General features: G+C 60.7%; 62 protein-coding genes (2 of these 62 running past the window's edge). 30 read left to right on the forward strand and 32 right to left on the reverse strand.

All coding sequences use genetic code 11. The features are described 5' to 3' along the window. The 6 genes from M1D88_RS00570 to M1D88_RS00595 all read right to left on the reverse strand — a co-directional run. Positions 1–1,039, reverse strand: the 5' portion of a protein-coding gene (locus tag M1D88_RS00570) for a glycoside hydrolase family 35 protein (protein WP_458112693.1). 719 nt of this gene lie to the left of the window's left edge; only the first 1,039 of its 1,758 coding nucleotides appear in the window; the start codon lies at positions 1,037–1,039; its stop codon lies beyond the left edge, outside the window. A gap of 20 nt (positions 1,040–1,059) precedes the next feature. Beyond that, on the reverse strand, positions 1,060–3,006 hold the full coding sequence (locus M1D88_RS00575; protein WP_458112694.1) for a DUF2264 domain-containing protein: 1,947 nt from the start codon (positions 3,004–3,006) through the stop codon (positions 1,060–1,062). Next, on the reverse strand, positions 3,003–4,265 hold the full coding sequence (locus tag M1D88_RS00580) for an ROK family protein (protein ID WP_458112695.1): 1,263 nt from the start codon (positions 4,263–4,265) through the stop codon (positions 3,003–3,005). Before M1D88_RS00580 ends, M1D88_RS00575 begins: the two co-directional genes overlap by 4 nt. A gap of 68 nt (positions 4,266–4,333) precedes the next feature. Further along, entirely contained in the window at positions 4,334–5,188 is an 855-nt protein-coding gene (locus M1D88_RS00585; RefSeq protein ID WP_247041417.1) for a carbohydrate ABC transporter permease, read from the reverse strand. Continuing rightward, positions 5,188–6,162, reverse strand: coding sequence for a carbohydrate ABC transporter permease (locus M1D88_RS00590; protein ID WP_458112696.1), 975 nt, complete (start codon positions 6,160–6,162; stop codon positions 5,188–5,190). Before M1D88_RS00590 ends, M1D88_RS00585 begins: the two co-directional genes overlap by 1 nt. 11 nt (positions 6,163–6,173) lie before the next feature. Next, positions 6,174–7,478 carry an ABC transporter substrate-binding protein gene (locus tag M1D88_RS00595; RefSeq protein WP_458112697.1) on the reverse strand — a complete coding sequence of 435 codons (1,305 nt, stop codon included), beginning with the start codon at positions 7,476–7,478 and terminating at the stop codon, positions 6,174–6,176. 206 nt (positions 7,479–7,684) lie between these two features. Between M1D88_RS00595 and M1D88_RS00600 the strand changes: the two genes are divergently transcribed. Next, positions 7,685–8,008 (forward strand): hypothetical protein, encoded by a 324-nt coding sequence (locus M1D88_RS00600; protein WP_458112698.1) that lies wholly within the window; start codon positions 7,685–7,687, stop codon positions 8,006–8,008. A gap of 39 nt (positions 8,009–8,047) precedes the next feature. Further along, positions 8,048–9,415 carry an aminotransferase class III-fold pyridoxal phosphate-dependent enzyme gene (locus tag M1D88_RS00605; protein ID WP_458112699.1) on the forward strand — a complete coding sequence of 456 codons (1,368 nt, stop codon included), beginning with the start codon at positions 8,048–8,050 and terminating at the stop codon, positions 9,413–9,415. A gap of 34 nt (positions 9,416–9,449) precedes the next feature. Here the strand turns inward: M1D88_RS00605 and M1D88_RS00610 are convergent, their stop codons facing one another. Together M1D88_RS00610 and M1D88_RS00615 are read right to left on the reverse strand one after the other, a co-directional pair. Next, entirely contained in the window at positions 9,450–10,262 is an 813-nt protein-coding gene (locus M1D88_RS00610; protein WP_458112700.1) for an SGNH/GDSL hydrolase family protein, read from the reverse strand. 93 nt (positions 10,263–10,355) lie between these two features. Continuing rightward, on the reverse strand, positions 10,356–11,204 hold the full coding sequence (locus tag M1D88_RS00615) for a phosphotransferase (RefSeq protein ID WP_458112701.1): 849 nt from the start codon (positions 11,202–11,204) through the stop codon (positions 10,356–10,358). A 713-nt stretch (positions 11,205–11,917) separates the two neighbouring features. On the opposite strand from M1D88_RS00615, the gene M1D88_RS00620 reads away from it, so the two are divergent. Together M1D88_RS00620 and M1D88_RS00625 are read left to right on the forward strand one after the other, a co-directional pair. Continuing rightward, entirely contained in the window at positions 11,918–12,478 is a 561-nt protein-coding gene (locus tag M1D88_RS00620) for a hypothetical protein (protein WP_458112702.1), read from the forward strand. A gap of 76 nt (positions 12,479–12,554) precedes the next feature. Continuing rightward, positions 12,555–13,874 (forward strand): ParM/StbA family protein, encoded by a 1,320-nt coding sequence (locus M1D88_RS00625; RefSeq protein ID WP_458112703.1) that lies wholly within the window; start codon positions 12,555–12,557, stop codon positions 13,872–13,874. A gap of 97 nt (positions 13,875–13,971) precedes the next feature. Here the strand turns inward: M1D88_RS00625 and M1D88_RS00630 are convergent, their stop codons facing one another. Further along, positions 13,972–14,469 carry a DUF2199 domain-containing protein gene (locus M1D88_RS00630; protein WP_458112704.1) on the reverse strand — a complete coding sequence of 166 codons (498 nt, stop codon included), beginning with the start codon at positions 14,467–14,469 and terminating at the stop codon, positions 13,972–13,974. Between the two features lie 139 nt (positions 14,470–14,608). On the opposite strand from M1D88_RS00630, the gene M1D88_RS00635 reads away from it, so the two are divergent. Then, positions 14,609–15,448, forward strand: coding sequence for an alpha/beta fold hydrolase (locus M1D88_RS00635; RefSeq protein ID WP_458112705.1), 840 nt, complete (start codon positions 14,609–14,611; stop codon positions 15,446–15,448). A 110-nt stretch (positions 15,449–15,558) separates the two neighbouring features. On the opposite strand, the gene M1D88_RS00640 is transcribed toward M1D88_RS00635, so the two are convergent. Further along, positions 15,559–16,908: an MFS transporter gene (locus tag M1D88_RS00640; RefSeq protein ID WP_458112706.1), complete on the reverse strand. Its 1,350-nt coding sequence runs from the start codon at positions 16,906–16,908 to the stop codon at positions 15,559–15,561. Positions 16,909–17,076: 168 nt separating this feature from the next. On the opposite strand from M1D88_RS00640, the gene M1D88_RS00645 reads away from it, so the two are divergent. The 3 genes from M1D88_RS00645 (at position 17,077) to M1D88_RS00655 (ending at position 18,560) form a co-directional block, all read left to right on the forward strand. Then, positions 17,077–17,334 (forward strand): GNAT family N-acetyltransferase, encoded by a 258-nt coding sequence (locus tag M1D88_RS00645; protein WP_458112707.1) that lies wholly within the window; start codon positions 17,077–17,079, stop codon positions 17,332–17,334. A 60-nt stretch (positions 17,335–17,394) separates the two neighbouring features. Further along, positions 17,395–17,913, forward strand: a complete 519-nt coding sequence (locus M1D88_RS00650; RefSeq protein ID WP_458112708.1) for a GNAT family N-acetyltransferase — start codon at positions 17,395–17,397, stop codon at positions 17,911–17,913. Between the two features lie 140 nt (positions 17,914–18,053). Beyond that, a complete protein-coding gene (locus M1D88_RS00655; RefSeq protein ID WP_458112709.1) occupies positions 18,054–18,560 on the forward strand; it encodes an Lrp/AsnC family transcriptional regulator in 507 nt (168 codons plus the stop codon). Here M1D88_RS00655 and M1D88_RS00660 read toward each other — a convergent pair. Both M1D88_RS00660 and M1D88_RS00665 read right to left on the reverse strand, forming a co-directional pair. After that, on the reverse strand, positions 18,550–19,953 hold the full coding sequence (locus M1D88_RS00660) for an aldehyde dehydrogenase family protein (RefSeq protein WP_458112710.1): 1,404 nt from the start codon (positions 19,951–19,953) through the stop codon (positions 18,550–18,552). The two genes, M1D88_RS00655 and M1D88_RS00660, sit on opposite strands and share 11 nt — an antisense overlap. Further along, on the reverse strand, positions 19,946–21,016 hold the full coding sequence (locus M1D88_RS00665; protein ID WP_458112711.1) for a homoserine dehydrogenase: 1,071 nt from the start codon (positions 21,014–21,016) through the stop codon (positions 19,946–19,948). Before M1D88_RS00665 ends, M1D88_RS00660 begins: the two co-directional genes overlap by 8 nt. A gap of 296 nt (positions 21,017–21,312) precedes the next feature. Here M1D88_RS00665 and M1D88_RS00670 point away from each other — a divergent pair, with 296 nt between their 5' ends. From M1D88_RS00670 to M1D88_RS00690, 5 genes are all read left to right on the forward strand, one after another. Next, positions 21,313–22,755: an amino acid permease gene (locus tag M1D88_RS00670; RefSeq protein WP_458112712.1), complete on the forward strand. Its 1,443-nt coding sequence runs from the start codon at positions 21,313–21,315 to the stop codon at positions 22,753–22,755. A 62-nt stretch (positions 22,756–22,817) separates the two neighbouring features. Beyond that, positions 22,818–23,573 (forward strand): IclR family transcriptional regulator, encoded by a 756-nt coding sequence (locus tag M1D88_RS00675; RefSeq protein ID WP_458112713.1) that lies wholly within the window; start codon positions 22,818–22,820, stop codon positions 23,571–23,573. Positions 23,574–23,677: 104 nt separating this feature from the next. Beyond that, positions 23,678–24,139 carry a YybH family protein gene (locus M1D88_RS00680; RefSeq protein WP_458112714.1) on the forward strand — a complete coding sequence of 154 codons (462 nt, stop codon included), beginning with the start codon at positions 23,678–23,680 and terminating at the stop codon, positions 24,137–24,139. 59 nt (positions 24,140–24,198) lie between these two features. Beyond that, a complete protein-coding gene (locus M1D88_RS00685; RefSeq protein WP_458112715.1) occupies positions 24,199–24,639 on the forward strand; it encodes a helix-turn-helix transcriptional regulator in 441 nt (146 codons plus the stop codon). 10 nt (positions 24,640–24,649) lie between these two features. Then, a complete protein-coding gene (locus M1D88_RS00690; RefSeq protein ID WP_458112716.1) occupies positions 24,650–25,057 on the forward strand; it encodes a VOC family protein in 408 nt (135 codons plus the stop codon). A 67-nt stretch (positions 25,058–25,124) separates the two neighbouring features. Here M1D88_RS00690 and M1D88_RS00695 read toward each other — a convergent pair whose 3' ends face one another. Beyond that, positions 25,125–25,928, reverse strand: coding sequence for an NAD(P)H-binding protein (locus M1D88_RS00695; RefSeq protein WP_458112717.1), 804 nt, complete (start codon positions 25,926–25,928; stop codon positions 25,125–25,127). Between the two features lie 97 nt (positions 25,929–26,025). Between M1D88_RS00695 and M1D88_RS00700 the strand changes: the two genes are divergently transcribed. Then, a complete protein-coding gene (locus M1D88_RS00700; RefSeq protein WP_458112718.1) occupies positions 26,026–26,424 on the forward strand; it encodes a winged helix-turn-helix transcriptional regulator in 399 nt (132 codons plus the stop codon). A gap of 141 nt (positions 26,425–26,565) precedes the next feature. On the opposite strand, the gene M1D88_RS00705 is transcribed toward M1D88_RS00700, so the two are convergent. After that, entirely contained in the window at positions 26,566–26,832 is a 267-nt protein-coding gene (locus M1D88_RS00705) for a hypothetical protein (RefSeq protein WP_458112719.1), read from the reverse strand. A 503-nt stretch (positions 26,833–27,335) separates the two neighbouring features. Here M1D88_RS00705 and M1D88_RS00710 point away from each other — a divergent pair. The 3 genes from M1D88_RS00710 (at position 27,336) to M1D88_RS00720 (ending at position 29,354) form a co-directional block, all read left to right on the forward strand. Beyond that, a complete protein-coding gene (locus M1D88_RS00710; protein ID WP_458112720.1) occupies positions 27,336–28,505 on the forward strand; it encodes an IS30 family transposase in 1,170 nt (389 codons plus the stop codon). A 68-nt stretch (positions 28,506–28,573) separates the two neighbouring features. Further along, entirely contained in the window at positions 28,574–28,912 is a 339-nt protein-coding gene (locus M1D88_RS00715) for a hypothetical protein (protein ID WP_458112721.1), read from the forward strand. 250 nt (positions 28,913–29,162) lie between these two features. Then, positions 29,163–29,354 (forward strand): hypothetical protein, encoded by a 192-nt coding sequence (locus M1D88_RS00720; RefSeq protein WP_458112722.1) that lies wholly within the window; start codon positions 29,163–29,165, stop codon positions 29,352–29,354. 164 nt (positions 29,355–29,518) lie between these two features. On the opposite strand, the gene M1D88_RS00725 is transcribed toward M1D88_RS00720, so the two are convergent. The 6 genes from M1D88_RS00725 to M1D88_RS00750 form a co-directional block, all read right to left on the reverse strand. Continuing rightward, positions 29,519–30,409: a hypothetical protein gene (locus M1D88_RS00725; protein WP_458112723.1), complete on the reverse strand. Its 891-nt coding sequence runs from the start codon at positions 30,407–30,409 to the stop codon at positions 29,519–29,521. A gap of 357 nt (positions 30,410–30,766) precedes the next feature. Beyond that, positions 30,767–31,183, reverse strand: a complete 417-nt coding sequence (locus tag M1D88_RS00730; protein ID WP_458112724.1) for a hypothetical protein — start codon at positions 31,181–31,183, stop codon at positions 30,767–30,769. A 214-nt stretch (positions 31,184–31,397) separates the two neighbouring features. Next, the gene (locus M1D88_RS00735; protein ID WP_458112725.1) at positions 31,398–31,613 is read right to left on the reverse strand and encodes a DUF2283 domain-containing protein; all 216 of its coding nucleotides are present in this window, start codon (positions 31,611–31,613) and stop codon (positions 31,398–31,400) included. 256 nt (positions 31,614–31,869) lie between these two features. After that, positions 31,870–32,646 carry a class I SAM-dependent methyltransferase gene (locus M1D88_RS00740; RefSeq protein ID WP_458112726.1) on the reverse strand — a complete coding sequence of 259 codons (777 nt, stop codon included), beginning with the start codon at positions 32,644–32,646 and terminating at the stop codon, positions 31,870–31,872. 897 nt (positions 32,647–33,543) lie between these two features. After that, a complete protein-coding gene (locus M1D88_RS00745) occupies positions 33,544–34,377 on the reverse strand; it encodes an alpha/beta fold hydrolase (protein ID WP_458112727.1) in 834 nt (277 codons plus the stop codon). Positions 34,378–34,517: 140 nt separating this feature from the next. Then, entirely contained in the window at positions 34,518–34,754 is a 237-nt protein-coding gene (locus tag M1D88_RS00750) for a GNAT family N-acetyltransferase (RefSeq protein ID WP_458112728.1), read from the reverse strand. A gap of 183 nt (positions 34,755–34,937) precedes the next feature. Between M1D88_RS00750 and M1D88_RS00755 the strand changes: the two genes are divergently transcribed. The 4 genes from M1D88_RS00755 to M1D88_RS00770 all read left to right on the forward strand — a co-directional run bounded on the left by M1D88_RS00755 (position 34,938) and on the right by M1D88_RS00770 (position 38,003). Then, positions 34,938–35,213 (forward strand): MafI family immunity protein, encoded by a 276-nt coding sequence (locus M1D88_RS00755; RefSeq protein WP_458112729.1) that lies wholly within the window; start codon positions 34,938–34,940, stop codon positions 35,211–35,213. 180 nt (positions 35,214–35,393) lie between these two features. Next, the gene (locus tag M1D88_RS00760; RefSeq protein WP_458112720.1) at positions 35,394–36,563 is read left to right on the forward strand and encodes an IS30 family transposase; all 1,170 of its coding nucleotides are present in this window, start codon (positions 35,394–35,396) and stop codon (positions 36,561–36,563) included. 729 nt (positions 36,564–37,292) lie between these two features. Next, complete coding sequence (locus M1D88_RS00765; RefSeq protein WP_458114598.1) at positions 37,293–37,412, forward strand: helix-turn-helix domain-containing protein; 120 nt, start codon at positions 37,293–37,295, stop codon at positions 37,410–37,412. A gap of 186 nt (positions 37,413–37,598) precedes the next feature. Then, positions 37,599–38,003, forward strand: a complete 405-nt coding sequence (locus M1D88_RS00770; protein WP_458112730.1) for a DUF6228 family protein — start codon at positions 37,599–37,601, stop codon at positions 38,001–38,003. Positions 38,004–38,049: 46 nt separating this feature from the next. Here the strand turns inward: M1D88_RS00770 and M1D88_RS00775 are convergent, their stop codons facing one another. Next, the gene (locus M1D88_RS00775) at positions 38,050–39,219 is read right to left on the reverse strand and encodes an IS30 family transposase (RefSeq protein WP_458112720.1); all 1,170 of its coding nucleotides are present in this window, start codon (positions 39,217–39,219) and stop codon (positions 38,050–38,052) included. Between the two features lie 664 nt (positions 39,220–39,883). Between M1D88_RS00775 and M1D88_RS00780 the strand changes: the two genes are divergently transcribed. After that, positions 39,884–40,240 carry a DUF6984 family protein gene (locus tag M1D88_RS00780; RefSeq protein ID WP_458112731.1) on the forward strand — a complete coding sequence of 119 codons (357 nt, stop codon included), beginning with the start codon at positions 39,884–39,886 and terminating at the stop codon, positions 40,238–40,240. A gap of 64 nt (positions 40,241–40,304) precedes the next feature. Next, positions 40,305–41,474, forward strand: coding sequence for an IS30 family transposase (locus tag M1D88_RS00785; protein ID WP_458112720.1), 1,170 nt, complete (start codon positions 40,305–40,307; stop codon positions 41,472–41,474). Positions 41,475–41,528: 54 nt separating this feature from the next. On the opposite strand, the gene M1D88_RS00790 is transcribed toward M1D88_RS00785, so the two are convergent. Both M1D88_RS00790 and M1D88_RS00795 read right to left on the reverse strand, forming a co-directional pair. Beyond that, positions 41,529–42,074 carry a hypothetical protein gene (locus tag M1D88_RS00790; RefSeq protein WP_458112732.1) on the reverse strand — a complete coding sequence of 182 codons (546 nt, stop codon included), beginning with the start codon at positions 42,072–42,074 and terminating at the stop codon, positions 41,529–41,531. After that, the gene (locus M1D88_RS00795) at positions 42,071–42,427 is read right to left on the reverse strand and encodes a helix-turn-helix transcriptional regulator (protein ID WP_458112733.1); all 357 of its coding nucleotides are present in this window, start codon (positions 42,425–42,427) and stop codon (positions 42,071–42,073) included. The genes M1D88_RS00790 and M1D88_RS00795 overlap by 4 nt, the downstream gene beginning before the upstream one ends. A 206-nt stretch (positions 42,428–42,633) precedes the next feature. Between M1D88_RS00795 and M1D88_RS00800 the strand changes: the two genes are divergently transcribed. The 3 genes from M1D88_RS00800 to M1D88_RS00810 all read left to right on the forward strand — a co-directional run bounded on the left by M1D88_RS00800 (position 42,634) and on the right by M1D88_RS00810 (position 43,979). After that, the gene (locus M1D88_RS00800; protein WP_458112734.1) at positions 42,634–43,074 is read left to right on the forward strand and encodes a MarR family winged helix-turn-helix transcriptional regulator; all 441 of its coding nucleotides are present in this window, start codon (positions 42,634–42,636) and stop codon (positions 43,072–43,074) included. A 121-nt stretch (positions 43,075–43,195) separates the two neighbouring features. Next, positions 43,196–43,516 carry a DMT family transporter gene (locus tag M1D88_RS00805; RefSeq protein ID WP_458112735.1) on the forward strand — a complete coding sequence of 107 codons (321 nt, stop codon included), beginning with the start codon at positions 43,196–43,198 and terminating at the stop codon, positions 43,514–43,516. 37 nt (positions 43,517–43,553) lie between these two features. Then, a complete protein-coding gene (locus M1D88_RS00810; protein ID WP_458112736.1) occupies positions 43,554–43,979 on the forward strand; it encodes a DMT family transporter in 426 nt (141 codons plus the stop codon). 126 nt (positions 43,980–44,105) lie between these two features. Here M1D88_RS00810 and M1D88_RS00815 read toward each other — a convergent pair whose 3' ends face one another. After that, the gene (locus tag M1D88_RS00815) at positions 44,106–44,858 is read right to left on the reverse strand and encodes a phosphotransferase (protein ID WP_458112737.1); all 753 of its coding nucleotides are present in this window, start codon (positions 44,856–44,858) and stop codon (positions 44,106–44,108) included. A gap of 302 nt (positions 44,859–45,160) precedes the next feature. On the opposite strand from M1D88_RS00815, the gene M1D88_RS00820 reads away from it, so the two are divergent. Continuing rightward, on the forward strand, positions 45,161–45,913 hold the full coding sequence (locus M1D88_RS00820; protein WP_458112738.1) for a hypothetical protein: 753 nt from the start codon (positions 45,161–45,163) through the stop codon (positions 45,911–45,913). 110 nt (positions 45,914–46,023) lie between these two features. Here the strand turns inward: M1D88_RS00820 and M1D88_RS00825 are convergent, their stop codons facing one another. The 5 genes from M1D88_RS00825 to M1D88_RS00845 all read right to left on the reverse strand — a co-directional run bounded on the left by M1D88_RS00825 (position 46,024) and on the right by M1D88_RS00845 (position 51,073). Next, positions 46,024–46,257: a hypothetical protein gene (locus tag M1D88_RS00825; protein ID WP_458112739.1), complete on the reverse strand. Its 234-nt coding sequence runs from the start codon at positions 46,255–46,257 to the stop codon at positions 46,024–46,026. A 322-nt stretch (positions 46,258–46,579) separates the two neighbouring features. Further along, complete coding sequence (locus M1D88_RS00830) at positions 46,580–46,963, reverse strand: hypothetical protein (RefSeq protein WP_458112740.1); 384 nt, start codon at positions 46,961–46,963, stop codon at positions 46,580–46,582. A 506-nt stretch (positions 46,964–47,469) separates the two neighbouring features. Then, a complete protein-coding gene (locus tag M1D88_RS00835) occupies positions 47,470–48,036 on the reverse strand; it encodes a hypothetical protein (RefSeq protein WP_458112741.1) in 567 nt (188 codons plus the stop codon). A 541-nt stretch (positions 48,037–48,577) separates the two neighbouring features. Then, positions 48,578–48,820, reverse strand: coding sequence for a hypothetical protein (locus M1D88_RS00840; RefSeq protein ID WP_458112742.1), 243 nt, complete (start codon positions 48,818–48,820; stop codon positions 48,578–48,580). 1,851 nt (positions 48,821–50,671) lie between these two features. Beyond that, complete coding sequence (locus M1D88_RS00845; protein WP_458112743.1) at positions 50,672–51,073, reverse strand: MerR family transcriptional regulator; 402 nt, start codon at positions 51,071–51,073, stop codon at positions 50,672–50,674. A gap of 86 nt (positions 51,074–51,159) precedes the next feature. On the opposite strand from M1D88_RS00845, the gene M1D88_RS00850 reads away from it, so the two are divergent. From M1D88_RS00850 to M1D88_RS00860, 3 genes are all read left to right on the forward strand, one after another. Next, positions 51,160–51,903 (forward strand): aminotransferase class IV, encoded by a 744-nt coding sequence (locus M1D88_RS00850; protein ID WP_458112744.1) that lies wholly within the window; start codon positions 51,160–51,162, stop codon positions 51,901–51,903. Positions 51,904–52,030: 127 nt separating this feature from the next. Beyond that, positions 52,031–52,342 (forward strand): ArsR/SmtB family transcription factor, encoded by a 312-nt coding sequence (locus M1D88_RS00855; RefSeq protein ID WP_458112745.1) that lies wholly within the window; start codon positions 52,031–52,033, stop codon positions 52,340–52,342. Beyond that, positions 52,311–52,724, forward strand: a complete 414-nt coding sequence (locus tag M1D88_RS00860) for a VOC family protein (RefSeq protein WP_458112746.1) — start codon at positions 52,311–52,313, stop codon at positions 52,722–52,724. Before M1D88_RS00855 ends, M1D88_RS00860 begins: the two co-directional genes overlap by 32 nt. 48 nt (positions 52,725–52,772) lie before the next feature. Here the strand turns inward: M1D88_RS00860 and M1D88_RS00865 are convergent, their stop codons facing one another. The 3 genes in view from M1D88_RS00865 to M1D88_RS00875 are tightly spaced (at most 42 nt apart) and all read right to left on the reverse strand, a layout consistent with a single transcriptional unit that may run on beyond the window. Beyond that, positions 52,773–53,543 (reverse strand): IclR family transcriptional regulator, encoded by a 771-nt coding sequence (locus tag M1D88_RS00865; RefSeq protein WP_458112747.1) that lies wholly within the window; start codon positions 53,541–53,543, stop codon positions 52,773–52,775. Positions 53,544–53,585: 42 nt separating this feature from the next. Then, complete coding sequence (locus tag M1D88_RS00870; protein ID WP_458112748.1) at positions 53,586–54,356, reverse strand: cyclase family protein; 771 nt, start codon at positions 54,354–54,356, stop codon at positions 53,586–53,588. Continuing rightward, on the reverse strand, positions 54,353–54,566 hold the 3' portion of the coding sequence (locus M1D88_RS00875; protein ID WP_458112749.1) for a hypothetical protein. 224 nt of this gene lie beyond the right edge of the window; only the last 214 of its 438 coding nucleotides appear in the window; its start codon lies off the right edge, out of view; it ends in the stop codon at positions 54,353–54,355. The genes M1D88_RS00870 and M1D88_RS00875 overlap by 4 nt, the downstream gene beginning before the upstream one ends.

Raw genomic sequence — 54,566 nt, forward strand, 5'->3', positions numbered from 1 at the left:
TCACTGAAACGGAACTGGCCGCAGCACCAGCACGCACAGCCGGAATCTCCTCCGGCACCGGGAAGTGTTTGGCGATGACATCCCGGAACGCGAAGTACTTGGCGGTGGGAAAACCGTCCTCGCTCAGCGGGGCGTCATAGTCGTACGACGTGATGGTGGGCTCGTAGATGCCTTTGTCGTTGGAGCCGTTGGTGAAGCCGAAGTTGGTCCCCCCATGGAACATGTAGATGTTGACGGACGCCCCGGAAGCCAGGAGTGTGTCCAGCTCGGCGGCGGCAGCAGCGGCGTCGGTCCGGTGGTGGTGCGTGCCCCAATTGTCGAACCATCCGTTCCAGAACTCCGCGCACATGAGCGGGCCGGTGGGCTGGTGCTTCCGCAGGGTGGCCAGACGCTCCGACGCCCGGGAACCGAACGTTGCCGTCTTCAGGAGCTCCGGAAGCGACCCGTCCTCGATCATGGTTCCCGCAGGCTGGTCACAACTGAACAGCGGAACGTCCAGGCCCCCGCCTTTCACCAGATCCACCAGGTGCTGAAGATAGGCCTTGTCGTTGCCATAAGCCCCGTACTCATTTTCGATCTGCAGCATGATCACGGGGCCGCCACGGGAAATCTGCCGGTCGACGACGGCAGGGAGCAAGGCCCTGAAGAAGGCGTCGACGGCGGCAAGGTAGCCGGGCTCGCTGGTCCGGATTCCCACCGTGGGGTCGCGGAAAAGCCAGGCCGGCAGCCCGCCGTTGTCCCACTCGGCGCAAATGAACGGGCCGGGCCGGACGATGGCCTTCATACCCTCGGCCGCCACCAGGTCCAGGAAGCGGCCCAGATCCAGCTGCCCCTCGGTCAGGAACTCGCCGGGCCGGGGAGAATGCTCGTTCCAGGGAACGTAGGTCTCCACGGTGTTCAGGCCCATGAGCCGCGCTTTATGGATGCGGTCTGCCCAGAGATCGGGGTGCACCCGGAAGTAGTGGATGGCGCCGGAGAGCACCCGGAACGGTTCGCCGTCGAGCAGGAAGTCCTGCGCGCCAACAGCAAAAGTAGACATGTTCATTCCTTTTAGAAGTTTTAGGGTGCCAGGAGATCGGCAAATTCATGGAGTGGGACTACGGTGCCGTCACCGAACTCAAGGCGGGCGAGTTCAAGGCGGGCGCCGTCGTCGTCCGTTCCGCTTTGCCAAACACAGCGAACGGCATCAGTCAGGGTCCCGTCGCCGCCAAAGGCGACCACGGCTGCGTAGAGTCCGTCGACCGCCGGACCAACAGTTCCCAGCCAGGGAATCCGGAGTCCGTCGCCCATAGGTTGCGGTGTATCCCGCACAAACGTTCCGGTTTCGAGCTCCGCGTCCACTGGAGCCGCGAAGCCTGGCAGGGGACGGACAACGCTAGTCAGGTCCGACGACGGCGCGAGCGGCCAGCCGCCCATCATCAGCTTTGCTGGGGAAGAGGCAGCAGTACCACGCAGCCGTACGATCCTTACCTCCGCGGCTCGGCAGAAAACTGACACCACAGTTACTTCGGGGCCGGCCGTAACCTCCCCACGGAACCCGCTGCCATGGTCCCGTCCGGGATCCGCAGGCGGAGTAATCCAGTTGGCGTTCCAGCTCGAGGCGCCAATGAGGGCCACCCCGGAGTCACGCGTGCCCAGGGCTTCAAACCCCGTACGGTGCGTCAGCCGGCCCGTCGCATCCGCCAGGACGACGGCGTTGTCCGGAGATTCGGAGGAGAGGTCCGGGAAGCTGTGGGTGGAGTAACCAAGGCGGGCATAGAGGGCGGAGTCGGTGGTGGCATCCCCCTGATTGGCGTGATCGGTGCCGTGGTTGGCGGCGCGGACCACCCCGTCCGCCACCGTACCGCTGACGTTCCAGCCCGGTGCCGCGATAATCCGGTGCGTGTTTCCGGCCTCCACGGGCAAGGGTTCCTCGACGGCGTTCCACACCTGGTGATTTGCCGGGAGGGCCAGGCCCATCATTCCCTTGGACGCCCAGTACGGTGAGCCTGCCCCCGAGTAGCTCTGCTTCATGCCGGGGTATTCGCCATGCCAGCCGACTGACAGAAGGCCGTTGGAATCGATCCCACCGTTGCGGACAAAGTAATCCAGCATCCCGGAGGCCGCACGCCGGCTCAGCCCTGGAGCAAGCCCGGTGTTTCCGGCCAGCTCTCCTGCCCAAAAGGGTGCTGCAGCGGCGAAGCGGTAAATCAGGCTGCGCCCCTGGATGAGCGGGGCACCGTTGGCGCCTACCAGGTGGGCGGCGTCGTCGAGGAATTGAACAAGGCGCTCAGCATCCATGGCCTTGCGGGCAATCACGCGCGGATCATCGGGCGCCATCAGCGCCCACACCTGCGGGTAGACCTGGAACGCCCAGCCTACGTAATGGTCGTAGGCGCGTTCGGGGCCGTCCGCGAACCAGCCCCCGCCCTTGTACAGGGAGTCATGGATGGCAAGGCCAGCGTCGATGTCCTCCTGAGAGGAACGGCCGCCGACACTGGAAAGGAAGGTCTCCACCACGATCTGGAACCAGACCCAGTTGATGGGCGGGTAATCTCCGCCGATCACCGTTTCGAACCAGGCGATCGTCTGTTCCTGGACCCGCTGCGGAAGCTTGTCCCAAAGGTGTTCCCTGGTGAGGGCAAGCCCTACGGCCAGGGAAGCGGCCTCCACCTTGGCCTGCCCCAGCTCGTCAGGCCTTGGCCACCGTTCAGGGGAGGCCGGGTCAGTTCCGGCGTCGAACCCGGCGGCATACCAGTCAGCGAGCCAAGCCGCGTTCTCGGGATCCCCGGCGATGCGGAAAGACGCCAGGAGGAAAGTCCGGGCGAACGCTTCCAGCGAATCGCTGGAACGTCCGAAGGCGCTCGCAGGCCCGGGGAGGTAGATGTTCGCATGGCTTTCCGAGGCGTGCTGATGGACTGAGCGGAGGAGAAAGTCGGCGTAGCCTGCCCAGTGTTCACGGGTGAGGCCGGTGTGGGGGGAGAGCTCATAGTCCCGCTCGGGCAGGTCCAGGAAAGGGCGGTTCATGCGCCAGCAACCTCCGGCGATCGTTTGCGGGATGCCATCAACCTGTTGGTGGGCCCGCGGCTGGGCAACCCCACCTGCTCCAGGAATCCCTCGAGGGCAAAAGTGGCCATGCCCAGGGTGACTGAGTTTCCAGGCACCGTGGACAGTTCCACGCGGACGGCAGCCCCTGCACTAGGGAGCACCTCATTCGGCAGGTGTTTTGCGGTGACCTTGAGCAGTTCGGGACCAAGGACTTTGGCGGTCCATCCCAGGACACTCACGTGGTCCGGATTGATGAAGTTGATCAGGTTTCCCAAGGCGGCGGCGAAGTAACGGCCCGTCACCTCCAGCAGTTCGATGCAGTCAGGATCTCCCTCGGCCAGGCCCTTGGCGACGTCGGACACAAACTCCCGCTGGCGGTCCCCGGTCAGCAGGTCATGGGAAGCATTGACCTCAGCCATGGTCATCTGGAGCCCGGGCACACCGAGGTACGCCTCCACACAGCCATGGCGTCCGCAACGGCACAGCCGTCCGCCAAAGATCAGGGTTGTGTGGCCCCATTCGCCGGCTGTGTTGCTGGTTCCCCGAACCAGATCACCGCCGACGGCGAGACCCGCGCCTACGCCCGTGCCCAGGTTCACCGTTGCCACGTTGTCCACCAGGCGTCCCGCACCAAACCACAATTCAGCGATGGCGATAGCGCGGAGGGGATTGTCGACGTCGACCGGCAGTCCGATCGCTTCCGAAAGAAGCGACTGGATCCGGACCTCATGCCAATCCCAGTTGGGGGCAAATACGGAGACGCCGCGCTGGGGATCAACCTGGCCCGGGAGGCTGACGCCCACCCGCAGAATTCCTTCCCGGGGAATGCCTGCCGCTGCCGCCGCCTGCTCAACGAGGCCTGCGACCCGCCTGGCCAGCGACGAGGGGTCGTTCTCGTCGATGGGCAGGTCACTCTCGGCCTGGCCGATGACGTCGAGGGCCAGATCGTAAATATCCACATGGATGTACGTTTCCGCGATGTCCACCCCCACCAGGGCGCCGCGGTCTGGCGAAATCCTGAGCCTTGTTACAGGCCGTCCGCCTCCGGAATCCTCCCGGCCCGCCTCCACCAAAACGCCGACGTCGACAAGCTCGCCGACGATGTTGGCGATGGTGGCGAAACTGAGCCCCGTGGCGGCCGCCAGTTCCTGCCGGGTGGCGGTGTGGAGGGAATACAGCCCGCGCAGCAAGGCGAAGCGGCTCTCATTCCGGATGTCCTTGGACGTTCTCTTTTTCATGTCCTGTTTCTGCGTTCGGATGAGGCCAGAGCCTCCCGCGGGCGGGATTCCGGAGGTGCTGTCCATGACTACTTAACGCCTGCACTGCCCGTTGAGATATTCATTTCATACATGTACTTCTGACCAAAGTAGTAAATGATGATCATCGGCAGCGACAGGAACACGGTTCCCACCATCACTAGGTTCCAGGGTGGGGTCTGAAGCTCCTGGCTGGTACTGGTGAGTAACTGCACGCCGAGGGCCAACGGCATTTTGGTGTCCTCATTGAGGTAGATCAGCGGACCCATGAAATCGCCCCAGGTCCAGGTGAGCGTGAAGATGGCGATGGCGATCAGAACCGGCATCATCATTGGCAGGACGATCCGTCGGAAGATGCCGAAGTATCCCAGGCCATCCACCATCGCGGCCTCGTCCATTTCCACTGGCAGCCTCGAAACGAACTGCCGGATGAGGAAGATGTTGTAGGCGTTGCCGAAGAAGTTGGGGATGATCAGCGGCAGGAACGTGTTGATCCAGCCGAGCTCCTTGAACAGGATGAACTGCGGAATCATGGTGATCTGGGCGGGGATCATCATGGTGGCGAGCATGATCATAAAGGTGATGTTCTTGCCTTTCGCCCGGAGCCGGGCGAAGGCATAGCCCACCAGGGCCGAGGAGAAAACCTGCCCGACGGCGGACAACACCGAGATGATCACCGAGTTCACCACAAAGTTCCCCACCGGCTGCTGCGTCTGGAAAATCCGCACGAAGTTCTCCCACCGGAACTCGGTGGGGAACAACGAGAACGCCCCGGTGCCCACCGTCTGGTCGCTGCTGAGGGCGATGGAAACCACAAAGACCAGGGGAGCGAAGAACACCGCGGAAGCAACCATCAGCCCCGCGTAGGTAAAGGCGGTGCTCTGGTACACCTTGAGCTCAGCCATCAGTTCTTGACCTCCGTCTCGTAGAAAACCCATTTGCGCGACGTCGAGAAAGCGAGAATCGTCAGGGCCATGACCATCAGGAACAGCAGCCACGAGATGGCTGACGCGTACCCCATGTGGTAGTTCCGGAATGCCTCGGTGAAGAGCAGTGGAACCAGCATCTGGCTGGCGTTGTCCGGTCCGCCCTGAGTCAGGATGTACACCTGGGCGAAGACCTGGAACGCGCCGATGATCCCCATGATCAGGTTGAAGAAGATGATGGGAGTCAGCTGCGGGAACGTGATGCTCCAGAACTGCCTGAGCGATGACGCGCCGTCGATTTCCGCAGCCTCGTAGAACTCCTGGGGGATGCCCTTCATCCCGGCGAGCAGCAGAACCGTTGCCCCGCCGGCCTGCCATAGGGAGAGCAGGATGATGGCCGGCTTGACCCACTCTGAATCGAAGAGCCACGCCGGGCCATCCACCCCGAACATCGCGAGGACCCGGTTGAGGGGCCCTGCGTCCGGAGCCAGGATCATCTGGAAGATCAGGGCAACGGCAACAATCGGCACCAGGTGCGGCAAGTAGACCAGTGTGCGGAAGATCTTCCGCGCCTTCATCTTCTTGTTCAGCAACGCGGCGAGCCACAGGGCGATGCCCATGCCGAGCGGCACCGAGAAGAACGCGAAGTAGAGGGTGTTCCAGAGCGCCTTGTGGAAGACGGTGTCCTCGGTGATGAGCTTCACGTAGTTCCCGAAACCCACCCAGGTGGGGTCCGTGAAGGAGTCCCAGTCGGTGAAGGAGAGGTAGACGGAGGCCAGCATGGGGCCAAGGAGGAAGACCACAAAACCGAAGATCCACGGCGATATGAAAAGCCAGAAGAACCGGGCTTCCTTGCGCCTCATTTTGCTGGGACGGGGCTTGACTGGTATCCCGGTGACTGCCGGCTCCGGCGGGCGGGCCGGAGCCGGGTTCTTTTGCTGCAGGGTGGTCATGGCGGTCCGGATTAGGCCTGGGTCTTGACGATGGAACCGAGGCGCTTCTGGAGATCCGCGGCAGTGGCTGCGGCGTCGCTCTTACCGAGCCAGAAGTCTGCGGTGGCGTCGGTGATCGCCTTCTGCATTTCGTTCCACTCAGGGATGAACGGCGGCTTGAAGATCGACGGCGTCGACTCCGGGAACACTTCCATGTTCACGTCAGCCTTCAGCCAGGAAGGCTTAAGGAATTCGGGGCTGTTCTGCAGGTCCTGGCGGGCGGGAACGTCCTGGCCAAGGTCCAGGATTGGCTTCTGGCCTTCAGCGGAGGTCATGAACTCAATGATCTTGAAGGCATCTGCGGGGTTCTTGCTGCTGCGGGAGATCGCCAGTCCTGAGCCGAAGGCGGAAATGGCTTTCTCTTTGCCATGCCAGATCTGCGCAACGTCCCAGCTGATCTTGTCCTGCTTGGCGAGGCTGCCGATGTTCCAGAAGCCGGTACTGTTCATCATCACTTTGCCGGAAGCGAACGCAGCGTCCCCGCCTACTCCGGCACCCATGTTGGCGTAGTCAACCTTGGACGGGACCACCTTGTGCTTGTAAATCAGGTCCTGGCAGAACTGCAGGGCTTCAATGACCTCCGGTGTGTCCACAGTGGGACGTCCGCTATCCGGGTCGATGATCTTGCCGCCGTTCTGGTAGGCAAAGGACATCCAGATGGGCCACCATTCGGTTCCGCCGTAGCCGTAGACTCCGTCGCCCGTCAGCTCCTTCGCGGTGGAGAGGAGATCGTCCCAGGTCCAGTCGCCGGTGGGAATGGCCAGGCCCTTCTTTTCGAACTCACCTCTGTTGTAGTAGAGGATCATTGCGCCGGCGCGGTCAGGGACAGCGTAGGTCTTGTCCTTGTACTTCCAGTTTTCGGCCACGGCACCGAAGGTCGCATTCAGGTCCAGCTTGGAGGAGGAGATGTACTCATCAAGGGCAAGGAGCTGGTTCTTGGAGCTGTAGGCATTCGCGTCCTCGGCCACCTGCATGATGTCCGGGCCCGTGCCGCCGGAGATCATGGTTTGGACCTTTTGGGCGTAGTCCTTGTTGGGGATGATCTGAAGCGTGATCTTGTAGTCCGGGAACTTCGCCTTCGCCAGGTCGAGGCGGGTCTGGTAGGCAGCCTTGTCCGGATCCCCGCCCCACACAGTCATCACGAAGTTCTTGGCCCCGCCCGAGGCAGTACTGGAACCGCTTGAGCCGCAGGCGGTGAGGGTGATGACACCGAGGGTGGTGGCGCCAAGGCCGGCCAGCACATTGCGGCGGGACACGTTGGTTTCAAGAAGCTTCATTGCTTTCCCTTCGTAAAGTCCAAGCTCTGCGGTTTATTTTGCGGAGCAACGGGCTTACGCTATGGCTTATTCTAACCCTTGTCAATAGTCCCTTACGGCTGCTTGGAGGCACGGAATGGGCACCGGGTGTAGCTTTTTAATAGGTCCTCGTGACCCGTAGGGGAGGGCCGCTCTGAGTGGATGACGCTCTCGAGAAGGGACCAATCATGGACAGCGAAAACAGGGGCACAACGTCACCACGTGACGTGCCGGAGGCGGATCTCGTCGAACAGCAGCTGCCGGCTTTGCCGGACGAATCCCAGGAGCCGGCCGAAAAAAGTACGTCACCGCAGATTCCGTCCGAGGCTCCCGAAGCCGACTATCTGGAGCAGCATGTTTCAGCTGTACCGGGTCATGAGGGGAGAAGGCCGGAGCATGCGTTTGAGGCGGCAGCTGGGGCCTCGGAAGCGGACCTGGCCGAACAGGCTCTCAGTGTTCCCATTGACGAGGAAGAGTATCCCTTTGGTGCTGCCGGCGACGACGTAGAGTGAGTGACTGGAGCGTTCCACGCCGTCCTTGAGGAGACAACCATGACTGCAACCACCGAACAGCAGATACCCGAGGAAGAACTTGCGGCCGGACGGCGTGCCTACGAGCTCGACCGCAAGCACGTTTTCCACTCGTGGTCAGCCCAGGAGACCCTCACTCCCATGACGGTCACGCGAGCCGCAGGTTCCTACGTCTGGGACGGGGACGGCAACCGGCTTCTCGACTTCTCTTCACAGCTGGTCAACACCAACATCGGCCACCAGCATCCGAAAGTCGTGGCCGCGATCCAGGAGCAGGCAGGCAAGCTCTGCACCGTTGCCCCCCAGTTCGTGAACGAGGCCCGTTCGGAAGCAGCACGGCTCATCGCCGAGCTGACCCCGGGGGAGCTCAACAGGATTTTCTTCACGAACGGCGGGGCGGACGCCGTCGAACATGCCATTCGCATGGCGAGGCTGCACACCGGGAAGTACAAAGTGCTCTCTGCCTACCGTTCCTATCATGGTGGAACAGCCCTTGCCGTAAACGTGACCGGCGACCCCCGCCGCATCCCCAATGACTACGGCAACGCCGGGACGGTCCATTTCCATGCGCCGTTCCTCTACCGCACGCAGTTCCATTCGTCGACGCCGGAGGAAGAAACGCAGCGCGCACTGGAGCATCTGGAGACAATGATCCAGCTTGAAGGGCCGACGACTATCGCGGCAGTCATTCTTGAATCGATCCCCGGGACGGCCGGGATCATGGTGCCGCCGCCGGGCTACCTGCAGGGCGTCCGGGAACTGGCCACCAAATACGGCATCATCTACATCGCAGACGAAGTGATGTGCGGTTTCGGACGTTCAGGAAAATGGTTCGCGATCGACCATTTTGACGTGGTTCCTGACCTCTTGACGTTCGCGAAGGGTGTGAACTCGGGCTACGTCCCGCTGGGCGGCGTAGCCATTTCCCCGGAGATAGTGGCCACTTTCGGGCAGCGGGCGTACCCTGGCGGATTGACATATTCTGGCCACCCACTTGCTACGGCGGCGGCTGTGGCCACAATCAACGCCATGAGGGATGAAGGCATCGTCGAGAATGCGGCGAAATTGGGGGCCCACGTCTTCGGCCCGGGACTTGCCGCGCTGCAGGAGAAGCACCAGTCAGTAGGCGAGGTGCGTGGTACCGGTGCCTTCTGGGCCATTGAACTCGTCAAGGACCTCCAGACCCGCGAGCCGCTGGCGCCCTACGGCGCCTCAAGCCCTGAAATGAACGAACTTATTGCAGCCTGCCGGACGCGCGGACTGCTCCCGTTCGCCAACTTCAACCGCATCCACGTTGTCCCGCCGCTGAACATTTCGGCGGAGGACGCCAACAGGGGACTCTCCATTTTGGATGAGGTCCTTGAGATCGCGGACGCAAAAGTGTCCTGATCCTGCCTCTGGCGCAACCGGGTCAGGCAAGGGTTCAGGAGCCGCCGCTCGATGAGGTGTGCTCCGGCATCGCGGTGCCGAAGACGGGACCGGGTTCAGGCCGTTTAGCGGCCCGCTCCTCGTAGGTCCGGTGGCGCAGGCGTCGGAGAATCCACGGTGCGAGGTATTCCCGTGCCCACACGAGGTCCTCCGTCCTGGCTCCACGCCAAGAGCTCTTGGGAAGCGGCTTGGGCTCCAGGGGTTCGAGGGAATGCGGAACGTTCAGAGTATCCAGGACCATGGCGGCAATCGTATGGTGGCCCAGCGGGGAGAAGTGCAGGCGGTCAGGATCCCACATGCTGTGATCCCTCAACTGCCGCAGGGCCCACAGGTCTACGATGATACTGTCGTGGCGCACAGCAATGGCCCGCAAATGCTCGTTGAAGATCGCAATCTTTCCACGAACCAGTCCGAATACAGGGGTTGCGCCCCAATCAGGGCCGGTGAACAGCACCACCGTCGCACCAGTCGCGCTCAGCTTGCCCACCGCTTCGTCAAGTTTCTCCGCCAGGCGGTCCGGGTCGCTTGCGCGGAAGACGAGATCGTTCCCGCCCCCGGAGAGAGTGACCAGGTCCGGATTCAGGGCCAACGCCGGTTCCAACTGCTCGTCGATGATCTGCTGAAGGAGCCGCCCTCTTACCGCGAGGTTTGCGTAGGCGAAATCAGGGTGGTCAACACTAAGTTCCTCTGCGACACGGTCGGCCCAGCCTCTAAGGCCGCCGGGGCTTTCCGGTTCCGGGTCTCCGACTCCTTCCGTGAAAGAGTCTCCCAAGGCAACGAACCGGCTCCAAGGATGTGGATGAACCATGGGAACCCCTTTGCGGCCGTACCTAATTTCATTGACCGTCCGAACCGGGAAAAAGTCAAGGGATTGGTCTTTTCCGGCTGGGCTTCTCGTGGCTTAGCCGTCAATCAGGGAACTGAGCAAACGTTCGCTGTGGGCATCCAGCCAGAGCGCACGGCGCTCGATAAGGCCGCCGACGCCGTCATCCCACATCCGCTTCCATCCGCCTCCCAGGATCCGGGCGTTATGTTCCATCCGCTCGTATGACAACCTGACGGCGTCGATCCCCATGGCGGGAACCCGCCGTCGTTCTTCAGCCGTCCAGCCGTAGGCGTCGGCGAAAATCCGGAGGCGGCGGAAGGGATCAGTTCCTTCCCAGCCGGGCCATGCGTCTGCGGGGTCGCGGAGCGGCACCCAGTGCATGGCTGTATTGAAGGCGTCCTTGAGAGCAAAGCTGGGGCCGGCGAGATCGAAATCCACCAGGCCAACGGCCACACCCTTGCGCACCACGATGTTCTGGGGTGTGACATCCAAGTGGCAGACGAGTTCCGCCGGATCCTGCCTGACAGGGCGAGGCGGGAAGGGATGCGCATCGGGGACAAATCCCTTTGAGGCTTCGTGAAGGCTGCGGGTCAGTCGGCCCACCGAAGCCAGCAGCTGCTCCGATTGGACCCACCTTTCGGGTTCCGCCCCGGCGCATTGCCCCTGAAGGAAGGTCAGGACGTCCCGGCCCTCGGCGTCCCTGCCCAGGAACCGTGGAGCGCCGTCAAAGCCGGCATCCTCCAGCCAGTCCAGGTAGTCAGCCACGGCAAAGCTTTGCAGCTGATGGGGGCGGCGGATAGTGGCGCCCACCCGCACCACACCTTCGGTGACATCGCCCGCCGGCATAGGCTCGACGTCGGACTGCTCGCCTGGCGCCGTCACATAGAGGCGCTCCTCAACCGGCACCCGGCTCTCAGTGTTCACTGCGCCAGCGTACGCCAGTGTGAGGGGCGCCGTGGGAAAACGACCGTTGTCTACTGGAGTAGGAGGCCGTCGCAGCAGCCAACGTCGAGAACACGCCCGCCTGCGGCCGTGACGCGTGCGACCAGCTCACCATGAAAGGCAGTGTTCTAATTCCAGTAGTTTTCCACTCAATTAGGGCATTGGCTCAAAATGAATGCCACGGCGACCAGAAGGACGTGCTAATGGAGGGTTCAGGATTTCAGGGGAGGGTCGCTCTGCCGCGACATGTTTGGTAAATCCTAGCGATTCAGCAAGGCTTGCCGGGCTCATTCCTTCGTCGTGGGCTCGAATGACAGCTTCGATGAGGAGCTGGTCAACCGCCTCCCTGAGGGCCCTGAGGTCACGAATAGCAGCTTCGGTCTCCGGTAACTGGAGGTTAATCTGGTGCCACCGAAATTCTTGGGCGTGGCGGCTGGCTTTTCGTTCTGCGCTCATGTGGACAACATTAGTTCTACGGGCAGATACCAACAAAAAAGAAACCGCTGCGCCGAGGTGCAAGGATCAGTTGCAGTGACGGGTAAGTTGCACCATAAATTGCGGGCTAAGGTTGGGTTGTTCCTGACCAGAATTGACCGGGACACGGGTCATATGTGGGTTAATAGCCGCGAACTTGGGGTTTAGCCAGAGTCTCGTCATGAACTTTTGTTAAACGGAGAAAGAGAGGGGGAGGGTCCATGGCCAATCTTCAGAGCAAAGTGGCAGCACCAAAAGCGAAGGCCGCTGCTAAGAAAACGGCAAAAACTTCTGCTGTAACAACTGTGAAACCGCCGCCGCAGCGATTCCGCTTGAGCGTCCCCGCAGCCGATGAGGCTGTGCTGGAGTGGATGAATTTGCAGGACAACCCATCACTGTCTATTCGGATGCTGATCCGTGAGAGCATCGAGCGCCTTGGCTACGTCGATGTCGTTAACCGGCCAGTTTCGCAGCTTCCCACGCGGGAGCGTCCTGTTGGTCCCGAAGAGGAATCGACACGGACACAGCGGAATGCAGAAACGGCAGCGGCGCCGGCTGCGTTGGTTGAGCAGGTGGCGACACCTGCCGCTTCTGAGGATCCGGATCTCAGCCAGCAGACAAAGACCGAACCCGAGATCCTCGGCATCGCCCTGGCAGCCCCGACACTGGTTCAGAAGCCTGCACCACAACAGGACGACATCAAAACTTCCTCCTCGACCAGCCGTGAAGCGGAGCAGCCTTCTGCCGTTGAAGTCAACGACATTTTCTCGATGCTGCGCTAACCCGTAACAACTCCCAGCACTTTCTCTTGTATGGCAACCCAGTAACTACAAAACACTCCACGAAGGGATCACATTCATGACCATTTCGATCAATCTCACCGGTGGCATCGACGTTGGCAACGGCTATGTCAAAGGCCTCATCCGCGGCGCCGGTGCATCAGGTGCCGCCAAGGTGGACGAGATCGACCTGCCAAGCGGCGTGTCAACGATCACCCGCCCGAACGCTCTGCCGACCCCAAACAATGAAGCCCCAGCGAAGATGGAAGGCAACTTCTACAATGAGCTGGATGTCAGCTTCATCTCCCCTCTGGTCAGCAATCATCACCGCAGGCTCTTCGGCCTGCGTGCCCTGAGCGCCCAAGGTGCCTTTGATGAGTTCGACGTGGTGGGCCGTCGCAGCAAGGCCCAGCAGGAGCTGAGCAAGGTTCTGGTCATGGGTGCTTTCGCCGCCAAGGCCCTGCGTGACTACGTGCGTCAGCACGGCGGATTGCCGCCGGCTATCGAAACCATAAGTGTGGAGGCCCGGGTAGCACTTGCGCTGCCGATCAACGAGTACATCTCACACCGCACTAGCTACGCAGCTGAATTCACGAGCGGCACGCATACGGTTACCGTGCATAACTTCGAGACCCCGGTCACCGTGAAGCTTGAATTCGTGGATGTGCAAGTGATCCCCGAGGGTGCGTCGGCTCAGTATGCGATCACTGCCAAGGGTGAGCCGTTGATGGACGCCATGCTCGCTGATGTCCGCCGCAGAGGCCTGTCACTGGTGGGCATCACATCTGCTGACGTGCTTGCAGCCGAGCACACTGTCGGCATCGATGTCGGTGAAGGGACAGTGAATTTTCCGGTCTTCACCGCCGGAGAGTTCAACGCCGACGCCTCGACCACGCACAACCGAGGTTACGGTTCGGTCCTTAACGACGCGCTCAAGGCGATGGAGGACCAGGGCTTCTCGCATGGCTTCACTTCCCGCAAGCAGTTGGCCGAGTACCTGCAGGCCGGAGCGTCGCCGTTGAAGCGTAACTTCTACGACAAGGTCGCTCAGTTCGTCGATGAAGAGATGCGGTTCTTTGCCAAGGAAGTTACCGAGCGGTTCGGCCGCGTTCTGGCCGTCGTTGGTGCGACCACGGAGGTCGCGTATGTCTTCGGCGGCGGGGCAGGTCCGGTGAAGCCACATCTGTACCCGGCACTTCTGGCCAAGGCCACCGAGATGAACTCGGTGGACTCGTTCCCCACTCTGTACCTGGATTCCTCCTACTCGCGAAACCTGAACCGTGAGGGTCTCTACATTGCCGCCCAGGCCGTGGAAGAACGAGCCGGCGCCGCACCGGCTGCCAATGGTAAGCGCAGTGCCCGTTCAGGCGAGAAGAAGCTCGCCGAGGCTGCTGTTTAGGTATTTTGCGGGCTCCGTCCGGCATCCCGGGTATGTTCCCCGGGATGCCGGTTACTGGTTCCCCGTCCACGAATGCTGGAAGTCGCTTAAACCCGCGCTAGGGAAGCGACGCAAGGATGCTGTGGGGCCAGGATTTCGTCAGCACTTCTTCAAGCTCCATGTTCGAGCTGCTCACGCAATAGGGTGTGTGATCTACGTTTCTCACAGCAAGATCTACGGGAGAAGCGAGAAGGCCCCACGGTTCGATCCTGTTGGCTAAGTAGCCGGTCAGTGTCAGATCCTTGTATTCCGGCTCCAACCAAACGGAAGCAGCCCTCTGCGCATCGTCCGGATGCACAGACACCCATACACCGAACCGCACACTGTGGCCTTCGGCAAGGGACACCGGCAAGAGTGCCCGGACAAAGGCGCCCATCTCGGGGATCTGCATCATTATTGAAGTATTCGGGTCCTTATGGCTGAGCCACGCTCCTTCGACTCGATGTTGTTCAGGAGTGTGGAGGACTGGGTCCGGGAGTTGGAAACGGACATCGCGGTCATGCTCGGAAATGCGGCGGCCGCACGTGCCGCATTTCCGCCAAGATAATTTCCCCAAGATTCTCCTTCAGCCGTCTGTCGAGTTTAGCCCGCCTACGCCATTCCCCCTCGATGACCTCCGCCGCGGTCATACCTCCCCGCCCCTTCGTTCCCAAGTCTCCCGGGTCAATAACGACCGAGTCTGCAACCATGGACGAGTGATACTTGACCGAACATTCAAGTGGCGCGGCCGTGAGATCGCCTGGGGGACAACCGGGGACGGCCCGCCGCTCGTTTTCTGCCACGGCACACCCTGGTCCTCGGCATTGTGGGTTCCATTCGCCCATGCCCTCGCTCGTGACTTCACCGTCTACCTCTGGGACATGCCAGGTTACGGAGCATCCTCGAAGGCACCTGACCATGAGGTCGACCTCGGCGTGCAGGGGAGTGCCTTCTCATCACTTCTGACGCATTGGGAGCTGGACCGGCCACATGTCGTCGCCCACGACTACGGCGGTGCCGTGTCACTTCGGGCACATCTCCTCCACGGGCACGCTTTCGCATCATTGTGCCTGGTGGACCTCGTCGCACTCCGGCCCTGGGGATCGCCCTTCTTCACCTTGGTCAAGGAGAACTCTGACGTCTTCGCGCAACTCCCAGCAGCCATTCATCGAGGAGCACTGGACTCCTACATCGCTGGCGCGAGCCACAGCGGACTACGTCCTGACGATGCCGAGTTGCTTGCCGCTCCATGGACAGACGATGAGGGCAAAGCCGCCTTCTACCGGCAGATCGCCCAAGCCGATCAGCGCTACACGGACGAACTCGAACCACACCTGGCCTCCGTCAACGCTCCCACCCACATCATTTGGGGAGAAGACGACACCTGGATCCCGGCCGACCGGGCGGGCCGTCTGCAAGCCGCCATCCCCGGAAGTACGCTGACCATGGTCCCCGGAGCCGGACACCTCATACAGCTCGACGCACCCATCGCGCTCATGGCAGACCTCCAACGCTGGCTATCAGCACAGAACGGTCACCCAGCGGGGCAACGTTAGGCGGGACCGCCGTCGACACCGGAAAAGTTTCCTGGACATGGACCGGTTGAGTCTGGAGCTGCTTTAGGGACAACGCTGGGACGCTGCTGGAGACACAGCGCTCATCCCGGTTAACTCAGCTGGCCGTCGAGGAGCTGAGCGCGTCCACTGCGCATTTTCGACGTCAACATTACGGCCAACACGAAGGCGGCAATAGCCACAGCAACAAGGTTAAGTCCCTGATAGCCGATCCAACTCATGACCAGGCCGGAGAAACCGCCGCCAACAGCTCCGGCAGCACCCATCAGCATGTCCGAGACGCCTTGGACCAGAACCCGGTGATCGAGACTTACACTTTCCGCCAGCATCGTGGAACCGGCGATGGTCGCGGCAGACCAGCCTAGTCCCAAGAGCACCAAGCCTGTTGTGACGTTGATGGCCTCTCCGGCGCCAAACCCTGCACAGCACGCCGCTGCGAGGATCAGTCCGTGCCCGAAGACGATTGTCGGAACCATGCCAAAACGATCAGTGAGCCATCCCATCACAGGAGACAGCGCATACATTCCTGCGATGTGCAGAGAAATGGTGAAGCCGATCAGCACAAAGACGTCTGTGCTGGCCGTGTGGACGTGACCTGAACTCTGGGAAGCAAGTGGTCCTTCGCTGAGCAGTTGCAGATGCAGCGGTGTCATGGACATGACGGCGACCATGCAGGCGTGCGCTGCAACGATGGCCAGCAACGCCATACCAGCCCGTGGCGATGATCGGATGGCTGCCAGACCCCTGCGAAGCGAGCCCCGACGGGGACCCCGTGTCGCTGTATCCGCCACTCCGTCCGCTGCCTGTCTGATGGCCAGGGCGTGGAGCAGTGGATCCGGGCGGAGGCCGATGAGGAGCAGGACGGCCGCCAACGCGAGTCCCGCTGCCGAGAAAACAAAGGGTCCAACGATGCCTGGCAGGCCCATCGCCTCCCCCACTACAGCGCCAGGCTTGATCAGATTGGGGCCGGCCACCGCACCGGCGGTGACAGCCCAGACGACAATGGCAAGGGAACGTCCCCGGTGCTCGGGTTCCGCCAGGTCAACCGCAGCAAATCTGGCCTGAAGGTTTGCAGCGGTGGCAAGTCCCAGGAGGGCGGCTCCGGCCAGGAGTATGGGAAAGAACCCTGATACCGTTGCCACGATTACCAGAATTGCCCCCAGCATTCCGCACAGCACACCAGATACCAGCCCAACCCGACGGCCGCGTCGTTCGGCGAGGCCCGCCAGCGGCATGGCGGCAATCGCAGCCGCCAGGGTAGTAATGGTGGTGACTGAACCTGCCCAGGCGTTAGAACCGGAGAGCTGGACGGCGAGGAGGGAGCCCACGGACAGGCTTGCGCCACTGCCTATCCCGCTGAGCAGCTGGGCCAGGCTAAGAATTAAGACTGTACGGCGCTGGACCCGGTGGGGGTTCAGCGCCGTAGCGGTATCGGAAGTCACGTTTCGAGCATAGCCAACGGATTACAGGGCTCTAACAGATGCTTGTGCCAGATGCCAGCGAATTACCGCCAAATCCATCTGAGCGCGTCAGGGAGCAATGCGCCTGCATGGTTCGGGCTGTGGCCGCCGTCGCCAAGGACCAGCCGGAGATCGTTGATAGGCATTGCAATGTCAGGGCCCTCCCTCGACGACGCCGAGGGGCTACAGCAGTTGCACCTCCTCTACACCTATGCCGCCTTCCATGGTTCGGGGGTGGGTGCGGCGCTCCTCAACGCAGTCATCGAGTGCTCAGCACCCGCTGAACTATGGGTCGCCGACCCTAACCCACGCGCCCAAGCCTTCTACCGAAGGAATGGATTTGTCATCGACGGGACGGTGAAAACCGAAGACGGCGTGCGGTCGATTCGGATGGTCCGGACGACCTAAGCAGAGAACTACCTGGTTGTGGATACGTCCTTTCATGCAGTGATCTACGGATAGACGTTAGTGTCTCTTGTCATGGAACTTCGCCGGCTCACACTTCAGGACGTGCATGAGGCAGCGCGAGCTCATGAAGAACTCGCCCGCGAAGGCTTTGAATTTCTCCATGGTTATGAGCCAGGCATGGACTGGGCCGACTTTCTGGAAAGCAAGGAACGGCTTCTTCACGGCGTCGATCTGTCCGAGAATCATGTTCCGGAAACGTTTCTGGTTGCGGTGGCGGGAGGCGAGCTGGTGGGCCGGGTCTCGATACGCCATCACCTCAATCCTTCACTGCGCTTGGTAGGGGGTCACATTGGATACTCGGTACGCCCAAGATTCCGGAGGAACGGCTTTGCAGGGCAGATCCTGGACCTGGCATTGATCGAAGCCCGGAACCTTGGGATCCGTGAGGCGCTGCTCATCTGCGATGCCGACAACGTTGCCTCCCGGCGCGTGATCGAAAGCCACGGTGGCGTTCCGGAAGCACTTCTCGGCCAAGAAAGCGAGACAAAGTTCAAATTGCGGTACTGGATAACCACCTGAACCGCAGCGACGTCTCAACAGCCAGACGACGTCGGTACGTAGCGCTGCAGGGACTATCCTTTACTCGGGTGCCCCAAGCGGACCTGGTCCGTTGATGTTCGTCCGGCCCCAGCGGCGTCGGCCGGTTGCGAAAGGCAAGTGTGGAGCAATACACGATCGACCACATCGATGAGGCGATCATCGCCGAGCTGACAAAAAATGCCAGGATTTCCCACGCTGAACTTGCCCAGCGTGTCCTTTTGTCCCGCAACGCCGTCAGGCAGCGGATCAGCCGCCTGGAGCGCCGCGGGCACATCCAGGGGTACACGGTGGTTGCCGGAGCGCCCGGCCAGCACGTGGTTTCGGCCATGCTGCTGGTGTATCGCAAAGACCGGATGCGGGGTGCCGACGTCCTCGCGGCTCTTCGCACCATTCCCGAAGTGGTGCTGTGCGACGTCCTCAGCGGCGACTTCGACCTGCTGGTTCGCCTTGAGGCGCGGTCGCTGGACAGGATCCAGGTCATCTGGGAGCAGATCGCCAGCCTTCCCGGGGTCAATGACACCGTGACGGCACTGACGCTTTCCACTGTGATCCGCCGTCCCGGCGCCGGCCAACCCGAAACAGGCCAGCCCAGCGCCGGAACCGCCGCTCCGCCCGTCAGTTCCTGATGCACACCACCTTGGGCTGCGTCATTTCCTCGTAGGCAAACCGCACGCCTTCCCGGCCCATGCTCCCGTATTTGGAGCCGCCGAACGGCATGCCGTCAAACCTGTAGTCGGAGGAGTCGTTGATCATCACGCCGCCGGCCTCCAAGCGCCGCGCCGCCTCCATTGCCGAAGCCAGGGAGTTGGTGAAAATACCTGCATGCAGGCTGAATTCGATCGCGTTGGCCAGTTCCAATGCTTCGTCCAGGGAATCGAACGGTTGGAGCATCACCACGGGCGCAAAAACCTCCTCCTGCCAGAGCCGGGCATCCAGCGGGACCTGTTCCAGGACGGTGGGCTCCAATACATTGCCCTCCGCGCGGTTGCCTATCAGGAGTACGGCGCCGGCAGCAACGGCGTCGTCGACCTTCAACTGGACCTGATGCAAGGCGTCTTGGGTAATCATGGGCCCGACATCGGTGGCTTCCTCGAGCGGGTTGCCGGTCACAAGGACGCTGGTGGCGGCGAGGAAGCTGCTGCGGAATTCCTCATAAACGGGCCGCTGGACGAGGATCCGCTGGACCCCCACGCAGTTCTGGCCGGCCGCCCAGAAAGCCCCTGAAACGCAGGCGTCGACGGCATCCTGGACGTTGGCATCAGCCAGCACCAGATTGGGAGCGTTTCCGCCCAGGTCCATGGACAGCTTTTTCAGCCCGGCCTCCCGCGCAATGGCCTCCCCTGTGGAGAACCCGCCGGTGAAGGACACCATCCGTACATCCCGTGATCGGACGACGGCGGCAACCACCTCCCGTCCTCCGTTCACCACTGTGATTACCTCCGGCGGCAGGCCTGCTTCGATGAGGGCGTCGACGAGGAGTTGGGCGGAGAGTGGAGTCAAAGCTGACGGCTTCAGGATCACTGAATTACCGCCTGCAATGGCTGGACCGATCTTGTGGGCCACGAGGTTCAGCGGATCGTTGAAGGGCGTAATGGCGGCGATGATTCCCAGCGGCTCCCTGCTGAACCAGCCGGTGCGGTTCTCCGAGCCCGCATAGGAATCGAACGGAATGACCTCGCCGGCGTTGCTTTTTGCCTCCGCGGCTGAGAGCTGAAGGGTGTTGACGGCACGCACCACTTCCTTGCGGGCCTGGCGGATAGTTTTGCCGGCTTCGGCAACGATGGTGCGGGCGAATTCTTCACTGCGAAGCTCAATCGCTGCAGCGGCACCGGCCAGAATGGCTGCCCGGGCTGCGCGGGAGAGACCGCCTGCCAGCTTGGCGCCGCGACGGGCCTTCTCCAGAACGGCCTCTACCCCGGTCGCCGGGGTGACGCTCACGCTTCCTACTGTTCCGCCGTCGAACGGACTGGTGACAGTGAGGTATCCGACGGGAAGGCGTTGAGCCACGGCGCTACGCATTTGCCACGACCTTGGACGATGAAGCCTGGGTGGTCATCCCCGCGTGCATGGCAATGATGTCCGAGAGCAGGGCATAGGCGGTTTCCACCCGGCCGGCGCCGGGGCCGGAGACGGTGACCTGCCCTAGGAGATCGGTGGTGAAGGCAACCGCGTTGGTGGCCCCTGAAACCCCGGCCAGGCCGTGATCCAGAGGCAAGGCAACGGGCGCGACGCCGGCTGTCACCGAGCCGTCAGCGTTACGGCGGGCGGAGCCCACCAGTTTCCAGCGCTTTCCGTCCAGTGAGGCCTGGCGGACGTCCTGGACCGTCACGGAGGAGATTCCCTGGCGGACGATATCGCGGAGTTCCAGGCCGGCGTCGAGGAGCTCGTTGGCCAGTATCAGCACTTTGAGCTGCACGTCGAAGCCCTCGATGTCGGCGCTCGGGTTGGCTTCGGCGTAACCCAGATCCTGGGCTTCCCGGACGGCTTCCTGCAGGCCGAGCCCCGCTTCCATACGGCCCAGGACGTAGTTGCTGGTCCCGTTCATGATGCCTTCGAACCCGCCAAGGCGCAGCCCGCTGAACATTTGTTTGGCCAGCCGGATGACGGGAGTCCCGCTCATGACGGAACCCTCGAACTCGAAGTGCACTCCCTGCCGGCGTGCCAACTCAGACAGTTCGCGGCCCCGCAGCGCCACCGGTCCCTTGTTGGTGGTGCACACGTGCTTGCCCGCTTCCAAAGCCCAGCGCACGTGCGAAACGGCGGGTTCGCCGTCGTCGGGGTTTGTGAAAGTGGCCTCGACGACGATGTCCGCCGAGCAGGTCTTGATGACCCCCTCATTATCGGGCACTGCGGAGCCACCATGCTGGGCGAACGACGCCCCGACACCGGTGAGCCCCAGCGCAACGGCGAGGTCGATACCTTCAGGCTGCACCAGCGAACCCAGCCGGAGATCGGTGATGGCAACAATTCTCAAACCGAAGCCCAGTTCGGCTTCGAGGGAGTCGCCACGGGTGTGGATCAGCTCGGCCAGGGTCCGGTTTACGCCGCCAAAGCCGATCAAAGCAAGGTCATAGGTGGTCATGATGGTCCTTCGTCAGGAGGGGTTGGTCCTTCCATGCTCGCCCCACTTCGTGTCAGCCGAACCATGTCTTTCTGCACCGGCCACATGTCAGATCGACCACGCTCTGCGCACTTTGGCCGCACCTTACATGAGCCAAACGTGCAATATATGCATATTTGGATGTTTTTAATGACTGTTTCTCGTGATCTGTGTTACTTTCATCACCTCTGGAAGTGCGGAGTCGGAGATTCCCTCACTCACCGCAACCGGAGCCGGTGCAGCAAACGCTGGCATCCTCACCACTCCTGGGAGACCTCATGTCACTCTCTTCACCCACTGAGCTGGGTACTCAGGCCGCACCGCCGGCCGCGCAAGAATCCGGATTGCGGCGCTCCATGGGCCCGCGCCACCTCGTAATGATCGCCATGGGGGGCGTCATCGGGTCGGGGCTTTTCCTGAGCTCCGGCTACACCATTTCGCAGGCCGGGCCGCTTGGCGCCGTATTGGCTTACCTCGTGGGCGCCTTCATGGTGTATCTCGTCATGTCCTGCCTGGGCGAGCTGGCCATCGCCTATCCCGTCTCCGGCGCCTTCCACATCTACGCTGCGAGGTCCATCGGGCCGGCCACTGGCTTCACCACGGCATGGCTCTACTGGCTGTGCTGGGCGGTTGCCATCGGCTCCGAGTTCACGGCCTCCGGGCTCCTGATGCAGCGGTGGTTTCCGCAAGTGGACGTCTGGATCTGGTGTGTACTTTTTGCCGCCATTCTTTTCTCCCTCAATGCCATCTCATCGCGAGTTTTTGGCGAGTCGGAGTTCTGGTTCTCCATCATCAAGGTGGGGGCCATCGTCCTCCTGATTGTGCTTGGTGGAGCGGCGCTCCTGGGGTTCCACCCCCTTGCCGCCGGCGGCGAACACCCCATGCTTTTCGAAAACTTCGCGACGACGTCGGGCCTCTTCCCCAACGGCTTCACCGGTGTGCTCGTGACCGCTCTCGCCGTCTTCTATGCTTTCTCCGGATCTGAGCTCATTGGCGTGGCAGCGGGCGAGACGGCGAACCCTGAGACAAGCATCCCCAAGGCCATGCGCACCACCGTCATCCGGCTCCTTATCTTCTTCGTCGGTGCCATCGCTGTCATCGCCGCAACCATCCCTTATGAGCAGGTGGGACTGGACGAGAGCCCGTTCGTGACCGTCTTCTCCTCCATCGGCATTCCCTTCGCCGCGGACATCATGAACTTCGTCATCATCACCGCACTGCTTTCGGCCGGAAACAGCGGGCTGTTCTCCTGTGCACGCATGCTCTTCTCACTCTCAGAGGAGGGTCATGCTCCCAAAGCCTTCCGGCGACTGACCAAGCGCGGGATCCCACTGCTCGCCTTGAGCGTCAGCATGGTGGGTGGCGTTGCCTCGCTGATCTGCAGCGTTGTCTCACCGGAATTGGTCTACCTGGCGCTGGTGTCCGTGGCCGGGTTTGCCGTGGTGGGAGTCTGGATGTCCATTACGGCATCCCACTTCTTCCACCGCAGGGCCTTCGTCCGGAACGGCGGGGACGTTTCCACGCTCAGCTACAAGGCGCCGTTGTACCCGTTGGTTCCCATCCTTGCGTTCAGCCTGTGCCTTGTATCCCTGGTAGGTATCGCCTTTGACCCGAACCAGATCTATGCCCTCTACTTCGGAATTCCGTTTGTCATTGGCTGCTACGCGTTCTTCCACTTCAAATACGGCCGCTCCCGCCAGTTGACCGCAGCGGCAAAGTAGCGGCTGTGCAAGAACCGGCTGTGCAAGAATAGGGCGTCGTCCCGCGGTGAGGAGCCACGAACATGGAAACTTCTGAAGTCTCGTCCCTGGCACAGGGGCTTCGGATTGTCCGCATCGTCGCTGACCGTGAGAAGTGGGGCCGATCGCTGTACGGCGTTACCCAGATCGCCGTCGAGCTCGGTATGGACCGCAGCAGGGTCTCGCGTTTGACCCAGGAACTCTGTGACCTCGACCTGCTGGAAAGGGTGGACCGGGGCCCTTTCCGTGCAGGTCCTGCGTTCTTCTCGCTGGCGGCTTCCCTCAACGGCGGGTGGGTCAGCTCCTCAAGAGTGGAGCTCCAGCGGATGACTGCCGATCTCGGACTCAAGGGCAGGGTGTCGGTCCGGGACGGCGCCCGTGTCATCCTCATCAGGTCCTCAAGTGACCATGGCCTCTCCGGCGGAATGATGCAGCCCGGCATGGTCACCCCCGTATGGTGCACCGGATCAGGCCGGGCGCTGCTCTGGGATCACAGCGAGAAGGCATTGCAGGGGCTGCTTGCGGACGTGGAGTTTATCGGCGTCGGGGGTCCGCAAGCAGCCCACTCCGCTGCCGAGGTTTTAGCGCTGATGGAGCGGGACAGGCCCAGGGGCGTGGTCCACGCTGTGGAAGAGTTCGAGCACGGCGTACACGAGTTGGCTGTGCCGCTGCGGGATCCTGCCGGCGCCATCGTTGCTTCCCTCTGTGTTTTCGGGGAAGGCCGGGAATTCGATGGCCGCACCGAGGAGATCGGTGCCGCCATTGAAGAGTCCGCGCGACGCCTGTCTCAGCCGGACTGACTGCTGCGTTGCGGCAGTTTTTACTGCCGGCAGATCCTTGTGACCGTGTGAAGGCCGTGCCGATACTGGAAAATGGAGGTTCCGGTTCGAGGTCAGGGGACAAAATGAGCGAACTTGAAGACTTCCTGGCATCGGTATTGCCGCGCCTGGAAGAAGCGGACACAGCTATCCACAACGGGGATGCCGCTCAGCGGATTGCGATGTGGTCGCGGAATGCTCCCGTGACCCTTTTTGGTGCGGCCCAGTCGAAGAGCGGATGGGATCAGATAGCCCCTGTCTTCAACTGGTTGGCCCATCGTTTCTCCGACTGCCAGTCCTTCAGATATGAGGTCGTGGCGGCCGGCGTTAGCGGTGACTTGGGTTATCTCGCGGGAATCGAGCACACCGTTGCTTCCATTGACGGCGCCGTCACCAAGCCCTATTCACTCCGCGTCACCACCATCCTGCGACGCGAGGACGGAGAGTGGAAGGTGGTGCACCGCCACGCGGATCCGCTCCCGGAAAGCGAGGGCGCACCGGTCCTGGTGGCCCGGCTCAAGGAAAGTCCGAACACACCGGGCGCGTAAGCGCCTATCCCCGTCAACGACTCAATGAGAACTTTCGGCCCCGGTGGTAGCCTCATTACATGACTCCTCAGGACCTGGCCAACCTGGTTCTTTTGCGCCGTGCACGGGATCTGATCGACCGTGAGTACGCCCGTCCGCTGGACGTTCCCACCATGGCCCGTCTGGCATTAATGTCACCGGCGCACTTCTCCAGGCAGTTCCGCGAGGCCTATGGCGAAACGCCGTACAGCTACCTCATGACGCGCAGGATCGAGCGGGCTATGGCTCTCTTGCGGGCCGGGTGGAGCGTTACGGACGCCTGCATGGAAGTCGGGTCCACATCGTTGGGCTCGTTCAGCGCCCGGTTCACGGAGATCGTAGGGGAGACGCCCAGTTCGTATCGTTCCCGGGAGCACCACGCCGTCGAGGCCATGCCCGCGTGCATTGCCAAGATCAGGACCCGTCCCGCCCAGTACGTGAAAAGCAGTATTCGAGAAGCGGTACCGGCAGCCTCGGACTAGCGTTGCCACCATGACTATCGCACTCCAGTACTGCAATATCACTGTCAACGATCCCGAAGAGTCACTCGCGTTCTACCGTGATGCTCTCGGCCTTGAGGTCAGGAACGACGTCGCCCAGGGCGGCTTCCACTGGATCACCCTTGGAATGCCGGACCAGCCTGGCCTCGAGATCGTCCTGTCCTCGCCGCATGCCGGCCGTTCCCAGGCCGACGGCGACGCACTCCAGGAGCTTCTCGTCAAGGGTGTGCTCCCCATGCTTGTGTTCCGTACCGACGATCTGGACGGGTTATTCGAGAAAGTCCGGGCCTCCGGCGCAGAGGTGATGCAGGAGCCCATCGACCAGCCATGGGGCCCGCGGGACTGTGCCTTCCGTGATCCTTCCGGCAACATGATTCGGATTTCCCAGTCACCTGCCTAAAAGCCAAACCACAAAGGAAAGGGCGACGGCGGCACCCGGCCTGGGCGCTCGGGCCAGTTGCTACTGGTCATGCGGTCGCTGCGGCCGCGGCAATGTGGAGTGCGTTCAGGGGTTCCCGTCCAAGGATGGCGGTGATGTCGGTGCCTGTTTCCTCAAGGAATCCGTGGCTTACTGCGGAATGTATGGACAGCAGCATAGGAGGCTGGAAGGGCAGCAGCGCGGCAGAATCCAGGGCCTGTCGTAGTTCGGTGAGCTTGACCGGCCGGTATTCCGCCCCCAGTGTGTCAGCTATGTTCTGCCCCGTGACGACGGTGTTCCCGACGAAATTATAGGTTCTGCCTTGGTGTATTTCGGGGTTCCGCGCGATGATTGCCGCTGCTTCTGCAAGATCCTGACGGGCGACGGCGGCGACGCCGCCCTGTCCGAATGGGGCAGAGATGACTCCTTCACGGGGAGCCAGGAGATGGCCGATCAGCTCCGCGTAGAGACCGTTCCTCAAAATCGTCCACTGCGCCTTTCCGCTTTGAAGGCGGCGTTCTGTCCAGCGATGGGCCAACGCGAATCCCAGATGATCGCCGGCCTCGGTGAGGCTCGTGTACACGATGTGCCTGACCCCGTCGCGTTCGGCCGCCGTTATGGCGTTGTTGTGCCGCGTGATGACGACATCGTCTTCTTCAGTTCCGGCGGACACCATTACCAATGTCTCCACGCCCTCGAAGGAGATTGTTTCGGGGACGTCGAAGTCCAAGGCCCGAAGCTGGTCGCTGCTGCCGGGATTACGGGTTGCTCCGCTTGCAGCCGCTCCCGCCTGCGTGAAGTGTTGAAGGATGGCTTTGGCGAGGTGGCCGGAGGCCCCGGTTACGAGAATCATGGGCATGCTCATTTCACTGGTACTTTTCGGTAACTAGACTCATCTTCGGTAACAAGGCGAGAGCCCACAAGGAGGCACTTTGGTGTTAGGCAGTCACATGGAAGTAACCCCTGTCTTGGAACCCTGCGGCGAATCCGACCATTCAGACTGTGGAATCCGCGACGTTCTGGATCGAATCGGGGATAAATGGTCGGTGCTGGTCATCGTGGAGCTGGCCTCGGGCGCCCGGCGCTTTCGGGAGCTCCAGCGGGCCATCGAAGGGATTTCGCAGCGCATGCTGACCCTCACAGTTAGGCGCCTCGAACGGGACGGCCTTGTTACACGCACGGTCTACGCGACTGTCCCTGCCCAAGTCACCTACCAACTCACTGAGCGTGGAAGCAGCCTCACCCTGCTGGTCAAACAGCTCGCAGACTGGTCCTTGGAACACAAAGACTCCATAGGAGCATCACGGGAGTTATACGACCTGCAAAATCCTGACCAGCAGATCCGCTAATAAAGCCAATTTCGCCACGGTCTCCTTTTGGGAACCCTGAAAGGGACGAATGCTGGGATTGGTCCATCTAGGGACGGTGTCAGCTTTCAATGGGCCTCGACAGCTAGCTGCCACACGCAGCCGAACCCTCAATGGGTCGTTTTAGAGTGTGCTCTCTCTTAACGCCCTGCTGTAGTCCTCACGGTGGTTCCGGACGTCAGCGGACACAACGAGGAGCCGGCGAGTCAGTCGCTGCGCAAAGTACCCCTTATAAGGCAGAACAATGATGGTGTCGAGTCCGCTCTCCCACGCCGGGATCAGCTCCTGGAGACTTTGACGTTCCCCACCGTGGGGAAACTTCGGGACAAGGCTTCGGTCCCACGCCTGGTAGGCGTCACTATCCAGGCCTTCCCACCCATAGCGCTGCATCCACCGGGCGCCATGAAAGGGCTCAATCCGTGATCAGGATCCTCGGCCTCTCGCATTTCAGAAGGCGTGGGATGGTGCGTCGAATCCTCAATCTCGTACCAGGCCCAAGCTTGCTCCCAAGCCGTTTTCCAGCGCTTGTCCCACGTCTCTGCATCAGCTGACGCAGGCATCCGGGAGCTACCACAGTCAGGCACAGGGTCCAGGGGCGGGATGTCCACATCTCCAGCCAGCGCCCAAGCCTGCCGGACAAAGAGCAAGAGAGTCAGGTGGTGAGGATCATCCTTGACTGTAATCAGCATGTCGTGCGGCCAGGGAGGTCGTCGTTTCGGCATTCTCCATTGCATTTACGCTTGCCCCCATTCGGCCCACAGCCCAGGGTCGCCGTAGTGGGTTCAGCATCGCACCGACCCTGAGCTCTGTAAACGACGGACGTTCTATCGGAGGAACCCAATCGTCGCATTTGAGGAACCTTGGGTTCTTGCGGTGATTGCAACACTTAGCGGATGGGTGTTGTCATGGCGGGGTATTCAATTCATTTGAGGCCTGATCTTTTGCAGGTTTTTTGGGCCGGGATGCAGGCTGGTGATTTCATCACTGATGCCGTTGCTCCGATCAATACGAGTCGGCGTACCGGGCGCAGGGTCCTGCTTGAGGCGGGCGGCGTCAGGCCTCGGCGGGGCCGTGATCTGAAGGGCCGTTGCCTGACCTTCGCCCAGCGCGAGGAGATCGCGGTGCTGCGTGCCCAGGGACAATCACTGCGGCAGATCGGGGCCGTGGTCGGTCGCTCGGCCTCGACGGTGTCCAGGGAGTTGCGGCGCAACTCGGTGGCAGGATTGCCCTACCGGGCGACGTCGGCCCACGCACTGGCGTATGAGCGGGCCTCGCGTCCGAAACCGGCGAAACTGCACACGAACACCGTGCTGCGTGCGAAGGTGGAAGAGGACCTGACAAAGAAGTACTCACCCGAGCAGATTGCAGGACGACTCCGGGTTGAGTTCCCTGATGAGCCGGAGATGAGGGTGTCACCCGAGACGATCTACCAGTCCCTTTACGTGCAGTCCCGCGGGGCGCTAAAGCGTGATCTGACCGTGTGCCTGCGCACCGGGCGGGCTATGAGGCAGCCCTGCCGCAAGGCCGGCCAGCGCAAAAACCGGATCCCGGGAATGATCAACATTTCCGAGCGTCCGCCCGAGGTTCAGGACCGGGCCGTGCCGGGGCATTGGGAAGGGGATCTAATAATCGGCAAAGGGAATCAGTCCGCGATTGGGACGCTGGTTGAGCGGACCACCAATTACACGATGCTCGTGCATCTGCCGGACGGGTACAAGGCCGAGCAGATGCGTGATGCGCTGGCCGCGAAGATCAAGACACTCCCCGAGGCGCTGCGGCATTCCCTGACCTGGGATCAGGGCATCGAGATGCAGGACTGGAAAACCGTGAAGATCGACACCGGCATCGAGATCTTCTTCTGCGACCCGCACTCGCCCTGGCAGCGCGGCATCAATGAAAACACCAATGGCCTGCTGCGCCAGTATTTTCCCAAGGGCACGGACCTGAGCATCCACAGCGCCGCAGACCTCGACTGGGTTGCCCAGGAACTCAACGACCGGCCGCGCAAAAGACTAGAGTTCAGAAAACCGATCGAACTGATCGAAAACCTCCTGTTGCAATGACCGCCTGAATCCGCCGAACCCTGACCGGGCAGACTGATGGCCGGAAGGGGGATCCCTCACCGGCCGAGATGCTACAAACGAAGCCTGCCGGTTTCTGGCTCAAGCTGACGATACTGTCCGCGTTCCTGCTGTTCTTGGTCTTCTTCCAAGGTGTCTCCGCCGGCGGGCTTGACGTGGGGGAGGCGTGCGAATTGCGTGGACACACGTACGCCCACGAATACCGCAGTCAAAACGCGCATGAGCAGCTCCAGCTGTTCCCCCTGACCACCAAGTGCAACGCCGAGTACGACATGGTTCCTCTGTGGACGAACCCGGCGCTGGCGGTGCTGGCCCTCCTGACCGCGTCCTTCTTCGGGATGGCGCTGGCCGCCCTGTTCATCCGCGTAAAGAGCAGGCTCCGAGGATGATGCCCTAATTGCCCGGCCGGATTCCGCACCGTAGACCAACTTGTGTGCAGGAGCGGCCCCCACAGACCTCGTTTCTCGGCGGCCTTTCCTGTGAGCTCGTTTATCGCCTGCCCGCTCATGAACGCTCTGCGGGACAGAGTCGTCACCCAGGGCGTGCCCCGAAGGAATTCTCGGCCCGGAGCGAGAATAAGCCGTCAGATAGGCTGACTGCGAACGGGCTGCGGAACAGCCCACTGCATTGGGGGATGGCATGGACCATAGAACGAGACTATTGATCGCCGGCGCCGGGATTGCCGGCTTGAGCGCGCTGATGCAACTGCTGTTCGTTATTAACAAGCTGCCTGTCATCTTTTGGTCAGATCTTCTGGGCGGTATCGCCGCAGCTGTCGTCACAACGATTCTCTTGGTCCTTCTCCGTGGTCGTTCTCAGCGGTCGGCATGACCGGCCGGATTGAAGCTGTGATGATCAACGGGGCGGGTTCCGGCACGGGGAACGACCCACCGTGTGGTTTTGTTGACTCCATACCAAATGCGTTGGGTGACCGCAGCGCCCGGGTAAGGGATCCTTCACCGGGCACCCGAACCCACCTGCACATTCCGGCGCTGTCATCGTCGCATGATCCAGTCCACGGGGTAGCCGAGTTCCTCGAGGGTTAGGAGCAGCGGTTCCGGAGGTGACGCATAGACATAGATCTCAAAGTCTTCCCCGCGGATGTGGATTCGCGTGGAAAATAGTCCGCGTGTTGTGAACACCTCGAATACCTGTTCCCTGCGGAAGTGCCATGGCCCGAAAATGAGTCCAAGACCGAACCGAAACCTGAAATGGAGCTCCTCTGAGGTCGCGCTGAGTTCTACGAGCGGTATCGTGGCTCGGATTGTCCGGTACTTGAAGCCGACATTACGTCGATAAGGCTCCATCGGCCTTCGTCTCCGCGGTCGGCTGAGTGTGTTCGCCAAAGGTACTGCCTCGTGCTCCTGCGCGCCACTTCCTGCGGAGTGTGGTGACCTCTTGCCGAGAGCTACCAGGATCATCCAGAGAGCCAAGGCGGCAGCGCCGACGAGTGTGAGGGCGGCGCTCACCTCTGCCATGGCAGACGCCGGCTCGTGGATTCTCCACCCGAACCAGGAGACGCCGATGAAGCCAAGCCAATAAGTCAGGAACGAAAACCCCAAGAGCGGCATGGCTGGTGCGGCGTCGCTCAATCCCTTGAGGTCGTTGCCCCTGAAGAGACTCAGAATCTTCCCGTATTCGGGGTCGGGACCGGTCAGGGAGTTCACCGCGAAGATGAGCCCGATAACGATGGAAGCGTGGAGGCCGAAGGCCAGTAGCCCGAGGGGCCCTGATTGTGCCGTGCCGGACAGGACCGCGGCGGTGCTGCTGGATACCGCGCCTGTGATGAGCACGCCCAGAATGGTCAGGTTGGCCGCGGCGCAGATGCCGGCGGTGACCCGCCCGATCACCGGAGTTGCCCCGACGTCTGACTCTGAGTCCCCCATGGCTGAAAGTGTAGGCCTCTGCACCGGTATTGGTTGGGTTCTGCCAATTAAGGGATAGATTTCTGGTATCAACAGGACGGGGGCAGGGGCGCAGGCGGAGCGGATTCAACTTACTGCCGAGTTGCATGTCCCCTCGGTCTCGGTTCCCAGCGACGGAGCTCCATGTCAATGCCGGGAGCTTTGCACCATTTCTTATTGTAAGGATTGCGCGCCTTTACACCCGTGAACCCCCGGACAGGGCAACGTCCGTTAGCTGGTGGATCACCGCGCCGTCTTGTGTGCGTTAGACGAACCTTGGGTTCGCAAGAACCCAAGGAACCCTAAACGGACAGTTAGTCCCCGAGCTTGCAGTCTCGCTCAGAGCACAGCGCCGTTTCCAGCGATGATGCGTTTCCGGAGGAATTGATTCGACGGCGGAAGCCACATCAGTACGGCGCCGAGCGCGACAGGGATAAAAGCGAACATCGGCTCTATCGGGGGAACAGCTATGACAATAATGGCAAACAGTCCAGCGACCAGGGACAGCAGAGCCCTGGCTACCCGGGACCGGTAAAGCATCAGAATCGGAACGCCAATCACGACCACTGTGTATCCAGCCAGAACGACAAGGGTACCTGAGCCGAACCAGCCGGAGTCTCTTATGTGGGACGGCACCAACAGGGATGGGATCAGCGTGCCAAGGCCGGACCACACACCGGGAACGAGCCAACACAAAACACTGAGGGTGAGGCTCCATGGCACGTGCCGGCCGCTCACATGTAACTGCTTAGTCATAAGCCCCCCGACGCTTTCAGCTATGGAGCCATTCAACGCCTCCCACTGCCCTCCGTCCAACAGTTGCAACGACTGAAGAGCAGCTGGAGGTTCCGGCTCAGCAGCTAGATGGGTCAATGCTGTCCTTTAGGGATGTCCCGGCTAGAGCCCTAGAATCGTCCCTGAGAGGAACCCTGACTGGATCAGATTCGGTTCGTCGAACAGGGCGGGGTCCTCATCCCTGAATAAGTCGATCCAGTAGTTCTGGCGGCAATTTGCTCTTCGCATCGAGAACTTCCACACGGACGAGTCGTCCGTCGCGGTCAAAATCGAGATTGATCATTCCGTCGACTTCAATGGGATCGCACAGATAAGTTTTTTTCACATCCCCGGCTAGGATCTCATCCGCAAAATAGACGTACACAGCGTCAGCTTCTTGGTCATATGTCATTCGTGTACTCACTCTGGAACGGTGCATCTGCTGATTGTCCCTACACTCTGCCTGGAAAAATGGGGGATACAAGAACCAATAACTTGTAATTGGTTCAATGCCGTCGTTAGTCCCGCCGGTGGACGCTGCACTGCGAAGGCACCACCTGTATAGCGCTTCCGTCCCGTAAGCCGGTGCCTGAGCGGGACGCTACATGGCCGTCCGGTCTCGCCGCGGACGGTGTGATCATGCGACGCCGGGATGAGGAGAATGTGGGTCAGGTTGGTAACCCTGCGCGTCGCTGAGCGGTGACGAGATAATTTGGTTGGGTCGCATCGTACGTGGACCCTGCGAGGCTTAGACCTGCGGCCGCGACATCGGCTAGCAGTTCCTCGTGGTGGAAGGGCCAGATAGGCAGCAATTCGGTCGTCACCTGCAGCTGGTCACCGTCCTGGAGTGCTGCCACGGAAATCTGCAGGTGGTGTTCGGCGTCCCATGAAGGCGGCACCTGCCAGGAGTACACCACCATTGCCTTGCGGCCGGCGCGTTCCACGAGCCGGTCCCAGACGTCCAGCCTGCTGCCGGCTGAGCGGATCTGCTCCCAGTTGCGGGAGGTCAGCGCCAGCACCCCACCTGTAGCCAACACGGATGCCATGCCGTCGAGTGCGGCGCGCCGGCCACTGCGGCCGACCGCGTGCGCGAGCGAGTTCCCGACGCACATCACAGCGTCGAACCGGTCCTGCCAGCCTGGATCGGGTAGCTGGTCCCAGCGGCATACCCGCGTCGACACCTCGACTCCGTGAGCGCGAGCCAGCGCCTGGGTCCGCTCGACCATCGCCGGGCTGGCATCGCACGCAGTGACCCGGAATCCGGCCTCAGCCAGCCCCACCGCCAGCAACCCAATCCCACAGGCGCAGTCCAAGATCTGTCCCCCTGGGTCGAGCCCCGCCGTCACCATCTCGAACCCCTGCGCATTGCCCGCCGGGGACGCCTTAGCATCCGGTACCAGCCACTCATACACAGACGCCAATGACCCGTAAGCAACCTCACCCACAGTGATCCCTCCCCACGCACATTGTGGCACGCCCCTTGTCGTCTTGTCTGCCTTCCTGGCCGTTCATCGTAGACCCTCCGCGCTGATGCTCGGCTCAAGGTTTAACGTTCAAGGCTCGATCTCACCTAGCGGCGCAAAGCTCGTTCCTCCACCGGTGGGCCATGCGCGGGCTGCTGGCCATCGCATACCCCGATCCACTGAAGACGAATCGAGAGGCCTCACGCGCTCGCAGGGTCCGCCCCAAACTCGGTCCGTCAGCGGACGTCCGCAAGCGGCCCCGCTTGTGGACGTGCTCGGGCGGATACCTACATTAGAAATGCAGTCGGGGTACAGGCCGCGACCGGACCGTTCAGGTACCGCAATTCGAGTGCATCGCAACCGCTACTTGGAACAGCCGGGGCGATTCATCGACTGGGTGACACTGCCCGATAATCGGTCCTTTGTGGCTTCAACTTCGTTGGTGGCGGGCGACGCGGGCCCTGTTGCCGTACTTCGTGCGGCCCCACCGCCGCCGCTCCGTGGTGGGGACGTAGTACATATGCATCCTGGGGCCTGGCAAGCTTGGACTCCCGTGGCCCTCCCGGCAAGCAGGGCGATGGCGTCCTCCGCGAGTAGCGTGGTCACCCGTGTCCCGAAATCGCACTCAGACCATTCATATCGCATCTCATCGGCGGCCGCCTATTTCACGAAGTTCTTGTCCGGGCGATCGCGTGGGCGAGGCGGTGGGAGTCCAGTGCGGCACCCACGACGCGCAAAATTGTCCCTTAGGCCGGTGGTCCGCATAACTTTCATTAGCCGGTCGATCACCCTGCCCTTGGTGCCCGATGTCGAACGTTGAGCGGGACACGCGCGGGCGGGTCGGCCCCGTCAGCGTGATGGGTTGGTATGAGGTACCTGTCATCGTTCAGGTGCAAATGCCTCGTTGATTGCGTGCGCCAGTTCCTGCGGAGCGGTCACGTGCGCCAGGTGGTCCTGGCCTGCCAAGATTGTGACACTGTCGACGTCCAAGGTTGCCTTATACATGTCAACGCTCGGCCCGTAGGGTGGGCGGTTCCTGCTCAGCTCGCCTGCGATCAGCGTTGTAGGAGTAGTCCATGATTGTGGGGCGGTGAGAACGAATTGGTTGATCGCCTGAAGCTCGGCACCGGCCGGCTCGGTTAGCTGCATGAGCTTAGGCCACGCTGGGCCAGCCCGGAGTGTCTGAACGTGTGCTCGGGTATAGCCGGAGAGATCAACATTGATGATTTCGACCGCAGCGTCAAGGTCGCCGGCGCTAATCGCTGCCGCCACGAGCGGCAGCGCCTCGAGGCCGAACGGGTATGCGACCGGCTCGTACAGGACGAGCGAGCGAATATTGGCACCTTGTCGAATAGCCTCAACCGCTATGAGTCCGCCGTAACTGTGCCCAACTAGGTCAACCGGACCCTCAAGAGTCGATAGCCAGCGCAAGAGGTCCTGCACTTCCGTCTCGACTCCATACCCTTCACTCAGGGGAGCGCTCGGGACGCGTCCTCGGCGATTGAGCACAAAGACTGGACGCTCCGGCGCTACTTCTCTGGCAACCTGCTTCCAGGCAAAGGCATCGGCGATGACCCCGTGCACGATAATGATCGGGACTCCATGTCCAGGACGGGCAAGTGCGGTGAGCGTTCCGTCCTTAGATTTGACCTTCACCGCGCTGAACTGCCCGGTAGTAGCAGGATCATGCATTCTTTCCCTCATGTTGGACATCCATCCATCCTCGCTGACCAGTAGCTCTTCCACCATTCCTAAGACATCGGTACTGCGTCGTGTGCACGCAGCGTCACCAAGATGAGTAAAACGAGCGACTGGCTCTCGTTGTACGCAGTATGTGTTCGGTGGAGATACCTTCACGGGGACAGGATGTCGCGGCGTTCCGGCCGGCCCGCCGAGTTGCGGACCTTAATCTCGGGCTTCGGAATCCAACCGCCTCTTTCATAGGAGGCGATCGCTCTCTTGTTGTCGGCGATAACCCAAAGCTCCATAGGAGTCTGCGCCTTCACCGGGTTTCGGAGGTGGTCAAGGAGTCGGCGCGCGAGACCCTTGCCCCAAGCATCCGGGTCGACTGCGAGGTAGAGCAATTCCAAGACGTCCGTGTGAGGAACCCTCTGCGGGCGGTTCGCCGACCGAAGGTAGCGGGCGATGGGGCATCCTGAGCGCACGCACGCATATCGCCGCGTTCCGGTGTGAACGGGAACCTGTGGTTACCTCTTGCTATGAGACTCTTTCGAAGGCGTAGGCACTTTGGAGTCAGATCGTGGCGGCCGACATTGGCTGACGATCCCGTGAGTGACGGGATGAGCTTGGAAGAGATCACTGTGCGTCTCCACCGGGCTATGGACGCCGCCGTCGGCCTTCCCTCCCAGGACATCGACAATATTGAGATTTTCATTCGGGCTGGAGAGGAACTCGAGGCTTTTGAAACTCTCTGCACCCAAATCTATGAGTATGACATCCAGCTCGACGCTGACATTATTCAGCAGCTCGCCGAGGTTGGCACCACGCTGGGAGCAGAAACCGGCTTTGCGCGAAGGGCCGAGGGCTGAAGGCGGAGGCAGACTGTTCGACTCATGACCTTTTCCACCGTATTGGCAACAAACCCGTCGGCTGGTTCTCTCGCGTGCATTGCAGAGATACGTGGCGCTTCTGGCCCAGTCTGAAATGGCGGTTCGTCGGCCCCCGTTTGAGGAACCTTGGGTTCTTGCGGTGATTGCAACACTTAGCGGATGGGTGTTGTCATGGCGGGGTATTCAATTCATTTGAGGCCTGATCTTTTGCAGGTTTTTTGGGCCGGGATGCAGGCTGGTGATTTCATCACTGATGCCGTTGCTCCGATCAATACGAGTCGGCGTACCGGGCGCAGGGTCCTGCTTGAGGCGGGCGGCGTCAGGCCTCGGCGGGGCCGTGATCTGAAGGGCCGTTGCCTGACCTTCGCCCAGCGCGAGGAGATCGCGGTGCTGCGTGCCCAGGGACAATCACTGCGGCAGATCGGGGCCGTGGTCGGTCGCTCGGCCTCGACGGTGTCCAGGGAGTTGCGGCGCAACTCGGTGGCAGGATTGCCCTACCGGGCGACGTCGGCCCACGCACTGGCGTATGAGCGGGCCTCGCGTCCGAAACCGGCGAAACTGCACACGAACACCGTGCTGCGTGCGAAGGTGGAAGAGGACCTGACAAAGAAGTACTCACCCGAGCAGATTGCAGGACGACTCCGGGTTGAGTTCCCTGATGAGCCGGAGATGAGGGTGTCACCCGAGACGATCTACCAGTCCCTTTACGTGCAGTCCCGCGGGGCGCTAAAGCGTGATCTGACCGTGTGCCTGCGCACCGGGCGGGCTATGAGGCAGCCCTGCCGCAAGGCCGGCCAGCGCAAAAACCGGATCCCGGGAATGATCAACATTTCCGAGCGTCCGCCCGAGGTTCAGGACCGGGCCGTGCCGGGGCATTGGGAAGGGGATCTAATAATCGGCAAAGGGAATCAGTCCGCGATTGGGACGCTGGTTGAGCGGACCACCAATTACACGATGCTCGTGCATCTGCCGGACGGGTACAAGGCCGAGCAGATGCGTGATGCGCTGGCCGCGAAGATCAAGACACTCCCCGAGGCGCTGCGGCATTCCCTGACCTGGGATCAGGGCATCGAGATGCAGGACTGGAAAACCGTGAAGATCGACACCGGCATCGAGATCTTCTTCTGCGACCCGCACTCGCCCTGGCAGCGCGGCATCAATGAAAACACCAATGGCCTGCTGCGCCAGTATTTTCCCAAGGGCACGGACCTGAGCATCCACAGCGCCGCAGACCTCGACTGGGTTGCCCAGGAACTCAACGACCGGCCGCGCAAAAGACTAGAGTTCAGAAAACCGATCGAACTGATCGAAAACCTCCTGTTGCAATGACCGCCTGAATCCGCCGAACCCTGAACGGACAGATTCTGCTCTCTTGCTTTACAACGACCACTAGGACAAGTTGCCTGCTAGCTGTACCCTCTGAGCATGAAAGGGACGGTGCCATTCAAAAGGCAGCCGAAGCCGGGGTTAACGCGGGCAGGCTTCCGGATTTCGCTCTTTCTTTGCTTCATCTCCTTTCCGGGCTTGGCATTGATAGCCATCGGACGGCTCTCCAGGCTGGGATTCGATCTCGTCGGATATGGCTTGTTGGCTGTCCTGATGGCTCTTGTGATCATGCTCGCCTATCTTCTCCGAGTTAGGCATCGGGAGAGTCACGCTTGGGACGAGGAAGAGGCACGACAGAAGGAGCGGGACCGCCGGGACAGGGCTTAGCTCACGGTTGGCCATGGCGTACAAGTCTCAGCTTTGACTAGCGATTCCGGAATCCCAATTACGGAACCTTGAACTGTCGTCGATTGACCTTCCCGAGGGCCGGCGGCTCAAGGACAGCTGACCCGCTCGGAGCGGTGTCAGGGTGTCTTTACCAACGGTCTCTGCAAGGTCAGCCTGACAGGTATGGCTAGATACCGTGGAGGGCCGGTCACCCATCGCGATCTGACGGGGCCCAAAAGGCGCTAGTCCGACACGACTGATCAGGCGTGGCAGCAAGAGTTGCTGCTCACATTACGGTGTATCCAGGAGATCCGGCAGAAATGTGACCACACCGAGTTGGGTACCGTGCGCCAGGCACGGAAGGCTGGACTGTCCTGGACCGAGATCGCGACTGCGCTTGGCGTGACTCGTCAGTCTGCGTGGGAGCGTTGGCGCGAGCTCGACAAGACGCTGGAGCGAGATTGAGGTACGCGGGATCTCAGTCTGCTCAAGGCCGCCAATTCGGCCTGCAACGCTCACCTTCCCTGTTAGGAATCGGGGGCCCGGTAGCCGTCGATCACTGGGCCCTTGGGTCGCGTTAGCCGAACCCTCAATGGGCAGCCGTTGAAGCAGATTCCATGCAAAACAGGACAGTCCCTAGAGAATAGGGTGATGGGAACAGCAACTATCGGCATCGGACGCTCTTCGCGCATCACCTTTGAGGAAGTTTCGAAGGGATCTGACGGAGAGCCGAGCAGCGTGCTTGTGGCCATTGAATTACAAAACTTGAGAGGGAACCGTCAAGTGGCGGCCCACTATGCAAAAGGCTTTCAAGACCTGTCGGATTTCTTTGAGGACTTGGCTGAGCATTGGGCTGGCTGGTTAGGAATCAAAACGTATGAATCCTTCGAGGGCGATCTGCTGCTTGCGGCCCGTCACACGGGCCACGTTGAACTGGGCTTTACCCTTCAGCACCCCTCCTTTCCAGAGACTTGGTGTGTACGAGGTGAGCTGATACTTGATCCTGGGGAGGAAATGACGAAAGCCAGCGAAGCAATCAAGAGTTTGCTCACCTAGGGTGGATTCGTTCCTGTCTCCTTAGAGGTTCGGCGGATTCAGGCGGTCATTGCAACAGGAGGTTTTCGATCAGTTCGATCGGTTTTCTGAACTCTAGTCTTTTGCGCGGCCGGTCGTTGAGTTCCTGGGCAACCCAGTCGAGGTCTGCGGCGCTGTGGATGCTCAGGTCCGTGCCCTTGGGAAAATACTGGCGCAGCAGGCCATTGGTGTTTTCATTGATGCCGCGCTGCCAGGGCGAGTGCGGGTCGCAGAAGAAGATCTCGATGCCGGTGTCGATCTTCACGGTTTTCCAGTCCTGCATCTCGATGCCCTGATCCCAGGTCAGGGAATGCCGCAGCGCCTCGGGGAGTGTCTTGATCTTCGCGGCCAGCGCATCACGCATCTGCTCGGCCTTGTACCCGTCCGGCAGATGCACGAGCATCGTGTAATTGGTGGTCCGCTCAACCAGCGTCCCAATCGCGGACTGATTCCCTTTGCCGATTATTAGATCCCCTTCCCAATGCCCCGGCACGGCCCGGTCCTGAACCTCGGGCGGACGCTCGGAAATGTTGATCATTCCCGGGATCCGGTTTTTGCGCTGGCCGGCCTTGCGGCAGGGCTGCCTCATAGCCCGCCCGGTGCGCAGGCACACGGTCAGATCACGCTTTAGCGCCCCGCGGGACTGCACGTAAAGGGACTGGTAGATCGTCTCGGGTGACACCCTCATCTCCGGCTCATCAGGGAACTCAACCCGGAGTCGTCCTGCAATCTGCTCGGGTGAGTACTTCTTTGTCAGGTCCTCTTCCACCTTCGCACGCAGCACGGTGTTCGTGTGCAGTTTCGCCGGTTTCGGACGCGAGGCCCGCTCATACGCCAGTGCGTGGGCCGACGTCGCCCGGTAGGGCAATCCTGCCACCGAGTTGCGCCGCAACTCCCTGGACACCGTCGAGGCCGAGCGACCGACCACGGCCCCGATCTGCCGCAGTGATTGTCCCTGGGCACGCAGCACCGCGATCTCCTCGCGCTGGGCGAAGGTCAGGCAACGGCCCTTCAGATCACGGCCCCGCCGAGGCCTGACGCCGCCCGCCTCAAGCAGGACCCTGCGCCCGGTACGCCGACTCGTATTGATCGGAGCAACGGCATCAGTGATGAAATCACCAGCCTGCATCCCGGCCCAAAAAACCTGCAAAAGATCAGGCCTCAAATGAATTGAATACCCCGCCATGACAACACCCATCCGCTAAGTGTTGCAATCACCGCAAGAACCCAAGGAACCCTGACTGGGACGACTCCTTCTCACTGCCTCGTCCTTAGTACTCGACCCTTAACACATGCGCCTTACCGACGGGATTGGTCCCTCCATCACAAGTAGGTCGCTTCCCGCGTGAAGGTATGCCCCTGTTAGTTCGGGGGCAAAGAATCGAAGTTGGGCTGGAACGCTACCGTCAGGCTGTGGATCACCTAGTGCTAACTCGACGCTGAAGTGCTCTCCTGCAGCAGGCCAATTCGGATCAACTTCCAAATCTCTTCCGTGTACGAATACCACGGTTGGAAAGTATGACGGTCCTGAGGGCGGGCCAGAACGTCGACCTCCATCCGCCGCCGCGACCCATTGAACGAGACATCGGGCATGCCATGCGAACGATTGAGTCATGGCAGAATCCTAACGCTGTCTAAAACGACCGTTTTCGGACCTATTTGAGTCCGGAGCGAGGAGCAGGCCTATGAATCGCAGCGGTAAATGGCGGCTTTTTCACAGCGCTATTTGTCGCTTGGAGCAGCCCGCAAGGGGAACCCTCTGCGGGGACATATTCAGTGTTAGTGTTCCGTGTCGTTGGAAATGGGACGTCCGCGTAACTAAGGGAATCAGCAGCACCCAGCGCCGGCCGTAGTATTTCGAGGTGACCTTTAGACCGCTTCTTCCTGGCGAAGTCCTCATCATGCGGACTTTACTTGACCGTGCGTTCGAGGCTAAGTGGAAGGAAGTCGATGTAGAGTCCTTGCGGGTTAGCGACATGGACGATGGAGGCATGGGTAGCCTTCTGTTCGACACCACAAAACCACACCGCATATTTGGTAGAGCACTATCGGAGGGCTGGTTCAAGGATGAAGACGGGTTCCCGGTGCTGGTTGCTATCTACCTCGACATGGAAGACGAGATCTTCGAACTCGACAGCTGGAAAGTTGACTTCTCACCCCGACGCCGACTGCCGGAATCCGAGGCGGAGATAGTTTCCGATCCGTCCGAGTTGGACTAGCGTCCTACAGACCTGTCCTATAAGAGGAACCTTGGGTTCTTGCGGTGATTGCAACACTTAGCGGATGGGTGTTGTCATGGCGGGGTATTCAATTCATTTGAGGCCTGATCTTTTGCAGGTTTTTTGGGCCGGGATGCAGGCTGGTGATTTCATCACTGATGCCGTTGCTCCGATCAATACGAGTCGGCGTACCGGGCGCAGGGTCCTGCTTGAGGCGGGCGGCGTCAGGCCTCGGCGGGGCCGTGATCTGAAGGGCCGTTGCCTGACCTTCGCCCAGCGCGAGGAGATCGCGGTGCTGCGTGCCCAGGGACAATCACTGCGGCAGATCGGGGCCGTGGTCGGTCGCTCGGCCTCGACGGTGTCCAGGGAGTTGCGGCGCAACTCGGTGGCAGGATTGCCCTACCGGGCGACGTCGGCCCACGCACTGGCGTATGAGCGGGCCTCGCGTCCGAAACCGGCGAAACTGCACACGAACACCGTGCTGCGTGCGAAGGTGGAAGAGGACCTGACAAAGAAGTACTCACCCGAGCAGATTGCAGGACGACTCCGGGTTGAGTTCCCTGATGAGCCGGAGATGAGGGTGTCACCCGAGACGATCTACCAGTCCCTTTACGTGCAGTCCCGCGGGGCGCTAAAGCGTGATCTGACCGTGTGCCTGCGCACCGGGCGGGCTATGAGGCAGCCCTGCCGCAAGGCCGGCCAGCGCAAAAACCGGATCCCGGGAATGATCAACATTTCCGAGCGTCCGCCCGAGGTTCAGGACCGGGCCGTGCCGGGGCATTGGGAAGGGGATCTAATAATCGGCAAAGGGAATCAGTCCGCGATTGGGACGCTGGTTGAGCGGACCACCAATTACACGATGCTCGTGCATCTGCCGGACGGGTACAAGGCCGAGCAGATGCGTGATGCGCTGGCCGCGAAGATCAAGACACTCCCCGAGGCGCTGCGGCATTCCCTGACCTGGGATCAGGGCATCGAGATGCAGGACTGGAAAACCGTGAAGATCGACACCGGCATCGAGATCTTCTTCTGCGACCCGCACTCGCCCTGGCAGCGCGGCATCAATGAAAACACCAATGGCCTGCTGCGCCAGTATTTTCCCAAGGGCACGGACCTGAGCATCCACAGCGCCGCAGACCTCGACTGGGTTGCCCAGGAACTCAACGACCGGCCGCGCAAAAGACTAGAGTTCAGAAAACCGATCGAACTGATCGAAAACCTCCTGTTGCAATGACCGCCTGAATCCGCCGAACCTTCAACGGGACACTGACTGCCGCTGAAGCATGGGCTAGGTGGCCCGATTGTGGTGTCGCCATTTCAATGCCCCGGCTATGGCTGTGAAGGCGAGAGCAGCAGCACTCCCAATGAGAACGACAAGTGTGAGGCTTATGTTGGCGGCCCCGGGCCATGGGGTGTATCCGTGCCTTTGGCCCCCGGTGTCGATCATTTCCGTGATGGACGTTCCCAGGCCGATGGCGGCCAGGGCGACAAGAGCCGTCCACAGGACAGCAGTGACTTGGCTGGTGAGGGGGCGATCTGTCGAATCTGCTTTCCTTGATGTTGCCATGGTTCGTACCTCCGGATCGTTGTGGATTCTGCTCCAGGTGATGTCCGCGAAGATTCCCCGGACCGCGCGGAAGGCAATCGAGCGATTGACTGCCTTGGCTGGAACGCCCCGCCGCAACGCGTCCGCCTGCTGTTCGTACATGTCTGAGATCAGTTCCTCGCGCCGGGCCTTGCCCTGACTGGGAGTCACATGACGGCCGTAGAAGTCGGCCCAGGACAGGACTGCCCTGGTGACTCTGGTGTCTTGGAGATCCTGGTAGTCGCTCATGCCTGCGCCGACCGGAAGGTCTGTACACGGGTAGGTGCTGCGGTAACGGACTGGACAGCATGCAGGGCAGTCTTGCCGTCTGTGGTGATGCGATAGAAGCGCCGCCTCGGACGGCGTTCTTTCTCAGCAATGCCGGGATCTTCCCATGTCGCTTCAAGAAGGCCGGACTCGGTCATGCGCGCCAAAGCTTTGTACAGCGTCCCGTGGGACGTCAATGCCTTGCCGTCATCGGCAGAGAGAGCACTCGCCAAAGCGAACCCATAAAGGACGTCACCTTTGGACTCAAGCTTCTCGGCGATCTCAAGAATACGGACCTCCAGCTGGAGCAGACTTCCCTGCTTTCGACGACTCATGATGAAAGAATAGGAAGATAACTTCCCTTAGTCAATGGCCAGGACCCGGCCCTACCGAAGGGCCATGCTTGGCGCAAGGCCGTCTGCAGCTCAGGCGCCCGCGAGAAGTCCCGAAAAAATCAGGGTTGCTGGGTGTCGGCTTGATGTATTCACATGGCGTGCGTAGTTTGTTGCATGTACATTCAGTTATTTGGAGCGGTGGCCCAGTGGGAAATCTCAGTTCGGCGTGGTCGCAAGTCGCGGCAGTGGTGAGTGCGGTGGACGCAGCCCTCAGTAAGTGGCTGACGGATACGCATAATGTCGGCCTGACCGACTACTACGCCATACTCCACCTAAGCAAGGCCTCAGACAGGGAACTGCGCATTAACGACCTCGCGCACAGGGTCGGCCTGAACCAGAGTTCGGTGACGCGACTCGTAGGACGACTTGAGGCCAAAGGGCTGGCAGTCCGGGACACGTGCCCGGACGATGGCCGGGGAGTCTACGCAGTCATCACCGATCATGGGATGAATGTCGTAAATACAATTGGCGAGTCCTACGAGACCAAGCTCGGCGAGCTGCTGGGTACCGCAGTCCAGGAACACCCGCACCTTAATCTCTTTGACCTGGATGGCGCGTTCGAAACCATCCGGAAACTTTTGTCCTAAATCCAACAGCGGCAAGCTGATTTTTGGCCGTATAGCTGCATGTACATACAAAAAGAGTTCAATATCTGACCCTTACCCGTATCTGAGGGCCAGGGGTACACAACGAATCGAAAGGAACAACATGAGCTGGTTCTATCTGGGAGTCGCCGTCATCTTCGAAGTCGCCGTAGGCATCTTAGCGAGCAAAGCAGAAGGCTTCACCAAACTTTGGTGGACCGTCGGAACCCTCGTCAGCGGCGCGATCGCCACCCTCTTCCTCAGCCTCGCACTACTGACCTTCGACGTCGGCGTGGGCTATGCGATCTGGACCAGCGTCGCCGGCGTCGGGATTGTCATTTTCGGTGCAACCTTCCTCGGTCAGCGCCTGAACTGGAAGAAAGGCCTGGGCATCGCTGTAGTCATCGGCGGGGTCGTCGGACTCCAACTCAGCGGCGCCGCATAACGCTCCCCCCACGCATCACCGTGAAAGGACACACCTAATGACCACAACAATCACCGCTCAAATCAACTCCGTAACGCAAACAGGTAGAAAAGCAGGATCCTGGTTTGTGCTTCTGCTGGCAGGAGTGTTCGAGATTGGCTACGCCCTCAGTGTGGCCGGAAGCAAGGGATTCACCGTCCTAGGCTGGTCTGTCTCAGCCTTCATTTTCTTCCTCTTGACTCTGTTCTGCCTCAGTGTTGCCCTCAAAACCATCGACGTAGGAATCGGCTACGCCGTGTGGGCCGGCATCGGCGCAGTTGGCGCTGCCCTTCTCGCACCCATCTTCTTCGATGAGGCCCTCACCCCGACTCGTGCCCTCTGGCTGGCCGTCATCATAGGCGGTGTCGTGTGGCTAAAGCTCGCCGATAGCGCAAAGCTGCAGCGAAACCGCGTGGAAGCAATCGACACCGAACCAGCTCCGTAGTCACCCGGCCCGAACCACCGCCCTCGGCGTGCTGCGTATCGCAGCCGCCGCGGGCGGCGCATTGTCACCGTGAAACCGGACATCCTGGTGCTGCGGTTGGAGCCCAGTCGATTTGCCCAGCCTTCACTACTGTGCGAGGGCTTTTTGCCAGATAACTTGATTCCGTCGAACGTAATCAGAAGCGGCATGCCAGTGCTCGCCGTGGCCGTTGAGATACATGTCGGACCAGGGCTGAAACCCGGTCTCGTGCGAGGACTTCAGCAGGTTGTACATGGCAGCTGTTCGTTTCGCCATAGCGGCCGGTAGTGCCTTGCGCAGGGCATCATCGGCTCCGTACCCGTCAACAACGGCACGTAGTCTCAACGCAGCTTCTTCCACCGGTTGGCCTTCGAAAAGCACGCTGAATGATTGCGCGGCATACGCCAGGTCCCATAGCCGCGTGCTGGGACCAGCGCCGTCCCAATCGATGAAGACCCAGCGATCGCCGATGATGAGGTTCCACGGGGCGAGGTCGTTGTGGCACATCAGGTTGGGGTTCTTGGTGGGGAGCAGCATCTTCCAACCGTCCAGAGTGGGAATGGCCACTTTTTCGCTCGCGTCATGGATTTGCCGGATCATCCGGCCAACCCGTAGCAAATCGTCTTGTCCGAGCGGTAACCGATCTATCGCAAGTGCGCCTTCCACGTACTCGACCACATGTCGACCATCCTCGTCCCGGCCTAGGGGCCGAGGAACATCGATGCCAGAGGAGTGGAGCGCGCCGAGATAGCTCTGTACAACAGAAGAGCTTTCCGACCAAGGTTTCCGGACGGTGTCACCAATGCGCACAACGCTTTCGGACGCATTTCCACCTGTCAGTTCTTGCTCGTCCTCAACCACTTCAGCAGCCTAACGGGAGGAAACCAAGCTTGCCAAAGACCCCATAGGACGAAGGGTTCACCAGAGGGTCACCCGGTGGCTGTAGTCGTGAGGCATAGAACCGTTTCGCCTGCCAGGATGGTCCTCCCTTAGAGGGTCCATCGCCCCACCCTTGGTGCCCGTTAGCCGAACCTTTAGCGGACGACTGGTTGGCCGTCACGGGCGTCAGACCCGAATTTCTGGACCAGCAGGATGGGCGACGAATTTCCTAAGATTTTTCTGCTCTTGTGAAACCTTTGTGAGGTTAGCGGACAATACAGGGCATGGGGAACGTTGAATCCCGTGAGGAAGGTCCTTGGTTTCGCAGCCGTAAGGTCCGACAGGCGGGGCCTGCCCGTGCCCGGAAGCCGAGACGGCTGTGGTTGGCAGCAGGGGCGTTGGCCGGCGCGGGGCTCGTGGGCGGCATGGCTGCTAGCGGTGCAGGGTTGTTCGGGGATCCCGGCAGCCAGCATGTAATGCCGCAGCCTTCCGCGCTGGCGACCTACAGGGCAGAGGATACACTGCGTGCCTTCGCGGGCCTGTCCTACGACTATGATCCGCTCCGTTCCCCGGAGGCGCTGGCAGCGCTGAGCCAGGTGATCGTGCAGGGAACTGTGGAGGGGGTCCGGGACGGAAGAACCAGCAACACGGGCACTGTTTCCGTTGTCCTGATCGTAAACACCGGCAGCGTGGTCAAAGGCGAACTGCCGCCGGGCAATGACGGCAACGTCTACCTCGAACTCCGCGGTTCAGGAAGCCCGGACCCCTCCTACTACACAAAAGCCCTTCCCAACGGAGCTGCAGTCGTCGCGTACCTGGTGCCCGCCTGGGACGGCACGCCCAAGGAAGGGACCGACGTGCGGATCGAGAACCCGCAAGCGGGCCGTCCCGACGGTCAGGCCCTATACCTTCCGGCAGGGCCGCAGGGTCTCGTCCTCCAGGTCGGAGAACAGGACGTCGTCTGGCCCCTCATCGGCGCACGGGCACCAGGGAAGATTGCCGATACGCTCCCAGGAGGGGACCTAATCCGGGAATAATCCTCATGCATAGACCCCAGCTGCGGGCAGACGGAGTGTGGGCTACGAGTCCTGTTTGGGAAACCCTGAACGGACCATTTCGGGCAGGCCATCCTGAACCGCACGCGATTTTACGGAGAATCCGTATCTCCTTCTTGCTGTTCCCTGTGTTGACGAAGAATGGCGCGACCCATGGGCAGCATGCAGAGGAGGAAGAGGCTACCTGGAACGCCGTAGGTAATCCATGGCGACCAACCTGTAAGCCCATACAAGAGGATGCCGACTAAGAGCACAATAAAGCCGCCGATCCCCATGATGAGTTTGAACCGCTCAATGAGGGACTTCTGATGATCGCTCTCCGTCATGCCTCAATCTAAGACGGACGATACGGCAATGGAAGTAACTTCCCGGAGCTCTACAACTGGCCGTGCGCCTTCAGGCGAATCCAAGCGTCGATACATAGCCACAGGCCCCTAATACAGGCGTTGCTTCGACCGACAGAGTCCGGGGTCCATAAACGGCGCAGCAGTTTGTGTGCAAAAACGGCCGTTTTCGGACCTGTTTGGTTCAGTGCGAGGATCAGGCCACAGAGCGCGGGGTTCCGGCGATCTTCTGTTGGTCAATTGGATTCAAGGATCGTTTCTGACCAGTGGGCGAACGTACGTCCAAGGAACCCTTTACGGGACTTTAGTTCTCGTATGCGGCCTTCTTAAGCAGTTTCATTGCACCAGTGAAGAAGCTGATTAAGAAAAGAGTTCCCACCACAACAGCCGTACCTCCGAACAACCGGGCAAAGGCGGGTGTGGACAGAAATGACTCTGCGTTCCCAGCGCCCCAGTGTTCTTCGCTCTTGATCGCTCGTGCGAGTCCATCAATAGAGTTGTTCAGGTTGGTCAGGAGGCAGATACCCAGGAGAACGCCAGCGAATCCGACGCCCCCTGACATCCATCGTGAAGCCTCGGGTACGCGTAGAAGAACGGGAATGATCCCGACAATGAAAACGACGATGAAGAGGACATACAACGATTTCAGGGGCTGCGGTAGCCGGGCAATAAACCGAAAGATGTTCATCGTTCACCCCCACTTGTTCAAGTACCGCTGCCGGGCAGTGGGCCAACGAAAAGCCCGTAAGCCAAGATTGCAACGCCAGCGCCCATGGCGACCCCAGCATTCAAGCGCCGCTCAAGTTTCATTCGTCGCCTGTAGCGTTCGGGGTCCTTGTCAGGATGATATCGGGCATATTTCCGGACTCCCATATCCTCAAACTGAGCCCCGAGCCAGAGCATGCCAAATCCGCAACAAACCAAGAAAACTCCGGCGAATGTTGTCCCAAACATGTTGTCCTCCAAGCCCAGTATCGCCGTGGATCCGCCATTCTGGCGAGGGCGCGAGAAGGTCTAGAAATCAGGAGGATCAGTCATTACTGATTCACCAGGGCGGTATTCGAAAACGGCGGTTTCCGAGCATAAGAGCTTCAGGCAGCGACACGCCTGTGAATCGCGGCGATAAGTGGCGGCATATTCGCGGCGCTAAATGTCGCCCCTGGTGCCCGTAAGCCCAACCCTCAGCGGGCCGTCTTAGGGTGTGTTCTCTCTTAATGCCCGGCTGTAGTCCTCACAGTTGTTCCGGACGTCAGCGGACACAACGAGGTGGCGGCGAGTCGGTCTCTGCGCAAAGTACCCCTTGTAAGGCAGAACAATGATGGTGTCGAGTCCGCTCTCCCACGCCGGGATGAGCTCCTGCAGACTTTGACGTTCCCCACCGTGGGGAAACTTGGGGACAAGGCTTCGGTCCCACGCCTGGTAGGCATCGCTATCCAGGCCTTCCCACCCATAGCGCTGCATCCAAGAGGGCGCCATGAAAGGGCTCAATCCATGATCAGGATCCTCGGCCTCTCGCATTTCTAAAGGCGTGGGATGGTGCGCCGGGTCCTCGATCTCGTACCAGGCCCAAGCTTGTTCCCAAGCCCTTTTCGAGCGCTTGTCCCACATCTCTGCATCAGCTGACGCAGGCATCCGGGAGCTACCGCAGTCAGGCACAGGATCCAGGGGCGGGATGTCCACATCTCCAGCAAGCGCCCAGGCCTGCCGGACAAAGAGCAAGAGAGTCAGGTGATGAGGATCATCCTTGACCGTAATCACCATGTCGTGCGGCCAGGGAGGTCGTCGTTTCGGAATTCTCCATTGCATTTGCGCTTGCCCCCATTCGGCCCACAGCCCAGTTGGCGGTAGTGGATTCAGCATCAGACCGACCCTTGAGCTCTGTAAACGACGGGCGTTCCATTGGAGGAACGTTGAGTGGGACGGCTGAGATGTAATACAGCAAGAAAGGTCAGGATCCGGGATGTTCTATTGGTCAAACAGGATTCAATGACCTCCCTGGACCCGGTCAGGTACGAAGCGGCTGGCCGCCCATTATCTGATCGTCAGACTCAGCACCAACCCCAGCAGTCCCAGGCAGAGGGTGGCGGTTCCAACGAAAATTACGAAGGCAGGACCAGGCGGGGAACCGGTGATTGTCGGCGGCGTCCGACCGGCTTTCTCATATCGCTGGGATGTCGTTTCGTATCGCTGTTGGATGTAGGCGGCCGCTTTGGAGCGGAACGCGAGTATGGCAATGCCCAATGGGATGAAGATAATGCCTAATGTAAGTGCGGCGAGCTGGAAAGGTGTCACGGGCTTCTCGTCACCAGTTGAGATTCAGGAATGATGCAACAATCAGGCCCAGCCCCATGAGGACGGCCACAACACCTACAGACCCCACCCTGCCAGGGGTGGAATTGCGGGCCGTGGGTTCACCGAGCCTGCCGAAGGAGGCACGCTGTGCGTCGGCATTAGTTCTGGCCACGCGGCCCCTATTGATGAATACGACGATGCCGATTACCAGGGAAAGCACTCCGATCAGCAGGGCCGGCCAGAAAACTGTCATGACGAGTTCCCCCTAACGTGCAATGCGGGTATCCGAACTCTATGCTTCACAAGTCCTGCAGCCAATGCCCCTGGCAACATCTAATCTACGGCCGTACTTTGATTTGGCGATCCGCGGTCCCCATTAGGGAACCCCGATCGTGCAGTTCCTTCGGTAACTCCCTTTGACTAGGGTGTTCTTGGGCTCTCCGGGATTGGTTGAAGTGGCATCGGCAGAGGAGTGGCGCTGATCATTTGATCCTTGGTCAGTGGAACAAAGCCTGTTCCGCAACCAGATGCGGTCGAAGAGTCGGGGGCCGGGACAATCGGTTCTGTTGTTTCGGTCGGAAGCCGTCCTTTCTCCGGGCATGGGTACAGGACGAGACTGCCACTGACTTCCGGGGACGGCTCCGCGGATGGCAGGGGCGGCTCTTGCCACTCTTCTCCAGCCCCGTTACCGCCGACGCTTCCGCAGGCACTGACAGAGAAAATCAGAGCGCACATGGCTATGAACAGCCGGATCTCCCTGGAACGTCCCATGCCCTGATTGTCCCGATACTCGCGCCATAAGAATAGGGGGCCAACGTATCAACCGCTGGTTCCATCCGGTCAGTATTCCCCGTGCTGTGACTTGTCAGCAGAAAGCGGCCTCTCTAATTGGCGATGCCACCGTCCCCGTTGGGGAACGCCCAACGGGACGAGTGGGGCGCCGATTAGGGGACTGCGGTGTTTCCCAAAAGCCCATTGAAATAGAGAATCACAAATGCGGCCACGAGAATCAGCGTGATGATGGGCATCTGCCACTTTTTCATCGCTTTGTCCTTCCACGGCCCCCTTACGGATGAGAGTACGATATCCCGCCAGCTGGCAACCGATGCTCAGGCTCCCATTGGGGAAATAGAGCGGACATGCTGCGGGGGGCCGGTCCCTTTGTGGGTGCACGCGCCACCGTTAGCCGCGGTGAAGATGTGCGGCCAGTCGCTGAATTTCGCGTTCAAACCTTCCGCCATCGGCCCAGACAGCGCCTCCTTCCTCTAGTTCGAACTGTATTCGACGGGAATCCCCCACTGCGGAGATCGAACATCGAATGTGGCCGCCTCCAAAGGTCCGCTTCATGATTGCTGTCAGCATCCCATCGACCATGGTCCGCTCGCTATAGCCATTTTCTTCCCCAAAAGCTTGGAAACAGCGTCGAAGAGCTTCCTCTGCGGAGAGGCCATGAAGGCTTATAAAGGCCTCGGTTCGCGACAGCGTTTTCAGTATTGAGAACTTGCCTCTAGACACAGCAGACAGGGTCATGATCCTCGTTGCCAGAGCCCGAGAGAAGATAGCCGCGCAAATAACGAGCACGACGAGGAATGGAATACCGGTCCATCCTCTCTCCTGCGTCCACAGCTGAGGCGTTACAAACGCGATCCCTGCCAGGCAAAGCAGTGATAGGAAAAGCAGGCCCAAAACACCCGGCCTTACTCCCTGAGATCTGGGTAGAGTGCTCATCGTTTACTAAACCACTGACCGAAGTATCGAGATGTTCGCATTACAAACCACCGCATCCTTGTGCCGTCGCTGTTCCATGTCGTGAGCTTAGTTTTGAAAGACATCAACGGCTACGGCTACCTTTGGCGATTCTGCCGGGAAGCAGCCATGGTTGAAGAGCCACCAGCGGTGCCAACCGCCTTACTGTCCCGTTAGGAGCCCGTCCGCATAACGTCCGTAAGCCGGTCCCTCACCGGTTATCGCACCATGCCCCACGGGGCCGATGCGACAGACCGCGCGGTTCCGAAGTTTCCGGATTCCCATAAGACCCGCCCGCAAAATTGCCCGGTGAGGGTCCCATATACGGTGCAGCAGTTTTGTATGCAAAAATGACCGGTCATGAACCGGCTAGTCGTCTGTCAGGTCCAAGGCTGGAAGAATCGATCAATCCCTGGAGGGCCTGGCGAGTGCTGACCAGTTCCGCGATTCTCTCGTCACGAGCGCGGAGGTGTTCAACCAAAGTTGGCACCGCGCAGAGCTCCAAACGCCCCGGATCGTGGATGCAGTCTAGGAGTTCGCTGATGATGCGTGTGGGAAGACCAGCATCCAGCAGCAGCCGAATGTGCCGGATTTGCTCGACCGCGGCGATTTCGAAGTGTCTCTGCCCGGTCGAGGAGCGTTCTGCCGAGATTAGGCCCTGATTCTCGTAGTAGCGAATAAGTCGGGGACTCACGCCGCTGAGAGAGGCGACTTCACCGACTCGGAGGAGCTTCCGGCCCCCAAGGCTTGCCTTTGACACTAGTGTCAACTCCTACATTTGCAGTTATGTCATTCTCGCTTACTTACTTCAACGGTCGGATTGCTACGGCTGAGGACCTTGCACCGTTGGCCTTCACAGGCTACTCCCACTTCACCGCCATGCAGGTACGCGACCGTTCGGTCAAGGGCTTGGACTTGCATTTGAGCCGTCTCCACACCGCCAGCAGCCTGCTGTTCGACCAGCACCTGCCGGATTCCCAGGTCCGTGAGTACCTGCGTGTGGCAATTGAGGCCGCACCGCCGGACTCGTCCGTGACGTGCTTCCTAGCCTCGCGACCCGGAGAGTTCATGCCAGCTGGTCCGGTGAGTGCTCTCGACGTCCTGATCAAGGTTTTTGAACCAGCGGAGCCACCCGCAGCCCCGATGGCCTTCGACGTGGCTCGGCATGAGCGCCACCTGCCGCAGATCAAGCATGTTGGCGAAGTCTCAAAGACGTTCTATCTGAGAAGGGCTAACGCGCGCGGCTTTGACGACGCCGCCTTCGAAGATGGGGCCGGTCGCATAAGTGAAGGCACGATATGGAATTTAGCCTTCTGGGATGGCGCGCAAGTTATCTGGCCAGAGGCTGATGTCCTGTCAGGCGTGACTATGCAGATCTTGGTTCGACAGCTCGAAGCCAGGGGCATACCCCAGCAGGCTCGACCGGTCCGTCAGTTCGATCTGACGGAAGGCATTTCAGCTGTGGCAATGAACTCATGGACCCCAGGCATCGCGCTAACACGTCTTGGCGACCACCAGCTAAAGAACGATTCGGCGTTGACGCGGCTCCTTCATGATGTCTATGCCGCTGAGCCACTGGTCAGAATTTGACGGCCGCATTCCTACGGTTTTCCGGAAAGACAACAGTCGTGCTTCGACGGGAAAGTTCATAATCGGCAATTGAAGCTCCAAAAGCCGATACTTGATATGCAATCTGCCACTTGCCTATCATGGAGCCATGGTCGATGTCTTCCGCGCTCTCGACGACGAGACGAGGCGCCTGGTTCTTGATGAACTGTCAGCGCGCGACGGCCAGACACTGTTCGAGATCTGTACCACGCTGGCAATGCGTCACGGCCTCACCCTCACACGTCAGGCGATCTCCCAGCATCTCGGAGTGCTCGAGTCGGCTGGCCTGGTTGTAACCGAGCGGCGCGGACGTTCCAAATTCCACTACTTCAATCCCCAGCCACTCGCCGAGATCACCGGACGATGGCCAACCGGAAAAGGACTGAACAATGAAAATTTCCCTGACGAGCCTGTTCGTTGACGACCAGCGGGCAGCCCTCGCCTTCTACACCGAGGTGCTCGGCTTCAAAAAGCGACATGACATCCCCCTCGGCGATAACTTCTGGCTAACAGTTGAGTCACCCGAAGTGGTTGACGGTCCGGAGCTGTTGCTGGAGCCGGCGGGTCATCCTGCGGTGAAGCCGTATCGGGATGCGTTGATGGAAGACGGCATCCCCCTCGCTCAGTTCTCGGTCGTGGACATCGAGGCCGAGTACAACAGGTTGACCAACAAGGGTGTGGTTTTCACCCAGCCGCCCACCGACATCGGCACCGCTTTCGTGGCCGTCCTCAATGACACCTGCGGCAACCTCATTCAGCTCATCGAAATGAAGCCGAAGTGGAACGAATCCAACGCCGGTTGAGGGGGGACAGGCGGCCTTAGGCTGCACCGTCAAACGCCGGCTGCACGGTCAAACAGCAGAGGAGTGCCCCGTCAAGGCCGCTTCCAGTGCCAGCCCCCATTTGACGACGGCGGCTCCACACTCGGCGCTTTTGGGTTCCAGCCTGCTTTTGGGCCCTACCACCTGCAGCGCAGCCAGCACCTCGCCGCGGAAGTCATGAACGGGGACAGCCAGGGAATACAGGCCGGGTTCTGCTTCCTCATCCACCACTGAATAGCCGCGCTCGCGGGCAGCGTGAAGCCGCTCGAGGAAGTCGTCAACGCCGGCAGGGGTCTTGGGTCCATGCTTCACGAACTCGGTGCGGCTGAAGACCGTCCGGACCTCGTCGTCGGTAGCCTGCCATAGCAGGGCCTGGCCGGCGTCACTGCAGTAAGCGGGGTAGGGCCGGCCGATCCACGAGCCGATCATCTTGCTGTCGGCCGGAACGCGTTCGCCGATCGTAACCGTTGAGTCGCCGCTCAGAACGCCCAGAAAGCAGCCTTCTCCGGTGTCTTCGACCAGACCTTCCAGTGCCGTCAGCCCATCTGTCCGCAGCCGCTGCTCAGTGAGTGCCCGCGCATCAGCGTACAGTCCCCAGTGCAAGGCATAGGCGCGGCGCTCGCCCCTGATCAGGAAGTCCTCCTGCAGCGCCGCCTTGAGCCCGCGCGACACCTGACTGCGGTCTTTGCCGAGATCTGCGGCGACGTCGGCAACAGTGGCGCCCGCACTGCCGGCGGCATGCCGGGCACTCACCGCGAACACCACGTTCATCCCACGGCCCATGCTTGAGTTTTTCGGCATGGGCCGAGTCTAGCCAACGTTGGTGACTGTTAGCTGCAGAGGTCAGTGGATGGCAAAGACCCTGGCAGGGAAGCCGCTGCCACCTTGGGGTTTGGGCCAGGTGGCTACGATCGCCGCGCCTGCTTCGGGCAGGGACTCCAAACTGGCGAGAAGCTCAATTTGCCAGCGCCCTTGCGCCAGGATGTAGGTTTCGAGACTGAAATCCGAGCGGGACGTTGCCTGACCCGGGTCCGTATCTGTTTGTTCGTGCCCGATTGCACGGATATTCCGCTCTTCCACCAAAAAACGCAATACCTCGGCGGACCATCCGGGCGTACGGCTGACGCCATCGGCATCCCGGTTGGCCATGGCCTCTCCATCAGGCCAGCGGCTGCTCCAGCCACTGCGCAGAGCCACAAACGAATCCTCCGGGATCCGTCCATGCCGCTCTTCCCAGGCTTCGACGTCGGCGAGGGAGGGAGTGGCGTCCGGGTCCGCGTCCACCCGGTCACTGATGTCCAGGACCACGAGGGGCAGGATCATTTCCTGCACGGAAATGTGGTCCAATGTCCGTCCTGACCGGATAAAGTGCGACGGCGGATCGACGTGGGTGCCCCACTGCCCAACGATGGTGTACTGGTGCGCGGTAAACCCGTCCCCGGCCTCAAGATCAAAAAGATTGGTGCGGACTTCGTCGGGAAATGCCGGGAAATGGGGTTGCCCAGGGTGGAAGGCGTGGGTCAGATCGGTGAAAGTCCGGCCGGCCAAAACAGTGCTAAGGCCTTCCCATGTTCCTGTAGTGCGGTCATCGGTGATCGCTGCGCTGATTGTCATGCTGCAACCCTTCCTGTCACGAATGTGGAGATGTTGAGTGCTTCCGAGACTTCAAGAACCGGGACTTCCCATGGGTGGATAGCCACGACTCTTTCGACAATCCGCCCGACGGCGTCGTCGGAAAGGTCCGCGTCGATGTACGTGGTCAGCAGGAAGGTGGGGGAGACGCTGCGTTCGCCGACCGTGCCCATCGTTGGATTCGCACCTTCG

The sequence above is a fragment of the Arthrobacter sp. R1-13 genome (assembly GCF_054161475.1).

Excerpts from the sequence above, each read along its gene's own strand:
- M1D88_RS00575 (WP_458112694.1), bottom strand. The coding sequence starts at position 3,006 with ATGAACCGCCCTTTCCTGGACCTGCCCGAGCGGGACTATGAGCTCTCC.
- M1D88_RS00580 (WP_458112695.1), bottom strand. The coding sequence starts at position 4,265 with ATGAAAAAGAGAACGTCCAAGGACATCCGGAATGAGAGCCGCTTCGCC.
- M1D88_RS00585 (WP_247041417.1), bottom strand. The coding sequence starts at position 5,188 with ATGGCTGAGCTCAAGGTGTACCAGAGCACCGCCTTTACCTACGCGGGG.
- M1D88_RS00590 (WP_458112696.1), bottom strand. The coding sequence starts at position 6,162 with ATGACCACCCTGCAGCAAAAGAACCCGGCTCCGGCCCGCCCGCCGGAG.
- M1D88_RS00595 (WP_458112697.1), bottom strand. The coding sequence starts at position 7,478 with ATGAAGCTTCTTGAAACCAACGTGTCCCGCCGCAATGTGCTGGCCGGC.
- M1D88_RS00600 (WP_458112698.1), top strand. The coding sequence starts at position 7,685 with ATGGACAGCGAAAACAGGGGCACAACGTCACCACGTGACGTGCCGGAG.
- M1D88_RS00605 (WP_458112699.1), top strand. The coding sequence starts at position 8,048 with ATGACTGCAACCACCGAACAGCAGATACCCGAGGAAGAACTTGCGGCC.
- M1D88_RS00610 (WP_458112700.1), bottom strand. The coding sequence starts at position 10,262 with ATGGTTCATCCACATCCTTGGAGCCGGTTCGTTGCCTTGGGAGACTCT.
- M1D88_RS00620 (WP_458112702.1), top strand. The coding sequence starts at position 11,918 with ATGGCCAATCTTCAGAGCAAAGTGGCAGCACCAAAAGCGAAGGCCGCT.
- M1D88_RS00625 (WP_458112703.1), top strand. The coding sequence starts at position 12,555 with ATGACCATTTCGATCAATCTCACCGGTGGCATCGACGTTGGCAACGGC.
- M1D88_RS00645 (WP_458112707.1), top strand. The coding sequence starts at position 17,077 with ATGTCAGGGCCCTCCCTCGACGACGCCGAGGGGCTACAGCAGTTGCAC.
- M1D88_RS00660 (WP_458112710.1), bottom strand. The coding sequence starts at position 19,953 with ATGCGTAGCGCCGTGGCTCAACGCCTTCCCGTCGGATACCTCACTGTC.
- M1D88_RS00665 (WP_458112711.1), bottom strand. The coding sequence starts at position 21,016 with ATGACCACCTATGACCTTGCTTTGATCGGCTTTGGCGGCGTAAACCGG.
- M1D88_RS00670 (WP_458112712.1), top strand. The coding sequence starts at position 21,313 with ATGTCACTCTCTTCACCCACTGAGCTGGGTACTCAGGCCGCACCGCCG.
- M1D88_RS00675 (WP_458112713.1), top strand. The coding sequence starts at position 22,818 with ATGGAAACTTCTGAAGTCTCGTCCCTGGCACAGGGGCTTCGGATTGTC.
- M1D88_RS00680 (WP_458112714.1), top strand. The coding sequence starts at position 23,678 with ATGAGCGAACTTGAAGACTTCCTGGCATCGGTATTGCCGCGCCTGGAA.
- M1D88_RS00685 (WP_458112715.1), top strand. The coding sequence starts at position 24,199 with ATGACTCCTCAGGACCTGGCCAACCTGGTTCTTTTGCGCCGTGCACGG.
- M1D88_RS00690 (WP_458112716.1), top strand. The coding sequence starts at position 24,650 with ATGACTATCGCACTCCAGTACTGCAATATCACTGTCAACGATCCCGAA.
- M1D88_RS00695 (WP_458112717.1), bottom strand. The coding sequence starts at position 25,928 with ATGATTCTCGTAACCGGGGCCTCCGGCCACCTCGCCAAAGCCATCCTT.
- M1D88_RS00700 (WP_458112718.1), top strand. The coding sequence starts at position 26,026 with ATGGAAGTAACCCCTGTCTTGGAACCCTGCGGCGAATCCGACCATTCA.
- M1D88_RS00705 (WP_458112719.1), bottom strand. The coding sequence starts at position 26,832 with ATGCAGCGCTATGGGTGGGAAGGCCTGGATAGTGACGCCTACCAGGCG.
- M1D88_RS00710 (WP_458112720.1), top strand. The coding sequence starts at position 27,336 with ATGGGTGTTGTCATGGCGGGGTATTCAATTCATTTGAGGCCTGATCTT.
- M1D88_RS00715 (WP_458112721.1), top strand. The coding sequence starts at position 28,574 with ATGCTACAAACGAAGCCTGCCGGTTTCTGGCTCAAGCTGACGATACTG.
- M1D88_RS00720 (WP_458112722.1), top strand. The coding sequence starts at position 29,163 with ATGGACCATAGAACGAGACTATTGATCGCCGGCGCCGGGATTGCCGGC.
- M1D88_RS00725 (WP_458112723.1), bottom strand. The coding sequence starts at position 30,409 with ATGGGGGACTCAGAGTCAGACGTCGGGGCAACTCCGGTGATCGGGCGG.
- M1D88_RS00730 (WP_458112724.1), bottom strand. The coding sequence starts at position 31,183 with ATGACTAAGCAGTTACATGTGAGCGGCCGGCACGTGCCATGGAGCCTC.
- M1D88_RS00735 (WP_458112725.1), bottom strand. The coding sequence starts at position 31,613 with ATGACATATGACCAAGAAGCTGACGCTGTGTACGTCTATTTTGCGGAT.
- M1D88_RS00745 (WP_458112727.1), bottom strand. The coding sequence starts at position 34,377 with ATGTCCAACATGAGGGAAAGAATGCATGATCCTGCTACTACCGGGCAG.
- M1D88_RS00760 (WP_458112720.1), top strand. The coding sequence starts at position 35,394 with ATGGGTGTTGTCATGGCGGGGTATTCAATTCATTTGAGGCCTGATCTT.
- M1D88_RS00770 (WP_458112730.1), top strand. The coding sequence starts at position 37,599 with ATGGGAACAGCAACTATCGGCATCGGACGCTCTTCGCGCATCACCTTT.
- M1D88_RS00775 (WP_458112720.1), bottom strand. The coding sequence starts at position 39,219 with ATGGGTGTTGTCATGGCGGGGTATTCAATTCATTTGAGGCCTGATCTT.
- M1D88_RS00785 (WP_458112720.1), top strand. The coding sequence starts at position 40,305 with ATGGGTGTTGTCATGGCGGGGTATTCAATTCATTTGAGGCCTGATCTT.
- M1D88_RS00790 (WP_458112732.1), bottom strand. The coding sequence starts at position 42,074 with ATGAGCGACTACCAGGATCTCCAAGACACCAGAGTCACCAGGGCAGTC.
- M1D88_RS00795 (WP_458112733.1), bottom strand. The coding sequence starts at position 42,427 with ATGAGTCGTCGAAAGCAGGGAAGTCTGCTCCAGCTGGAGGTCCGTATT.
- M1D88_RS00805 (WP_458112735.1), top strand. The coding sequence starts at position 43,196 with ATGAGCTGGTTCTATCTGGGAGTCGCCGTCATCTTCGAAGTCGCCGTA.
- M1D88_RS00810 (WP_458112736.1), top strand. The coding sequence starts at position 43,554 with ATGACCACAACAATCACCGCTCAAATCAACTCCGTAACGCAAACAGGT.
- M1D88_RS00820 (WP_458112738.1), top strand. The coding sequence starts at position 45,161 with ATGGGGAACGTTGAATCCCGTGAGGAAGGTCCTTGGTTTCGCAGCCGT.
- M1D88_RS00825 (WP_458112739.1), bottom strand. The coding sequence starts at position 46,257 with ATGACGGAGAGCGATCATCAGAAGTCCCTCATTGAGCGGTTCAAACTC.
- M1D88_RS00830 (WP_458112740.1), bottom strand. The coding sequence starts at position 46,963 with ATGAACATCTTTCGGTTTATTGCCCGGCTACCGCAGCCCCTGAAATCG.
- M1D88_RS00835 (WP_458112741.1), bottom strand. The coding sequence starts at position 48,036 with ATGGTGATTACGGTCAAGGATGATCCTCATCACCTGACTCTCTTGCTC.
- M1D88_RS00840 (WP_458112742.1), bottom strand. The coding sequence starts at position 48,820 with ATGACAGTTTTCTGGCCGGCCCTGCTGATCGGAGTGCTTTCCCTGGTA.
- M1D88_RS00855 (WP_458112745.1), top strand. The coding sequence starts at position 52,031 with ATGGTCGATGTCTTCCGCGCTCTCGACGACGAGACGAGGCGCCTGGTT.
- M1D88_RS00860 (WP_458112746.1), top strand. The coding sequence starts at position 52,311 with ATGAAAATTTCCCTGACGAGCCTGTTCGTTGACGACCAGCGGGCAGCC.
- M1D88_RS00865 (WP_458112747.1), bottom strand. The coding sequence starts at position 53,543 with ATGCCGAAAAACTCAAGCATGGGCCGTGGGATGAACGTGGTGTTCGCG.
- M1D88_RS00870 (WP_458112748.1), bottom strand. The coding sequence starts at position 54,356 with ATGACAATCAGCGCAGCGATCACCGATGACCGCACTACAGGAACATGG.